The sequence below is a fragment of the Ruegeria sp. CDSB117 genome, assembly GCF_059611005.1.
The window spans coordinates 281220-338890 of record NZ_JBXWOS010000002.1; the positions used below are offsets into that span (position 1 = coordinate 281220).

Below are 57671 nucleotides of genomic sequence, written 5' to 3' on the forward strand. Positions count from 1 at the left end.
TCCGGGTGCCGAGAAATACTACAAAGAAAAAGGCTGGGTTCAGTAAGCCAGACCTAAAGCAGGGTGCCCAACGGGCGCCCTGCAACCAAAACCCGAACAAATCGGGTGGTTCAGAAGGCCAAAAATGGCCGCGACGGGGAGACATTTCATGAGTTCCGACACACAATCCAATCGTCCGCTATCCGAAGAAGAGCTACAGGATCTTGTGGCCTCATCCGATGCGGGTGGACGTAATCCGGTCGGTAATGTCGGGATATTCCTGGCCGTTGTGGCCGCGATCTGGTCGATCTTTCAGGTCGTCCTGGCCTCGCCACTTGCGAACTATGTGCTGCCCGGCAGCGTTGTGAACAACGCGCGGCAGTTTCACCTGGCCTTTGCGTTGTTTCTGGCCTTTGCAGCCTATCCGGCGCTGAAATCAAGCCCGCGCAACTATATCCCGGTTCAGGATTGGATCATGGGGCTGCTGGGCGCGTTTGTCGCGCTGTATGGCTATTTCTTTTACAACAAGATCGTCGATGCAGGCGGTCTTGCGGATGACACCGACAAATGGGTCGCCCTTGTTGGTCTGCTGTTGTTGTTCGAGGCCGCGCGTCGCGCGCTTGGCCCCGCGATGGCGATCATTGCGACGATTTTTCTGGTTTATGTCTTCTTCGGTTCATCCGACTGGGTGCCCGAAGTTATCCGCTGGAAAGGCGCAAGCCTGAAAAAGGCGATGAGCCACATGTGGATCACCTCTGAGGGCGTGTTCGGTATTGCCTTAGGTGTCTCCACCAAATTCGTCTTCCTGTTCGTGCTGTTTGGGGCCTTGCTGGATAAGGCTGGGGCAGGGAACTACTTTATCAAGATGGCATTCGGCGCCCTTGGCCACCTGCGTGGTGGTCCGGCCAAAGCAGCTGTTGTCGGTTCGGCCGCGACCGGCCTGATCTCGGGTTCGTCCATCGCCAACGTTGTGACCACCGGTACATTCACCATCCCGCTGATGAAGCGCGTGGGCTTTAGCAGCGAACAAGCTGGATCGGTCGAGGTTGCCTCATCCGTGAACGGACAGATCATGCCGCCCGTGATGGGGGCCGCGGCCTTCTTGATGGTGGAATATGTCGGCATTTCTTATGTCGAGGTGATCACCCACGCCTTCCTGCCTGCCGCGATTTCATACATCGCGCTGGTCTACATCGTTCACCTTGAGGCCGTGAAGCGGAACATGCCCACGCTGGGCGACCGCGACGTAAAGCTGGCGCGCACAGTTGTAGGTATGTTGTCCTTCTTCCTGGTCTTTGCCGGGCTGTGCTATGGGTCTCAATTCCCGGTCGAAGCAGTCACAAGCTGGGTGCCGTCTTCGGCTGGGCTGGTCCTCAGCTTGATTGTCTGTGCCATCTATGTGGCACTGCTGTATCTGGCCGCTCAGGTGCCGGATCTTGAACCGGATGATCCAAACGCAAAAGAAGTGACCTTGCCGGTCATAGCTGATATCTACAAGGCCGGACTACATTACCTATTGCCGATCATCGTGCTGGTTTACTTCCTGATGATCGAGCAGAAGTCACCGGGTCTGTCCGCCTTCTGGGCCACGACGCTGCTGTTTGTGATCCTGCTGACGCAGAAGCCGCTCAAGGCGATATTCCGCGGGCAAAGCAACGTCTACAACACGTTCATTGATGGCGCCGCTGACCTTTGGCAGGGCATGATTGACGGCGCGCGGAACATGATTGGTATCGCGCTGGCCACGGCAACAGCCGGCGTCATCGTGGGCACTGTGACCCTGACGGGTGTCGGACAAGTGATGGCCGACCTGGTTGAGTTCTTGTCAGGCGGCAACTTGATCCTGATGTTGATTATGGTCGGCCTGCTGAGCCTGATCCTGGGCATGGGCCTGCCGACCACCGCAAACTATATTGTGGTCAGCTCGCTGATGGCGGGTGTGGTTGTTGAGCTGGGTGCGCAAAGCGGACTTATCGTTCCCTTGATCGCGGTGCACCTGTTCGTCTTTTACTTTGGGATCATGGCAGACGTGACCCCGCCGGTGGGATTGGCAAGCTTTGCGGCCGCCGCAGTATCCGGTGGTGACGCAATCAAGACAGGGTTCATCGCGTTCTTTTACAGCCTGCGCACCGTGGCCTTGCCGTTCGTGTTCATCTTCAACACCGACCTGCTATTGATCGATGTGACGTGGGTCGAGGGGATAACGGTGGCGATATTTGCGACAATCGCCATTCTCGTCTTCACAGCCGGCACAATGGGTTACTTCCTGACCCGCAGCCGCATCTATGAAAGCATCGCGCTGATCCTGGTGGCGTTCGCGCTGTTCAGGCCCGACTTCTTCATGAACCGCATCGCGCCGCCGTTTACTTCGGTCGAGCCGGCGGCATTCGTGGAAACCATCGGCGAAACACCTCCGGGGACCGAAGTGCGCATGGTCATCAGCGGGCCAGACTTTGACACGCTTGAGATGACGGACACGACGGTTGTTGTTCCCGTTGGCAGCGAAGAGGGAGGCCAAGCGCGCGTAGACGCGATGGGTCTGCTGCTGCTTGAAGAAGACGGACTGGTCAAATTGGAAGAGCCGCTGTTCGGGACACCTGTTGCGGATGACTTGGATATTTTCGACTACTACGGGGATGAGGCGGTGCGCCTGACCTCGGTCAGCTTGCCAGCCAGCCAGCCACCGAAACAGCTGATCTACATTCCGGCAATGCTATTGCTGGGCCTGATCGCTTTCCTTCAGCGCGGCCGTGCCGCCAGACAAGAGGTGACCGCATGACAAACGCTGTTCTCTGCGCCGTCGATATCAGCAACGGCGATCTTGATACGCATGTCCTAAAGAAAGCTGCGAAGCTGGCCGATCAGGAAGGTGCGCAACTGGATGTGGTAACCGTTCTGCCGGATTTCGGAGAAAGCTGGGTGTCTGGCTTTTTCGAAAGTGATTTTCACGACAAGGCGCTGGAAGAGGCGCATACCAAACTGGCCGAGATGTGTGTGTCTACACTGGGGGCGGATCGGAATGAAAAGATCCGCCATGTGGTCGCGACGGGTACTGCCTATCAGGAAATCCTGAAAACTGCGGACAGTGCTGGTAGCGATCTGATCGTGATTGGCGCGCACAAACCAGACTTGAAAGACTATCTGCTGGGCCCGAATGCTGCACGGGTCGTGCGGCATTCAGACGTCTCTGTCTACGTGGTGCGCTAAGAAAACTGGGCGGATCAGTACCCTGTCATCTCAAGATATCCCCGTCCGGAATGGCTGCCGCTGATCTGGACGGGACCCTCCCAGTATTCAAACCGGGTGGCCATCCACGCGTCGGGTGTCAGCGCTGATACCTCGACGTCCAGATCCCGGTCAGGCAATGTGACGCGCCATCGGACAGGTACGTCGCGGCCAGCAACGGGCGCGGTTGTCAGCGGCTCGAACGCGACCGAACCATCGGGGATCGCGGTCGTCGTACCATTGGCGGTGATCCACGTAGCCGCGGTAAAATCTCCTCGGTCGCCGCGTAATCGAAAAGCCATCATCTTGTCGCCATCGTCAAAGCTGAGTGAAAACCAGTCCCAGCCGCTTTGATCTGCGGCCAAAGGTTGTGATGACCATTCGCGGTCCAGCCACCCTTGTCCGGTGACCGGGACGTCGCCATCTGGCAGGCGCAAGACGCCTTCGACTTCGTAAAACGGCTGGGAATAGTAATAGCTGGCTTGCCCGTCGCCGGATTTCACCGAAAGCCCATTCAGGCCGTGAAAAACGAACGGCCCGTTGGCTTCGAGTTTTAGGTCATAGCCGAAATCCGCACCGTTCGCAGAAAGGCTGACCACGTTTGGGTCTGACCCGCGCATGTGCCATTCGTCGATCCACGCCTCGAATGGCGCTGCCGTAACCCCCGCCTGACCGATGCCGCCGCGCGACAGACGCTCCGCGAAATAGTGTTTGTCGGGCGTGGTCACCGCAGCATGGCCCATCCATATCTGCGGACTTTGCCACCCCTCGACCTCATGCGGTTTCAGTGCCGACCGAAACAGCGTCCACTGGATACCATAATCGCGTCCGTCTTCACCTTTGAGATTTGCCGTCAGATACCACCACTCGATCCGGTAGTCCGGGTGGGGGCCGTGATCCCGCGGGAATTGAAACGCATACCCCGGCTGGGGCACAGTGAACCCTTCAGCCGAACCGCCCAGGCCTGCGTATCCCTGCGCGCGGGCAATGCCCGGCACGGTCAGCAGCAAGACGATCAGCCAGATCCTAACGTTCATTGGCAAACACCTTCAGTAGATCCGCAGGCGGCAAGCGCAACAATCGGGCGGCGGGCAGGGCCGCGGCAACGGCTGCCGCAAGCAGGGTCAGACCCAACAGATAGACCCAGTCGACAGGGAACAGGTACATCGGCAACCTCCAGCCAAACGCCTCGACGTTGATGACGGTCAGCAATGCCCAGGCCAAGGCCAACCCCAGTGGCAGCGCCAGCAGAGCCGTCAAAGCGGCCAGCAAGACGCTGCGCAAAAGCTCAAGCCGGGCCAGTTCCGCCCGCGTCAACCCAAGGGCCCAAATGGGCGCAATCTGGGGCAGGCGCTGCGTCCACAACGTCAGCAGGCTGGTCAGAATGGCGAACCCTGCAACCCCCAGCGTCAGGATGTTCAAGGCCGAGGTCACAACGAATGTCTTTTCGAACACCTGCATGGATTGCGCCTTCATTGCGGCTTGCTGGACAACTGCTCTGCGGGGCAGGTCGAATTGGCTGCGTAACGCTTGGGCCAGATCCGTGGCCCGATCAGGCACGACACGAATGCCAAACCGGCGCGCCTCAGCGCCGGGGGCGATCTGATCCAGTTGGGCCATGGAAACGATGGCCTGACCGGTTGGGTTGCCATAGTCCGAATAGACACCTGCGATGGTCATCGTGTCGGCTGGTGTGATGGCCAGAGTATCTCCGGGCCAAAGGTTTTCCCGGCGGGCAAGTTGTTCGTTGATCAGCACGGCGGTTCCGTCATGGATCCTGTCCCAAACACGTTCCGAAGTACTGATCAGTGGCCATTTCTCTCGATAGGTCTGATCGTCGATGATGCCATAGAGAAACAAGGGCCCCGACGAATGCGCCAGTTCAACACTTCGGATCGGCAGGATGGCATCTACCTGCGGGTTCAGCCATTCTGCGATGTCCTGACCCTGCTGATCGGTAGCAGCGGTGACGTAGAGCTCGGATGTCAGGCGCTGATCCAGCCAGCCGGTAAAGGTCAGCCGAAAGCTGGAAACCATCGTGCCCACACCGATATTCGCGGCAAGCGCCAAAAGCAGGGCCATCAGCGCCAAAGATAGGCCCGGCAGTTGGGCGCGCATGTCCGACCAGACCCATTGGGCTATTGGCCCTTTCGCTGAACGCTGAAACAGGATCAGGACGCGCGACAAGGCATAGGGCAATACCAACGCGGACCCGACCAGCATCCCGGCGACCATGACGAAACCGGCCACCAACCCTCCGAACAACAACAGGGTCAGAATGCCACCGACAATAGCGGTGACACCGGCAAGGGCGACGACCCAGCTGCCCGAAGCCGCGCTGCGCCAGGCCTGTAAGCCTGCGCCGCTTAGAATCGGCATTCGCGACAGGCGATACAAGGCGTGTCCGCTGGCCAAAAACGTACCGCCCAAGGCCATCGCCAACCCGGACAGTACCCATTGTGATTGCAATGAGATCTGGCCACTGACCGGTGCGCCGTAAAGTCCGCGCAAACTTGCAGCCACATCCGGCAACAGCGCGCCTGCGAGGAAAAAGCCCAGCACCAAACCGAGTATTCCGCCAACAATCGCCAGCACGGAAAGCTCAGCCATGATCAGCCAAACCAGCCGCCGCATCGAAACGCCCAAAGCACGCAAGGTTCGGATCATGCCGCGCCGTTGGGCAAAGGCGAGGCCCACGGTTCCGTGCACGATGAACAGACCCACCGCAAAGGACAGCAGGCCAAAGGCGGACAGGTTCAGGTGAAAACTGTCGGTCAGTTGTGCGGTATCCAGTTGTTCCTGTGCCGGGATCCGCTCCAGTTCGGGGGCAATAGTCGACAGCGGTGGAATTGAACCGGGCTGATCCGGCAAAATGATCAGGTGCGAAATCTCTCCGGGCCTCTTCAGTAACGTCTCGGCCACACCAATGTCGGTCAGGACCAGATCTGGCGGCAAGGCGTCGCTAATCAGGATCGGAGGCAAACCGGTCTGGCCGGCCAATAGCGGCTCCAAAACCGGAGTCGTCAGCAATCGCCCCGGCGCGGTCAACATATCGGCAGGGTTGGGTGGCGTGCCGCTTTGTTCCATCTGTGTGACAGCGGGCAGGGCGGGATAGGCCACCATATCAACGCCAAGGACCCGTAAGGTCTGACCCTGAACGCGAAATGGGCCTTCCAGTACCGCTGCAACCTGCCAGCCCGCGCGCCTCAGCTCGACGTAACGCGACAGGGGGATTGGATCGGCGGGGTTGTGCACTTCGTCAAACCGACCCAGTGCCAGTTGATCGGCGGCACGATCATAACTGGCGCGGGCCTCGGCATTGATGGCCTGCACCGCCGACCAAAGACCGGTTGCAAGGGCCAGGCCGATCAGCAGGGTCGCCAGTTGCAGACTGTGCGCCCGCCAATGAGAAGCCAGCGCCTGAATGACGGTCAGCGTCATGCGATAAGCCCGCCAGACAGATGCACACGCCGATCCAAACGGGCCGCAATCTCGTGCGAATGGGTGACCAAAAGCAGCGCGGCCCCGGTATCTGCGACAAGAGCCAACATCAGTTCAAGAACGGTGGCGCTGGCGGTTTCGTCCAGGTTTCCCGTAGGTTCATCCGCCAGCAGCAATTTGGGCCGTGCGGCCATGGCACGACCGATGGCAACGCGCTGTTGTTGCCCGCCCGACAGGTTCTCGGGATATCGATCAAGCAGATCGGAAAGGCCCAGCCGCCGGGCCAGATGGGCGCACCAATCGGGGTCGTGGCATCCGGCCAACCGGGCATGAAACGACAGGTTTTGACCTGCTGTCAAAGATGGGATCAAGTTAAATTGCTGAAACACCAGCGACAAGGACGTGCGGCGCAGGGCGGCACGGCCCGGATCATCCAGTTGCGACAGGGCTACCCCGTCCAGTGTGATTTCCCCGCTGTCCACAGTGTCCAATGCAGCAGCAAGGTTCAGCAAGGTGCTTTTACCGCTGCCGCTTTCGCCGGTCAGGGCTAGCGTTTGGCCGCGATCCAGCGACAATGACACGTCGCGCAGGACCGGCCGACCACCGGGATAGGATTTCTGAACCTTGTCGAATACTACAAGCATGTTCGCCCTCATTTTCACAAGGATTTGCAACAGTTTCGCCAACTGTCCAGCGCTGACACGTCATAGGTTCCTTTCGCCGCACTATGAACATGGGTGATCGGGTTGTCTCAGCCGAAAGTGCAGGTCATTGTGAGGCGATCCGTCGTCGGTACAATTCAGGATGCGAAAACATGACCTTGTCACAGCAGATCCTTTGGGGCAGCACGTTTCTCGGGCTTTGCTTTCTGGTCGAAATCTTTCTTCTGACTCTGTGCACGCTGGCCATCAACAGGCTGATCGAGCGTTGGGAAGCCAGAGGCGCCATTTTGGCAACGGCCGGTCCAATTGCAACCGCGCTGGCCTTTATCGTCGCGACCCACACCATTCAGGTCTGGATTTGGGCCATCGTCTGGGTTTTCGGCGATGTATTGCCCGACTGGAATACGGCGCTGTATTTCTCGCTGGTCTCATTCACAACGCTTGGCTACGGCGACATCGTCTTGGGCGAAGACCTGCGGATTTTCGGTACTTTTGCTGCAGTTACAGGCCTGTTGGCCTTTGGGTTGTCCACGGCCTATATGGTCGCCCTTATGACCCGGGTGTTTCAGGAAAGGTTCATGGCTTAAAGGATGGGTGAAAACAATCGCGCCAGCGGAGCGCCGAGGCGTATGTGCACTGGTTGCTGTTCCAGATAGCGCGTCAGCTCATAGCTTTTGGCAAAGTCTTTTTGCAGCATCGCATCGACTGCGGCTGTGGTCTGGGGATCAAAGAACAGGGCCATTGCCTCAAAATTCAACCGAAATGACCGATTGTCCAGATTGGTCGTGCCTACTGCGGCCAGTGAGTCATCCACAACGAAGACCTTTTGATGCATGAAGCCGTCGGTGTAACGCAAGACTTGTGCACCACAGGCGCGAACTTCATCAAAATAGGCGAAAGCCGCCAGCCACGGCAGGCGGTGATCAATGACATCAGGAACAAGAATGCGTACATCGACACCGCGCAAAGCTGCGTGTTTCAGGGCGGTCATGATATCGATGTCGGGTACGAAATAGGGGGACGCGATCCAGATCCGGTTCCGTGCCTCAGTGATGGCGGCGAAGAACATCATTGACCCGGTTTCGGTTTCATCGCCCGGGCCTGTTGCGACTAGCAATGCGTTGATATCCTGATCCGCCTCGGACCCGGCCCAATCCAACTGGTCGATCAGATCTTCTTCATGCGCCCAATGCCAGTCTTCGATGAATATCAACTGCAATTGCCGGACAATGTGGCCGGTCAACCTGACATGGGTATCGCGCCAATGTCCGAAATGCGGGTCCTGGCCCAGATATTCGACCCCGACGTTGTGACCACCGATGAATCCCGTTTCGCCATCGATAACCACGGTTTTGCGGTGGTTGCGATAGTTCAACTGGAAGCGGAATTTTGGTCCGCGTTGTTCATTTGGATCCGAAACCGCGATTCCGGCCTCGCGCATCTCTTCGATGTAGTCATTGGACAGGGCGTAGCTGCCTACGGCATCCATCATGAACCGGACGCTGACTCCGCGTTTGGCTGCTTCGATCAACTTGTCTTTCAGCTTCTGACCCAGCGCATCGGCCCGAACGATATAGAACTGGATCAGGACGTAAGTTTTGGCAGCATCAATCGCCTCAAAAATCGCATCAAAGGTGGCCTGCCCATCAATCAACAGCTCTGCCCCGTTGCCGCGCGACACGGGCATATGCGCCAGCGCCTCGAACGGTTTAGGGTTGATAAGCAATTTGTCGGCATCGGGCGTTGAGTAGTCGGCGAAGGTCTTGATCCCCTGAACCACGCGCTGGCTTTCCTTGCGCGCGATACGGTAGCCCCGAAATCTATGGTGTCCCAAAAACAGGTAAAGCGGCACGCCAAACATCGGGGCCGAGATCAGAAAGACCACCCAACCGACAGCGCCCTGAGGTGTCCGCGCGGTTTGGGCCGCGCGCACAGAAAAGAACACTGCTGTTGTGTAAAGCGCAAAGACGAAGGCGGAAACAAGCAGTGTCCACATAGGGTTATCGGGCTCCGTGGTGGTTCAGTTCGCCCCAGTGTAGATGCGCGACCAGTCTTGCGCCATATCTACAATCACCCAACCCATGTCTGGCCCTTTGTCCAGTCCATCGACCAGTTTGCCGATTGGGCTTTCCCGGTCATAGGCCCATTCACGTTCTGCATCAGTATGGTGAATCAGAACACCTAACCGTGGCCCATCGCCTGCCGTGGTCCATTCCAACATGGCAAAATCACCATCCGAATTTCCCCCGGCCAGAATCGGGCGCCTGCCGATCGTGCGCTCGATGTTGATCGGTTTGCCTTCCTTGTCGTCCACAAAAGCGATGCCATCAGCTTTGGTGATAACCGGTCCACCGTCCGCGCTGTCATAAGTGGTGTCCATGTATGTACCCAGAATCTGTTCGGGCGGGATGCCATAGGCTTCCTCGGCGAAGACGCGCATAAAGTGCACCCCACCGCCTGAGACGATGTAGGTCTTGAACCCTTCGTCTCGCAGATACCGCAATAACTCGACCATCGGCTGATAGGTCATCTGATCATAGGGCAGTTCGGTTTCCGGGTGCCGGGCGGTTTCCAGCCAGTCGGCGACGGCGCTTTGGAACTCGTCGACCGTGACGCCGGAATGAGAGGCATTCAACACCTCGATCAAGGCATCATGGCCACCTTCCGCGACCGTCTTCAGATCGCCTGTCGCAGCGGCCTGCAAAACGGGCGTAGTCAGGATCGAAGGGTCATCCCCGGCCATCTGAGCCAGCCGGTCCATAGCAAAGATCAGTTGAAAATACACAGGCTGTTCGGCCCAAAGCGTGCCGTCATTGTCGAAAACGGCGATCCTTTCTGCTGGCGTCACGTATTCAGGGCGCTGTGGGTCGGTCACAGCGGCGACAAACTCGATGATCCTGTCTTTGCTTTCGGTCTCGGTCCAACTGGGCAGAGGGTCAGCAAGCAGAGACAGAGGGATACAGGACAGCAGGGCGCTTAGAACTAAATGTCGCATGAATTTCTCGTTCAATTTCAAGATGAAAAGGGCCGCCTTTTAAGGGGCGGCCCGATTGGATTTTAGATACGACTTAGTTGTTTGTCGGTGTCGTCAGCTTGTCCATGACCTGATCCAGGTTGAAGCTTGCCGCTTTCTGGCGCGGAGGGAATTCCTGGAAGGTTGCCAGGAAGTTGCCCACGTATTCCTGAGCAGGAACCAGGAAATACGCCCGATCCAACAACCAGTCATAATATGTGTTGGAGGTGCGATAGGCGCGCTCATATGGGTCACGACGCAGGTTCACGATCAGAGGGATACGCAGCTCGGTCCAGGGCTCGATCCAGGCTCGCAGAGTTGCCCATGCTTTCTGCTCAAGGAAGATCAGCTTCCAGTCGTCATAGCGCAGAGCCGTTAGGTCACCATCATCCGAGAAATAGAAAATCTCTGCGCGAGGGCTTTCCATCGTTTCGCCGGTCAGCATGGGCAGGATGTTATATCCATCCAGATGCACCTTGTAGTCACGGCCCATACCGGACGAGCTATAGCCAGTTTTCAGCTTTTCCTTGATGTCCGGATCGCCAGCAACCGCCAGGTATGTCGGCAGCCAGTCCATGTGGTGCACGATCTCATTGGTGATCGAGCCCGCTTCGATCTGACCAGGCCAGCGAACCATCGATGGAACGCGCCAGCCGCCTTCCCAGTTGGTGTTCTTTTCACCCCAGAACGGCGTCGCAGCAGCATCCGGCCATGTGTTCATATGCGGACCATTGTCGGTCGAGTAATGCACGATGGTGTTGTCCGCGATGCCAAGCTCGTCCAGAAGGTCCAGCAGTTGCCCGACATGCATGTCATGTTCGATCATGCCAGCAGTGTATTCGTCAGCAACGCCACCAACGATCTCGTTGGCCTGTTGGCGCATTTCATCTTTGACGTGGGTACGGAAGTGCATCCGTGTGCCGTTCCACCAGACATAGAAGGGCTGGCCTTGTTCATTGGCCCGCTTGATGAAGTCAATCGCGGCTGCGACGGTTTCATCGTCAACGGTTTCCATACGCTTCCTGGTCAGCGGGCCGGTGTCTTCGATGGTTCCGTCCGCTTTGGATTTGATCACGCCCCGCGGGCCATAGGCTTCACGGAAGGTGCGACCATCGGCCAGAACCGCATCGCCCGGATAGTCTTCATTCTCCGGTTCTTCTTCGGCGTTCAGGTGATAAAGATTTCCGAAAAACTCATCAAAACCGTGGTTTGTCGGCAAATGCTCATCTTTGTCGCCAAGGTGGTTCTTACCAAATTGACCGGTCACATAACCGTGGTCCTTGAGCAATCCCGGAATAGTCGGGTCTTCAACCTGCATTCCCAGATCCGCACCCGGAAGACCGACTTTGGACAGGCCCGTACGGAATACAGATTGGCCCATAATGTAAGATGAACGACCGGCGGTGCAGGATTGTTCACCATAATAGTCGGTGAATATCATGCCCTCATTCGCGACACGGTCGATGTTCGGCGTTTGGTATCCCATCAGGCCCATCGTATAGGCCGAGATGTTGGATTGTCCGATGTCGTCGCCCCAGATCACAAGAATATTGGGCTTTTGATCCTGGGCCCAGGCGGGCAGGGCCAGCGCAACCGCGACGGAAGCTACGGCGAATTTGCGCAATGTGCCGCGCCAACTATCTGCAATCAATAGGGGTGGTGACATGGTCTACTCCTGAATTGGCCGGATCTTAATGATCCGTTGATCTAAAAGTAATTGATGGCGGCGACTATCTTTTCCGCCAACAACGTATTGATTCCCGGTAGGAAAAATTCACATTACGTCGAGAATCGAATAGCCTTACCTTAGGCTATGACAATGCTCGGAAACCTATCATATGATGAGATTGATGAATACTAATGTTTGAAAACCCACGTGACCGACAGATGCTGCTTGCCTCAGGGTGGTTCGGGGCGCGAGGCGCAAGCTTTCAATCGGATTTGCTTGCATGTGGGGTCGCAAAATCTTTCGATGAGGGTGAGGCGCTGTATAACTACGGAGATCCCGCCAACGGGGTCTTTGCGGTTCTAGAGGGTTCCGTTCAAATCACTGCACCTGCGGATGATGGACAGGACTTCGTTGTCCACAGACAGGGTGGCGGGTTCTGGATCGGTGATCTTGCGTTGTTAGCCGAGTCCAACCGACTGGTAAGTGTTGTTGCGACACAGAAAACGCGAGCATTGTTTTTTCCGTCTCGGCGCCTGGACCGACTTGTTCGTGACAATCCCGAATATGTTCGAGATTTCTATGCTTTATCGCATGAGAACATGCAAACTGCGCTGCGCATCATGGCAAATCTGGCAGTGACCGGAGCGGAAAAACGGTTGGTTCTGCGCCTTTTGCACCTGGATGAAGGGGCCTCAAAATCCGATGGGTGGATCGTCGTGTCACAGGATGAACTGGCCGAAATGGTGGCCGTATCGCTGCCGACATTGCACCGTAAACTGCACAACCTGGCCGAGCTGGGATTGATCGAGCTTGGGTATGGCCGCGTTCGCCTTAAGGATAGGCGCAAGTTGATCGCCGCCTGCCAGTGCTGACCCTACGGGTTAAGCGGCGGTAGCGGGTTCCGAGCGCGGTGTTCCGCTTGTTTCATAACCTTGAGTTCGGACAATGCCGCAGCCCAAGCCTCCGGTATTGAGCCGGTGCGGGATGAGTATCTTGCGGCCCCAATCCTAGCCAGTTGTTCCTGCAGTCCAATTGCCTTTTCGGGCGCATCGCTGCGCAGCTTCCACAATTCCAAGGCGGAATAAGACAACGAGATATCATGCGCTTGCAAGGCTTTCCTCAATGCATCCAGCGCAAAGTCCGAAGATTTCTGATAATTGTCCCGCCGCGCTTTGTTCCATTTTTTGACACGCGGACCAAGGAACCGTACCAAGCCCCAAATAACCAGCGTCAACGTGGCCGCCAAGGCGAGCAACCTGAAAATCGTATCTGCATCCGGCGGTTGCCACTCCGGTGGCGCAAGCGTTAGTTCAACTGCACCGATATCAATGTTCTCAACCTGATTGGTATCCAGATTGTACCACCGGATCGTGACAGGCGGCAGTTTGGTCTGGCCACCTTGCTGCGCAAGGTAGACGATCTCATCAACGCGCTGCCCGGACAGAACGCCCCGGTCTTCGCTTTCGGTAAAACGCGGCTCTTTCGGATAGGCGCTCAGCAGCGGGTCCTTCATGTCGGGGATCAATTCAGGCACCAGAAGGGGCGTCGTGCCGGCAATTTTTGCGGTCAGGCGTCGGGTGATGGCACCCCCGTTTTCCATATCGGTTGATCCGTCGATCTGCTGGTCGACCGTGAACCCCGTGGCCAGGATCAGCGGGTCCAGATCGCGAGCGCCCTCTGGTACAACGGCGTTCAAGGCCATTTCGGGCAAGGGAACACTGACCGTCGTTGGAGCATTCGTTTCGGGATCGGCAAAGGTCACCAAAACCTCTTGCTTGCCGAATTCAATCGGCCCAGCCTGAAGCGGATACAGACGGTAGCTGCGTTGAACACCGGACCAGGTCTCGCCATCCACAGTTTCGCTGATTGGGCCGGAAGCACGCTCAGGCAGGCGAACAAGCATGTTTTCTTGTTCGAGCGACGGAAACACCGGCGGGGACGGCATGAAAGTGGGGACAAGTACCTTTAACCGTACGATTGCCGGTTGCCCAACAGTAACCGGATCGGTCGGTGCCTCGGCTGTGACCTTCGGTTGAAGACCTGTCTGCGCCCCCAGTTGTATCGGGAAAAACAGCATGAGGAATATGAGGTATCTCATTGCTGTTGCTCCTGATTTTCCAACAGGAAGCGATTTCGCAGAAAGTCCTGCATATCTGTGTCGATCGTGCTGATCCACTGATCGGCAGACATAGCCTGCGCACCTTCGGTCGGGGCCTGAATGGTCGTGTCCTCGCCGCGCCCGGCTTCATTGTCAAAGACTGTGTCATCGGCCCCGATGCCCGCTTCTTCGCCTGTGTCCGACTGCTCCCGGGTTGTTTCAACGAAGTCGAGGATCGCTTTGGAAACATCCAAGTTGTGTTGCGCTTCGGGCCAATTTGGCCGACGCTCCAAAGCCGTTTCAAATGCTGCTATGGCCGGCCTGTACTCGCGGTTTCGAATGCGCGCCATGCCTTCGGAAAAGGCGGCCTCGGGCGTGTCCAGTTCGGCAAAGACTGCTGCCGCATCGGGGTACTGACCTGCTTTCAGCTGCGCATAGCCCTTATGATACGGGTCTACAAACAGCTCTGCCGCCTGAGCATAGCGTTTTTGGTTCATCGCAATTTGCCCCTGTTGATCCGGGGTCAGGAACAAATCCCGCCAACCATCGGCTTTTGCGGATCCTGATGGAGCCGCAAAAATCACAGACAGCAACAACAAACGGATCACCCAACCGCGCCGGAACCAAAGCAACGACAAAAACGCGGCGGGCCAGGCCAACATCCACCCTCTGTCCTGCCAGTCCAATCGATCATCGTCGTCCAGCGCCGCAGTGTAAGCGGATTGAATTTGACGCTCTAAGCGATTGATATCACGTTCATCGTTAGAGAATGGAACAACCGTCGCGGTCCTCAGATCATTTAATTGAGCGATGTTTTGACCGTTCGGCAGCATTGTCAGAAAAAACACCGGTACGGTCGTGTTCTCAAAAGCAGAGAGTTGAGACGGGTCCAGATCGTCCAGAACAAACAAAACTGCGCCGGGTGTATCACTGTCGTTCAGGATCGTTTCGGCAAGGGTCAGTGCGTCTGCGGCTGCATCCCCTTGTTTTGGCATGACTGCTGGCGCGAGGGCCTCCAAAAGCGGGCGCAGGATGTTGGCGTCTTCGGTCAGGGGAGCAACGCTGTGTGGGGTTCCGGCGTAGGCAATCAACGCCGTCTGTGCTCCGACACGCGCATTGATAAGATCAGTCACTTTGAATTTAGCCCGTTCCAGACGGGATGGCGGCAGGTCCGGGTCCTCCATACTGTCCGTGACCTTCAGTGCTATTACCAGCGGTGCCGTGTCCGCGACCAAAGGGTTCGGGGCACGTGACCATGTCGGTCCGGCCGCGGCTAAGTTGACAAGGATTGCTGCGATCATCGCGGCGTCTATCGGATACACACGCTTCTTGTTTTCTGCCCCCAGGGTCAGGGCGGCGGCAAGGTGCGGCGCGATGCCGGTTATGGATTGGGAGTGCGAATTGGGTTTGGGCCGCATCACCCACCAGAGTATCGCAATAGGGATGAGGAACAGCAGCCAAGAGGCTCGCAAAAAATGGAAATCTGCCAACGCGCCGCTCATGCTGCACCTCGGCGCCGCTGGATGACAAGTTGGCCAGTCATGGAGATGAGCATGGTCAGCAATGCCAACGCAAGCGGGTAATGGGCAAGGCTTTCACGTGGTCTATAGCTTTGCGTTTCCACGACCCGGGGGTTGAGTTCGTCAATGCGAGCGTATGTGTCAGCCAATGCTTCTTCGTCGTCCGCAAAGAAGTATTCGCCGCCCGTACGGTCTGCGATGCCCTTCAAGGTATCCAGATCAACCCGGTCCTCGCCCGAGGCGTCTGGGTCACCAACGCCAATCGTATAGATGACGACGCCCTTTTCGGCCGCAATTGCTGCGGCGTTTACCGGCGTCATGCGGCTGGACGTATCCGCCCCGTCGCTTAAAACGATCATCAAGCGCTGGTCGACCTCGCTGGAGTCAAAGGTGCGTATGCCCAGACCGATTGCATCCCCCAATGCGGTATTGGGACCGGCCATGCCAACTTGAGTTTGATCCAGGAACCCATTCAAACTGTTCAGATCTTCGGTGAAAGGGGCTTGGACAAAGGCCCGAGTGCCAAAGATGATTAAAGCCATCCGGTCGCCTTGGCGTTCGGCTATGAACTTACGCAATACATCCTTAACAGCGGCCAGTCTTTGTTTCGGCGCGCCATCCACTGTCGTGAAGTCCCGCTGGTCCATCGATCCTGAAATGTCCACGGCAAGCACCACGTCGCGCGCCGACTTTTCGATAACCAACGGTTCCCCCAATTTTTCAGGGCGGGCCATGGCCGTCACCAAAAGGAGCCAGATCAATGCGATCGCTGCGGTCTGAAATCGCGCGCGGTTTATAATGACGGAACCTGACTTGGGTTCAACCCCAGCGGCCTGTGCGACATGGCGAAAGAATGGGATGCGGATCGAGCTACTTTTTTCGCGATACGGTGGGGCAAGCCGATACACTAAAAATGGCAACGGGAGCAGGAGGAAAACCCAAGGCGCGGCAAAGGAGAACATCACGCTGTCCTTTCCGGCTTATGGGACTTGATCCAATTTCGCGCGAGGATTTCCAGATCAGGATCGGCTTTTACATCTCTGTATGGTGCTTCCACAAGTTGACGGCCTGCGCTATCAGAAAAAATAATATTGTCAGATGTTTGGCTCAGGAAGTTTGTCCATTCTTCTCCATGCAAAGCGGCAACTTTCCGACGTGGATACGCAGCCAGAGCCGTGCGGCGGAGTATTTCGGCGATCTTTGCGGCGTCATTGTCTGACGCGGACAGCTCGGCCAATGCCTCGCGTCGGTAAGCGTTCGTCTGGCGGTGGCGAAGAAAGGCATAAACGCCAAGGATGATAAACCCAGCAAGGATTAGGGCCAAAACAACCCATCCCCAGGTTTGGGGCACCATGGAAATAGGCTCGGGCACCGGGGCAGGTTCCAGCATGTCCAGCAGGTCAACCAGTGATTTGCCTTCGACATCGAAGCTCATCTTCGGCCTCCGGGATGACCAAATAGCTTGAGCAACTGGTCGAGCGTCGGCTCCGCCGTGGTCAGCGGTACTACGGGAAATCCATAGCGGCGCGACCACGTCTGTAGCTGGGCAAGTCGATCTTCCAGCGCTGTTCTTATTCGGTGCGACAAATCGGGGTCCGAGCTGTCGAGTTCAATCTGGCGGTCGCCATCGGACACCGTAAGCTGAAGGTTCGGGGCAAGTTCACGCGAACTGGGATCAGAAATATTGAACAATATCACATCATTCGAGGCAGAAAGTCTGCTAAGTAGTTTCTCTGACACCTCATTCAGCCCATCGAAATCGGAAAAGACGCACACCAAAGTATTGGTATGTGCGATCCGCGCGGCCTGCTTCAGCACATCATTCAACGCCACGGTTGGCTCATCCCGCAACGTTGCGCGTAGGTTTGAATTCAGCGCACCCACGGATGACAGGAATCGCGTCAGGGCAGCGGGTCGGCGTTGGGGTCGGTGTTCGGCCACATCGGAATCGCCAAAGACGATCCCGCCGACCCGGTCGCCTTGCCCCAGCACCCGGTGTGCAGAGATCGCCGCGGCTTCGGCCGCGATGACCGATTTCATGTAGACTTGTGTGCCGAAAAACATCGAAACGCGCTGGTCCACAAGCAAAAGGGCGGGGCGGTCGCGTTCTTCGGTATAGACCCTAACATGGGGTTCTCCGGTGCGCGCGGTCACTTTCCAGTCGATGGTACGGATGTCGTCCCCGGGCAGATAATTCCGCAGTTCTTCAAAGTTCAGACCGCGCCCGCGCAAGCGTGAGGCATGCCGGCCGTTTAGGATCGAACGCGCAGGCTGGTGGGGCAACAGGCTGATCGCGCGGGACTTTGGACCCAGTTTTAACAGGTGGTCCGCATCAACGTGTATGCGTGGGTCGTCGGGATATGCGGCGGTCTGGGACACGCGGCGTTCCTTTGGTTTCAGGGCAGCGCAACAAGCTGCAGGATTTCCGAAATCACATCATCCGCAGATTTGGCGCTGCCTTGTGCCTCGAAGCTCAGGGTGATGCGGTGGCGGAATACATCATGTGCGATGGCGCGAATATCTGCCGGGTCGACATAATCGCGCTGGTTCATCCAGGCATGCGCGCGACCGCATTTGTCCAAGGCAAGCGAGGCGCGCGGGCTGGCACCGATGTCGATCCAACCGGCCAGTTCTTCACTGAGCGCGCCGGGCGTTCGCGTGGCCTGCACCAGATCGGCCATGTAGCGGTCCATTGCGTCGGATACGTGGATCTGACCGATTTCAGAACGCGCGGCGAATACGGCGTCCTGCGGGATTGTCGGCGGCGCTTCATTGGTTGCGCCTTTACCCGCCGCGATTTCTTCGCCCCGAACCAGACGGATCACCTCAACCTCATCCTCAACCGGGGGGTAGGTGATCTGAACATGCATCAGGAACCGGTCCATTTGCGCTTCGGGCAATGGATAGGTGCCTTCCTGTTCAATCGGGTTCTGGGTCGCCATCACAATAAACAGCGGTTCCATTTTATGTGTGGTTCCTGAGACGGTTACCTGCCGTTCTTCCATCGCTTCAAGCAGCGCAGCCTGAACTTTGGCGGGGGCGCGGTTGATCTCGTCCGCGAGAACGATATTGGCGAAGATAGGGCCCGGCTCGAACCGGAATGTGCCACCGTCATCGGTCTGCTGAAACACCTCGGTCCCCGTGACGTCCGATGGCAGCAGATCCGGCGTGAACTGGATCCGGCTGAAACGTGCATCCAGGTTGCGGGCCATTGCCTTGACCGCGCGGGTCTTGGCCAAACCGGGAAGCCCTTCGATCAGCAAGTTTCCGTTGGCCAACATCCCGATCAGCAGGCGGTCGATCACGTCAGTCTGTCCGATAATGGTTTGTCCCATTCGGGCTTTGAGATCATTTATCTGATTAAGTGCATTCATTTGGCGGGTCCAATCGACGTAAATTTTCCAAACTGACTTTGTGATCTTGTGCGGTAATTAGAAAATGTGTCGTAACAGCGGTATGTTAGCAGCCTTTGATTCACCGATCTACTGTGAAATCCGCGCGGTCAGTCGGCGCAAATCTTCCTTCAATTCTTGTCGGATGGGTCCTTGATTTGGCACGTCACGCAACGTTCGAATCCAGTGGGTCGGAGGGTTTCGGCCAGCTGCCCGGTTCCAGGTCAATGCGTCGAGGATGGCCTGCGCGTCCGCTTCCAGAACTTCAGGAATGTCGAAGTCGTTCAAGGTGGCCCAAACACCAGTCCACAAGCGGCCAACTGACCACGGGTTATATCCGCCTCCGCCCAGGACCAGAACGCGGGGCGCGAGACGTTTCAGTGCGGTGACGGCCTTCCAGTGAGAATTGTTGGACAGCGCCAGGCGCGACAGCGGGTCCTCGGCAACCGCATCGGCGCCGCATTGCAAGACAAGGGCTTGCGGTTTGAAGGCCTCTGCCGCGGGCAGGATTAGCTGGTCGAGAATGGCGTCAAATTCATCATCGTTGAGGTTTCTGGACACCGGAAGGTTAAACGCCGCGCCACCCGCGTCATCATCAAGCCTGCCGGTGAACGGCCACCGTCGGGCTTCATGAATGGACACCATCCGAACCGTTTCCGAGCCCTGAAAGGCGGCCTCGACCCCGTCGCAGTGATGGGCGTCGATATCGACGTAGACAATCCGGTCCAAACCCATTCGCAACAGTGTCAGGATCGCCAGCACCGGGTCGTTCAGATAGCAAAAGCCATTGGCACGGTCGGGCAAGCCGTGGTGTGTTCCGCCGGCAGGATTAAACACGATGCCGCCGTCGCGGATCAGTTCAGCGCCCAGCATCGATCCTCCGGCCGCTGTAGCCGGTCGTCGGTACATCTCGGGGAAAACCGGATTGGACAGAGTGCCCAGCGCATAGGTCGTGCGTACGTCATCCGAGACGCATTGAGCTCTTTCCGCGGCCTGCAACGCCTCTATGTAGTCCGGCGTGTGAAAGCGGTGCAGCGCGTCGGGTTTTGCGCGTGGGCTGACCCTGTAATTTTTCGAATTGATCCAGCCCAGCGCGCGGCACAGGTCCATGACGGTGGAGACGCGCGGGATAGCCAGCGGGTGTTTTGAGCCATAAGTCGAATGGCGATAGATCTCGGACCCTATGAAGATCGGGTTTTGCACAGACTATTGGGTCCGTGCAGGCACGTTGTCATCACCAAGGCGGCCATCAAGAGACATCAGAATTGCCACAGGCCTAAGCGCAGGGATATGGCTGAAGATGATCAGAATGCAGACGGTCAACGGAACACTCAGGAACGCACCGATCAGCCCCCAGACGGTGGTCCAGAACGTCAGCGCGAGGATCACCAGAAACGTAGACATATTCAGTGACCGGCCCAGCAAGGCGGGGTCAACAAAATTGCCGATCAGAAACTGGATGGTGCCGCAGCCAAGCACGATGATCAGGAAAGGCCCGATCGTTTCATATTGAACCAGGGCGATCATGGACGGAAAAATCACGGCAATGATCGACCCGATGGACGGGATGAAGTTCAGCGCAAATGTCAGCACGGCCCATGTCTCGGCGTATTCAAGTCCAAGCGCCTTGAAGACCGAGTAACTGATGCCCGCGGTGACCAGACTGATGAAGGTTTTTACCCCGACATAGCGCTGCAGGCTGAATGTGATCGCATCCAGAATTGTGGTGAATTCGGCCCCGGTTTCGGGATTGCCCGCAGCCAGTTGTATCTTTTTGCGAAAGGCCAGACGCTCGGCCATCAGGAAGGCCACGTACAGGCTGATCAGGAAAAACTGGTTCAGGAGCGATGTTGCACTGCTGAGCAACACTCGCGCTACATAGGACATGTCGATACTGACCAGATTGTCGCGGATGAAAGTAGTGACGTCATTGCCAACCAGCCCCGTGACCCGGTTCACCGCGCCGTCGAATTGGGTTTCATACGTGCTGATGGATCGGGCGAACTGCGTAGCCTGGCTGCCGAGGATGTACATGATCACGAACAAACCAGCCAAAACAACTGTGACCGCGGCGATGTTGGCCAGCCAGACGGGCACCCGCGCCATCGAGATAACCCGGTCGCTCAGAGCGATAATCAAAACGTTGATCAACAAAGCCATGGTCAGCGGGATCAAAAAAGCCGAGCCGGCGTAAAGTCCCAGCACAATCAGCGTGGCAACAATTGTCGTATCGCGGACAACCGACAGCCTTAGCCGCGGGCCGCCCGTGTTCTGATCAGGTTCCAAAGTCATCGCTTAGCCCGCCTGTGATGCCGCGTGGCACGTTACAACGATTGGTGGTCGCTCTGGAAGATGATCCTGCACCGCTGGTCGAGATTCTGCAATGTGCCCAAACATTTGGGCCAGATAATTTACGTTCCGAAGGGATTTGCCATTTCAGAGCAAAGCCGAGGCGGGTTAGGCTGAGCGCATGAATGCACGTGTGATTCCTTTCGTTGGTAGACCGTTTCAAGCCCTGTGGCTGGCTGTAGGGCGGTTCAACAACAAAAACGGGTTCGTGATGAGCAGCCACGTCGCCATGTCTCTGATGATGGCCTTGTTTCCATTTGTGTTGTTCACTGTGGCTTTGGCGGGGTCGTTGTCTCAGGGTTATGTCACCGACGAACTGATCGAGCTTGTGTTTGGGGCGTGGCCCAAAGACGTCGCGGGGCCGATCGTGGCTGAATTGCGGGCCGTTCTGCAGGAATCCGGCTCGGGCGTTATAACGCTGGGTGGTCTTTTGGCGATCTTTTTCGCCTCGAACGGCGTGATGGCGGTGCGGGCGGCGATGAACCAAGCTTATCACGACAGCGACGTTTGGCCGTTTTGGAAAACCCGGTTGCTGTGCCTAGGGCTGGTGATTGTTGGTGGTGTTGCCATTCTAGGCATTGCGGCGGTCGAAGTCGTTTTGCCCGCTTACACCCAATTGGTAAGCGAGAAGACTGATGTGAATGTCTCGGACTGGTTGTCGGTGGACAGGTTGCGCTGGACCTTCACGGTCGCGGTTCCGGCGGGCACTGTCCTGTTGGCGCATCTGATCCTGCCAACGCGGCGGCACAAGCTGATGCAAATACTGCCGGGCGTTGTTCTGACGTTGGCCTTGTGGGCGGCCGGCGGGTGGGGGTTCTCGATCTATATCGCGCAATTCGCCAGCTACAGCGCCACGTATGCGGGATTGGCGGGCGTCATGGCGGCGCTGATCTTTTTGTATCTGTGCGCGGCAATTCTGATCCTTGGTGCCGAATACAACGGCGCTTTGATGGATCTGGAAGACAATCAGGATCGGGGTTCTCAGTGAAATTTCTGACGTTGTGCGTCGGGCTGTTTGTGCCTGTGGCCGCCTTTGGCCAGTCTCCGGCCTATGTCGGGTCGGATCAATGTGCCGAATGCCACAAGGACGAGGCGGCGGCATGGTCCAAATCCCACCACGCGCTGGCCTGGACCGAGGTTGAAGAAGGGGCTGTAGTTGCCGATTTTGGCGGAGCGCAATTCGACCATGACGGAATGTCAGTGGAATTCACCGACACCGAAGGCGCGCTGAGCGCAAAAGTCACGGAAAAGGACGGGGTGACCACCGAATACGGCGTACATTCCGTCGTCGGCATTGAACCGTTGCAGCAATACTTGTTCGAAACAGAACCCGGCCGGTTGCAGAGTTTCGATGTTGTTTGGAACACCGAGAACAAGCAGTGGTTTCACCTCTATCCCGATCAGGATTTACCCCCTGATGACGGGTTGCACTGGACCGGACCTTACAAGAACTGGAATGCGCGGTGTGCGGAATGTCACGCGACCGGTTTTGAGAAAAAGTACAACGCTGAAACCAGAACATACGACTCGGTACAGGCCGAGATTGGGGTAGGGTGCGAAAGCTGCCATGGCCCGGGTTCTGCGCATATCGATTGGGTCGGGGGACAAAGTCTGCCGCAGGGTCTGGGCGATACCGGGTTCCTGATGGATTGGGGTAAAGGGCAGACCGAGGCTGAGATCCAACAATGCGCCGGGTGTCATTCCCGCCGTGAGGCGCACGGAGACGGCAATCCGCTGCCCGGAACGCCTTATCATGACGCGTATAATCTGGCAGTCCTGCGTCCCGGGCTATACCACCCGGACGGTCAGATTTTGGATGAAGTCTATGTTTATGGCTCGTTCCTGCAATCCAAGATGTATGACCGCGGCGTGGGCTGCATGGATTGCCACGAGCCGCACAGCGCGAGTCTGAGGGCAGATGGAAACGGGGTGTGTACGCAGTGTCACTCACCTGCCGCAAATCCACGGTTTCCGACACTGGCTGCAAAAGAATACGACGCGCCAGAACATCACAATCACCCAGAGGGCAGTGACGGCGCGCAGTGCAAGTCCTGCCACATGATCGAGCGTGTTTATATGGGCGTCGACGGCAGGCGCGATCACAGCTTTCGGGTACCACGTCCCGATTTGGGGCTGGGTCAGGATGCCTGTACGGATTGCCATTCAGATCAAGATCAGACATGGGCCGCCCAGCAGATCGAAGGTTGGTTTCCGGACAGCGCGCATCGAGAGCCGCATTTCGGGTCGGCCTTTCAGGCAGCAACGCTTGGTCGTGCGGATGGGCCCAAAGATTTGTTGGACATCGCGACCGATCGCAATCAACCCGGCATCGTGCGGGCCACGGCCGCCTATCTGCTGCAACCTTTTGGCTCTGCGGGTGTTGCCGCCGAAACGGCAGAGTTACTGGCGGACGAAGACGCTTTGGTTCGTGCAAATGCAGCTCCGCTGCAGCGTCAGGCCAGCTTGCCCGATCAAATCCAACGGCTTGAGCCGCTGCTGTCTGACCCGTTGCGGAATGTCCGCATTTCGGCAGCGAAAGAGTTTCTGAACATTCCACCGCAGGCCCTGACAGCGGAACAGCAACAATTGTCGGGGCAGGGCATGTCCGAGTGGCAGTCGGCGATTTCCAACCGTCTGGATTTTCCTGAAACGCATCTTGTACTTGGCGGTACGGCCCTGACATTCCGCAATGCGCCAGCTGCTGAACGGGCGTTTCAAGAGGTGGTTACCCTTGACCCACAACGCGCCGAAGCCTGGCCAATGCTGGTGCAACTGGCGCAGATCAATCGTGGACCTCAGGCCGCACGCGATGTTCTGGAGCAGGGGTTAGAGATCATCCCAGAGGACCCAAACCTTTTGCAGTTGAAGCAACAACTGGGCCGCTGAAACGGCACGGCTTGGCCCGGTTTCCGTCATTTTCCCGGCAAATTTCATAGTTACCGATCAAGCTGAGGCAAGAATTGCCCCAGCTTATAGGTGACACATGTTTCTCAAACCGGTCCACACGTCCAAGCTGAAAAAGCCACTGGCTTTGTCGCGACGGATCGAAGAATTGCGGGCCCGACCACCGGAATACATCAATCACGGTGAAGCGTTGCTGCTACAAGGTATTGCCGCCGCTTCACTGCGCGAACAGGTGCTGACCGAGGATAGGATTTCTCTGGACGATTGAGTCAGCCGCGGAACCCAGTTGCGACCACGAACTTCTCGGAACTGTCCGAGCGCGACGCGGGTGGTTTTACATTCGCAACCTTGTCGAATTTCTGCTTCAGCAGCTTTTGCAGATCGCCTTCGGCGCCACCGGCCAGAACCTTGGCAACGAACGTGCCGCCTTCTTCCAGGACATCAAAGGCGAAGTAAGCCGCCGTTTCGCACAGAGCCATAATGCGCATGTGGTCGGTTTGCTTGTGCCCAGATGCCGACGCGGCCATGTCGGACATTACCACGTCAGCCTTGCCGCCCAGCCACTCTTTGACCTTGTCGTCGGCATCGTCTTCCATGAAGTCCAGCACATGTGCCTCGGCACCTGCGACCGGTTCGACCTCTTGCAGGTCGACACCCAGAACTGTGCCGATCCGCTTGCCGGAACGTTCGCCCAGCGCGTTCACACGTTTGACCGCCACTTGTAGCCATCCACCCGGCGCACAGCCCAGGTCGACGACACGTGCACCCGGCACGAGGAACCGGTACTTTTCGTCCAGCTCCAATATCTTAAACGCTGCGCGCCCACGGTACCCTTCGACCTGCGCACGTTTCACATAGGGGTCGTTCAGCTGCCGCTCGAGCCAACGGGTCGAGCTGAGCTTACGCCCGCGTGCTGTCTTTACCTTGACCTTCAGGTCACGCTGCCCGCGCCCCGAGTTGTTTTTGCCACTTGGTGTCTTCGCCATCAGAACGGTCCGTCTTCCAGTACGCCGTCCGCGCTCATCTGCGCATAAAGCAGGCCTTCGCGCAGCCCCCGATCCGCCACGGAAAGGCGATCGGTGGGCCAGCATCTTAACAGCGCCTGCAAAATGGCCGAGCCGGACATGATCAGCGCCTGCCGGTCATCCCCGATCCGGGGATCACGTCGGCGACCCTGAGGGCCGAGTTCTAGATACCCTCGTATGACTTTGTCAATCTGATCGCTGGTCATGCGCAAACCATCGACCTTGGTCCGGTCATAGCGCTTGAGTCCAAGGTGAGAGGCCGCAACGGTTGTTACCGTGCCGCTGGTGCCGACGATCTGGAACCCCAAGCGGGCCTGTTCGTCCTTGTAAGGCGCGAAATCGGCAAGGTTTTCTTCGAAAAACCAACTCATCAGAGCAAAGCGAGCCGAGTCATCTTCGACGTCGTTGAACTGATCGCGCAGCGTTGCAACACCCAGAGGAACGCTGATCCAATCGACGACTTTTGCCGCAGGGAAGGGGCTGTCGGTGGTGTGAAACCCGTGATGCAACCGCATGATCGCCGCCGGACGGTCCCGGCGCGGTACGGATGAGATGTCGATCCACACCAGTTCTGTTGACCCGCCACCAATATCCACGACCAACAATTGATCGGTCTTGGTGGACACAAGCGGCGCGCAAGAGATCACGGCCAAGCGCGCCTCTTCTTCGGGCTGGATAATCTCGAGCGTTAGCCCGGTCTCGCGTTTGACCTGCCGGATGAATTCGCGTGCGTTTTTCGCACGCCGACACGCCTCGGTCGCGACCAGACGCATCCGCCTGACCTTGTTGCGTTTCAGCTTTTGCTGACAGATGCGCAGCGCCTGAATGGTGCGCGCCATCGAGGACCGGGACAACCGTCCGGTCCGTTCCAAACCCGCGCCCAATTGCACAGATTTGGAAAAGCTGTCGACCACATGGAAGCCGCTGCCCTTGGGCTGGGCTATCAACATGCGGCAACTATTGGTTCCCAAATCCAGCGCCGCATATAACGCATCTGGATCGGGTCTTGCCGGCGCGGGGCTTTCGACCGCCTTCGGGAACGCGCCCGCACCTTTGGGACGCTTGGGCGCCATCTTGAACGCCCTCCGATTTTCGAGTTACCCCGACCATAGGTCGCGGACCTGCGTCGTGCAAGACGCTCATTAAAGTGATGAGAATTTTGATATGCGCGTTTGGTTCAGTCTTCGTTACAACCCCGGTATCTCATCGTGGGCAAAAACGTCGCTGGAAATGCGCCGTGTGTCGAAAATCGACCGACTTGCCCCCACATAGACGTTTAGAACCGGTCCATCTGGTTAGGAGGAATCAAACGCAATGCCTGACGTCACCATTGTTTACTGGCGCGACATTCCCGCCCAAGTCATCGTCGGCAAAGGCCGTCGTGGCGCAAAGCGGCAATTAGAGGAACGGTTCGAACAAGCCATCGACCGCGCGGCTATGAAGGTGAACGCCAAGGATAGCGATGCCTATCTGGCCGAATGGCGCAAGGCGGCCCCCTTTGCAGTCGACGGCGACCCGTCCGAGATTGCCGAGGCCGAAGCTGTGCGTTTGGAAACGGAATACGATCAGGACCGCATCAAAGCCCTGATCGCCAATGACGGTTGGGCATGAGCCCGAGACATCTATGGGAGGCCGCAATGGCTTTGCTGAACTTCAAGAAACGTGATGCGGTCGAAAACGGCCCTGTAAACCCGACCGTCGAAGCCTTTTTGCAAGGCTATTCGATCGAGGTGATGCCGCGCACCGCCGAAAAGGTCGAAGATTTCCGCGCGTTGCTGCCCGAAGGCACGCGTGTGTACATTGCCCATATCGAAGGCACGCCGATCGAGGATATGGTCAAGACCGCCAAGAGGATCGCTGACGAAGGTTATCCGGTGATGCCGCACTTTCCGGCGCGGATCATCAAGGACGCCGCCACGCTGGAAAACTGGATTTCCATGTATCAGGGCGAGGCGGGCGTCGATCAGGCATTGCTGCTGGCCGGTGGTGTTACCAACCCGCACGGCGATTTCGACAGCTCGATGCAGTTGCTGGAAAGTGGTTTGTTCGACAAGGCGGGTTTCAAACGCCTGCACGTCGCAGGTCACCCTGAGGGCAACAAGGATATCGACCCAGACGGCTCGACCAAGAATGTCGACGACGCGCTGCGCTGGAAGCAGAAATTCAGCGAAACCACGGATGCCGAAATGGCGCTGGCAACGCAGTTTGCGTTTGAAGCCAAACCGATCATCGAATGGGCCGACGGTCTGAAAGAAGCTGGTATCGATATTCCGATCCATATTGGTATCGCCGGTCCGGCCAAGCTGCAGACGTTGATCAAGTTTGCCATCGCTTGCGGTGTTGGCCCGTCGCTGAAGGTCCTGCAAAAGCGTGCGATGGATGTGTCCAAGCTGCTGCTGCCCTACGAGCCGACCGATGTGATCACCGAACTGGCCAACCACAAAGCGGCCAACCCGGATTTCAACATCACCAATGTACACTTCTTCCCGCTTGGCGGCATCAAGACCAACGCCAACTGGGCCATCAATAACGGCGGCGCTTCGGCAAAGCCTGCAAACTTCTAAGGAACGGACATGACGCGTACAGTCGTAGAATCAAAAACAAAAACTGCCGTTCTGGGCTTTGACGAACCGTTCTGCGTGATCGGTGAGCGGATCAATCCGACGGGCCGTAAGAAACTGGCGGCCGAGCTGGAAGCCGGCGATTTCTCAACCGTTGAAAAGGACGCCATTGCGCAGGTTGCGGCCGGTGCGACCGTTCTGGATATCAATGCGGGCGTTGTCTACAACTCGAACCCCAACCCGAACGAGACCGAACCGCCACTGATGCGTAAGATCGTCGAGCTGGTGCAGGGTCTGGTTGACGTTCCGCTATGTGTCGACTCGTCCGTTCCCGGCGCACTGGAAGCTGGTCTTGAAGCTGCCGAGGGCCGCCCGTTGCTGAACTCGGTCACCGGCGAAGAAGATCGTCTGGAACTGGTTCTGCCGCTGGTCAAAAAATACAACGTGCCGGTTGTTGCGATCTCGAACGATGACACCGGTATTTCCGAAGATCCCGATGTGCGCTTCGAAGTGGCCAAGAAGATTGTTGAGCGGGCCGCCGATTTCGGGATCCCGGCGCATGACATCGTAGTTGACCCGCTGGTGATGCCCATCGGCGCGATGGCAACCGCTGGTCAGCAGGTCTTTGCGCTAGTCCGTCGCCTGCGCGAAGAACTGGGCGTAAACACCACTTGTGGTGCTTCGAATGTGTCCTTTGGTCTGCCAAACCGCCACGGCATCAATAATGCGTTCCTGCCGATGGCAATGGGCGCAGGCATGACGTCGGCAATCATGAACCCGGTGGCGCTGCCTGTGGGTCCCAAAAAGCTGGCCGAGAAAAAGGCCGAGGTCGAAGCCAAGGGGATCATTCTGCCTGCAGACATGGATGACGAAACATTCTGTCAGCTGTTTGGTCTGGGCTCGACCAAGCCGCGTGCCGGTAAGGAAATGGAAGCCATCCGTGCGGCCAACCTGCTGACCAACAATGACCCGCATGGTGGTGAGTGGATTCGGTTCAACAAACCCCCGGAAGAGGCCGGCGCAGCAGGCGCTGCTGGTGGCCGTCGTGGTGGCGGGCGTCGTCGTCGCGCCTGATCCAATCGCTGTTCCAGTGAACAAAGGCCGGACCACGTGTTCGGCCTTTTTCTATTGATGCTGATCGCTGCCGGAACCTGACAAGATCGCTATATTAGTGACGATATCACGATACTCGTCACGTTCGAAGATGCGCCAACATCGTCCACCATCACAGGCACACGCTGACCCAAGTAAGCGTTTGGGAAAAAGGTATATTTCGAGGGACTGGTCGATCTGCAAGCGCAACTGGAGTTGAGCCAGAAGGTATTTCTGTTGCACGGAATCAAGTGCGTTGTCCTGTTCGAAGGCTGTGCTGCGTCAGGACGGAACAAGGCAGCGCCGCTTTTCCGATGATGGGTTCTTGAAGTCGATAAGCCTCTGGTGATATCGGTGAAAAAAGCGGCGGGTATGATGTAATGGTAGCCTGTCAGCTTCCCAAGCTGAACGCGCGGGTTCGATTCCCGCTACCCGCTCCAGAACTCAATTTGTCATCGGAAAAGCTTAGAAATCAGCGCTTTGGGCGTGGTTGCGTCTGTGGTTATTTACTCCGGGCGACGCGCCTGAAATAGGTTGATATCAGCCGGGATGTGCACCGCACCATTTTTGGCAAAGGGGTGAAACGCTTCGGCGACGGCGTGTTGGATCGCAGTCACGTCGTCGGGTTTACCGTCGAAATGGGCAATAACACGGGCGGCGGGGCCAACGCGAGTGCACAGGGCGGCGCAATCCAGCAACGATCCTTGAAAGTGCAACATCAGGTTCACAGAATCGGCGCGAACATTGCTTAGACCTGCCTTTTCCAGCAACCCGGTAACCCGCTCACGATTATGAAACGCCAAGGGGCCCGGTGCATTCCGGTCAACCTTGGGCGGCGTGCCCAGCCGTTCCGTGGCCGCGATATGGGGTACTCGGAACCATGGGTTACCGGGCAATGGTCCCCAGGCGGCAAAGGTCATCGTGCCGCCGGGCCTTAGCGCGCGGGTCATGTTGGCAAAGGCGGCAACCGTATCCTCAAAAAACATGACGCCAAATCGCGAGATCATGGCGTCTCGGTCCGCTGCTTCAAAGGCGTAGGTCTGGACGTCGGCGAACTGGAAGGTGATGTTTTGCGATCCGGCATCGGATGCCCGTGCCGATGCGCGGTCCAGAAATGGCTGCGAGACATCTGCAGCCAGAACGTGGCCTTCTAGCCCCACGGCATTTGCGGCGGCGATCGCGCTTGCACCCGTACCGCAGCCGATATCTAAAACACGCATGCCGGGTTTTAACCTGGCACGTTCCAGCACCAGATCAAGGACCGGGGCCATCAGCTGATCCAGCTGGTCCTCATAGGTCAGCCATTTGGTACCGGACGGGGAATTCCCCCAGTATTCCGCCTGTTCCTCGTTTGCGATCTGAATGTCGCCTCCCTTGTGTCAGAGGTGACTATGACCGCTTGCGCCGTCTGCGACCAGAGCCTTCTTCTCCGCCACCGGCATTGAAGGAGGGCGAGGGCAGAGTGACCACCTTTGCCAATTCCGGGAACGGATCCGTCTTGTGCGGGATGGCATTTGCGGCGACGAAATGGTCCTGAAATTTCGGCTCGATGGCCGTTTCGACCTTGGTGATCTCGCGCACGACACGCTCAATCTCGGACCGGGCACCAATGTTGCACAAGGCAATCCGCGCGCCGGTGCCAGCCGCGTTGCCTGCACTTGAGACTTTGTTCAAGGGCGCATCGGGGATCATACCCAGAACCATCGCATGCTTGGTCGAGATATGCGCGCCGAACGCCCCGGCCAGCACAACGCGATCCACCGTGTCGACGTTCATTTCATCCATCAACAGGCGTGCACCGGCATAGAGCGCGGATTTGGCCAGCTGGATGGCGCGGATATCGCCCTGCGTGACCGTGATGCGCGGACCGCCCTCGGCGCTGGCATCGTGGATCAGATAGGCGTGGGTGCGACCTTCGGGGACGCAGCGTGGGGTGCCGGTCTGGTCTGCAGACCCGATCAGGCCGCTTTCGTCCAAAAGCCCGGCGATGCGCATCTCGGCGACCGCTTCGATAATGCCCGAGCCGCAGATGCCGGTGATGCCGCTTGTGGCAATCTCTTGATCGAAGCCTTCCTCGTCGGACCATTTTTCGGACCCGATCACGCGGAAACGGGGTTCTTTGATGACAGGGTCGATTTCGATGCGCTCAATTGCCCCGGGCGCGGCACGCTGGCCGGAACTGATCTGCGCGCCTTCGAATGCCGGGCCGGTGGGTGAGGAACACGCCAAGACGCGGCTGGTATTGCCCAGCAGGATTTCAGCGTTGGTGCCCACGTCCACGATTAGCACAAGGTCTTCGGACTTTCCCGGTTCCTCCGACAGTGCCACTGCGGCGCAGTCGGCGCCGACGTGGCCCGCAATGCACGGCAAGATGTAGACCTGCGCGCGCGGGTTCATATTTGTCAGGTCCATCTCACGCGCAGGCAGGGACATGCTTTCCGAGGTTGCCAAAGCAAAGGGGGCCTGACCCAACTCAACCGGGTCCAGACCCAGCAGCAGGTGGTGCATCACTGGGTTACAGACGAACACCGTTTCCACGATCAGTTCGGAGTTAATCCCGGCTTCCTCAGAGATTGATGTGGTCAGATCGTTGATCGCCTCACGCACGGCCCTGGTCATCTCCTGATCACCGCCGGGGTTCATCATCGAGTATGAAACGCGGCTCATAAGGTCTTCGCCAAAGCGGATCTGCGGGTTCATCAGGCCCGAGGACGCCTTCACCTCACCTGTTTCCAGATCGGTCAGGTGCGCCGCGATTGTGGTCGAGCCGAGGTCGATGGCCAGACCATAAAGCCCATGTTCATGCAATCCGGGCCAGATTTCGACCACGCGCGCCACTTCATCCTTGTGGCCTTTGTGGAGGGCGACTGTGACCTCCCACTTACCCTTGCGCAGGACGGGCTGCAGCTTGGACATCAGGGAAAGATCGGCGGTGATGGCGCCAATATTCCATTGCTCGCGCAGTGCGCGTTCCAGCCGTTCTAGATCGCCTGTTGGCGAATGCATGTCGGGCTCTTCCACCACCACGAAATACAGCCGGGTTGCCGGGTCCATCGTAATGGCCCGCGCGGTGGCGGCCTTGCGTACAACTTGACGGTGGACCTGGCTTTCGGGTGGGACATCGATCACGATGTCGCCCTGAACTGTCGCCTGACAGCCCAGGCGACGGCCCGATTTCAAGCCGCGTTTGTCATCGTAACGCTGTTCGACCGCGTTCCATTCGCTCAGCGCGTCCTCGGATACGGTTACGCCGTGTTTAGGAAACTCGCCATAGCTGGGTGTGATCTGACATTTCGAACAAATCCCGCGGCCGCCGCAGACCGAATCCAGATCCACACCCAACTGCCGTGCAGCGGTCAGAACCGGGGTACCCACGGGGAAATGCCCGCGTTTGCCCGACGGGGTAAAGACAACAAGGGGATCGGTGGTCATGGTTTGCCTGCCTTTTGTATTCGCGCCTATGTCGCGCAAGATATGGGTTTGTGCGCAAAGGGAAAGGCCATTCCGCGGCACGTTTTGTGCCCGTTGCGTCGTTTTTCACCGCGGCATCGGCCCGCAATCGAAAACTAGTTTAGGTCAGGGGCTTTTCCTTAGCTTGAATCCATGTAATAGGGTCACCGCCAAACGGGCTTTTGCATGGGGTTAACAGATGCAGATTCGTGAGGCACTCACCTTTGACGACGTTCTCCTGGTTCCGGGCGCATCTTCTGTGCTTCCGGCAACGGCGGATACAACCACGCGCGTGACGCGGGAAATCACCATGAACATCCCGCTGCTCAGCTCGGCGATGGACACGGTGACCGAGGCGCGCATGGCCATTGCCATGGCGCAAGCCGGCGGAATTGGCGTTGTTCACAAAAACCTGACGGTGGATGAACAGGCCCGCGAAGTGCGCCGGGTCAAACGATTTGAATCCGGTATTGTCTATAACCCTGTGACACTGCGGGTGGATCAGACGTTGGCTGACGCCAACGCGCTGGTACAGCGCTATAACTTCACCGGCTTCCCGGTGGTTGACGAACAGGGGCGCGTCGTTGGCATTTTGACCAACCGTGATATGCGCTTTGCAACGTCAGACGACACACCGGTTCACGCGATGATGACCTCGGACAATCTGGCGATGCTTCAGGAACCCGCCGATCTGGAAGAGGCCAAAAGCCTGATGAGAGCCCGCCGCATCGAAAAGCTACTGGTGGTTGATGGTGGCGGAAAGCTGACCGGTCTTTTGACGTTGAAAGACACAGAACAGGCCGTCCTGAACCCAACAGCGTGTAAAGACCGGCTGGGACGTTTGCGCGTCGCTGCGGCGACTTCTGTTGGTGATTCTGGTTTCGAACGGTCCGAGCAGTTGGTGGATTCGGGCGTTGATATCATCGTGGTCGACACTGCTCATGGGCATTCGCAGGGCGTTCTGGACGCGGTGCGGCGGGTCAAGACACTCTCGAACGAGGTCCAGATCATTGCGGGCAATGTAGCGACGAGCGAGGCCACCAAGGCGCTGATCGATGCCGGGGCGGATGCAATCAAGGTTGGCATCGGGCCGGGCTCCATCTGCACAACCCGGATGGTTGCAGGCGTCGGTGTACCTCAATTGACAGCGATCATGGACTGCGCGACGGCCGCCGGAGAGGTTCCGGTTATCGCCGATGGTGGCATCAAATTCTCGGGCGATTTTGCCAAGGCAATCGCGGCAGGCGCGTCCTGTGCAATGGTTGGCTCGATGATCGCGGGAACGGATGAAAGCCCGGGTGAGGTGATCCTGTACCAGGGCCGTTCGTTCAAATCTTATCGCGGAATGGGCAGCCTTGGCGCCATGGCGCGCGGGTCGGCGGATCGCTATTTCCAGAAAGACGCGGCCAGCGACAAGCTGGTTCCCGAAGGGATCGAAGGGCAGGTGCCCTACAAGGGATCGGCCAGTGCAGTAGTTCACCAGCTGGTCGGCGGCCTGCGCGCGGCGATGGGTTATACCGGCTGTGCAACCGTCGAAGAAATGCGCAAGAACTGTAACTTCGTCAAAATCACCGGCGCTGGCCTGAAAGAAAGCCATGTGCATGACGTTCAGATCACGCGTGAAAGCCCGAACTACCGGGTAATGTGACGCAACCGAGTTTGCAGCACGGCGCCCCAACGCGGGCGCCGTTTTGCGTTTTTTGGGTTTAGCAGAGAAATCGGAAATATCTTATGACCCCAGCAGCGCGCGTTCAGGCTTCGATTGAAATCTTAGATGACATCCTTGCCGGCGCACCGGTTGAAAAGGCTTTGACAGGATGGGCGCGCCGCAGCCGGTTTGCGGGCTCGAAAGACCGGGCCGCCGTGCGCGATCACGTGTTCGAAGCGCTGCGTTGCAAACGGTCCTTCTCGGCCTTGGGCGGGGCAGAAACCGGGCGCGGGCTGATGATCGGTTCGATTCGGTCAAACGGCGGTGATCCAGAGACGCTGTTTACAGGCGAACGATATACGCCAGAGCCGTTAACCGCCGCCGATGCACCGCGCGCGTTCAGCTCGGATGCCGAGCGGTGCGACATCCCCGAATGGCTCTGGCCGCGTTTTCAAACCTCGCTCGGGGATCAAGCAGAGGCGGCGGCACAGGTATTGCAAACCCGTGCACCTGTTCATTTGCGGGCTAACCTTGCCAAAACCGATCGTGCTGGTGCGATTGCTGCTTTGCGTGCTGACGGAGTCAGCGCGCAACACCATCCGGCGTGTGAAACCGCCCTAGAGGTCACCGAAGGGGCCCGAAAAATTGCGCAAAGCCGTTCCTATTCCAAAGGTCTGGTCGAATTGCAGGACGCAGCCAGCCAAGCCGTTGTTGCAGCGCTCGATCTCCAGCCAGGTCTGCGTGTTCTGGATTATTGCGCAGGCGGTGGCGGCAAGTCTCTGGCTCTGGCGGCCCATTCGGGTGTCGAGGTCTTTGCGCATGATGTGAACGCAGGGCGCATGCGCGATCTGCCGACGCGGGCAAAACGGGCGGGTGTGGGTGTAACCTGCCTGCAGCCTGAAGATGTGGCCCGTCAGGCTCCGTTCGATATTGTCCTGACGGATGCGCCATGCTCGGGCAGCGGTTCGTGGCGGCGTGCCCCGGCAGGCAAGTGGGCGCTGTCCGAAGAGGGGTTGAACACGCTGAATGTACTTCAGTCCGACATCCTGAATTCCGCCGCTCAACTGGTTGGACCGGGTGGAATTTTGACCTATGCGACCTGTTCCATGTTGGATGACGAAAACGGCGATATTGTCGACGGATTTCTGAAGTTGAATCCTGATTGGACCGAAACGCTGCGAAAGTCGTGGCTTGTGACACACGGTGCAGACGGGTTCTTTACGTCGCACTTGACGCGATAGTGCGTCATTGAATAGCAACCTTAGGTAGAGGTTTCCGCTGTCCTTAAGGGGGCGTTAACCAAATTCGGGCTGAGTGTGACAAAGCCTTTTGACCTGAGTTGTTAATGTCCGACACTGCAGAGATCTTTTCTGAGCCGACCTCAAGAAAATCACCGGCCTTCTCGCGCCTTGTGCCACTCGTTGTTTTGGGCGCATTGCTGAGTTTAACACCGTTGACAGACGTTTTGCCGACCGCCTGGAATACGGGTCTTGTTGTTGCTGGTGTGTCGTTACTGGCCGCCGGCCTACTGGTTGTTTTTCGGGGGTTCACGGCCGACAGAGCGGCGCGTAATTCGGCAGAAGTGATGGCCGTCTTCACCGAACAGGACTTGTGTCCGACAGTGATCGCCAACGCAAATGGCGATATTCTGAGCGCGAACACACGCGCAAAGGCACAGTTAAACGCTTTTCCAGGTGCGCGATTGCAGCAATGCCTGAAATCCAGATTCGCTAATCCCGCAGCGATCCTGCTGCGCTTGCAATCCATCGCGGAAATCCACGAACGCGCCCTCGAAGATATCGTGACCGTTGGCTCGACAATCCCGATCTCGGTTTTCAGCGTGGGGCAGGATGTGTTCTGCTGGCGGTTTCATCTGGATGAAGGCGGGCAATGGGATGACGCCCCTGTTCCAGTGCTGACAGAGGGTCGCAACGGGGCAATTCTGCGCGTGAATGGAATGGCAGAGGCCATGATCGGTCACAGGCCCGACGTTATGGGTAAGATATTTCCCAATGACATCCCGCAACCGGGTGAAATCTCGCTGGCTGAAACTTCGGACGGGCGGGTGCCTGTGACCGTGTCCGAGCTGTCCCGCTCGGGCACTGTGCGCGATCTGCTTTTGTTGCCGATGAAATCTGCGGGTCCATCCGGGGGCGATGCCCCGTTCGCTGAGTTGCCAGTGCCGGTGATGTGTCTGTCACCCGAAGGCGAAATTCTGGATGCGAACCGGATGGCGATCAAGCTGATCGGAGAGATCCAGCCGGGCAAGTCGAATGTGGCCGAAATCATGCACGGGCTCGGCTATCCCATCCTGGATTGGTTGACCCGCACCGCGACCGAAGAGAATGCCGTTCCCCGGTCGGAATTTCTGCGCCTGTCACGTCAGGACAAAGAGGTTTTCGTGCAGGTCACACTGAACCGGGTGACGTGCAAGGGGCAGATTTGTCTGATCGCCGTCCTAAATGATGCGACCGAGTTGAAGACACTGGAAGCTCAGTTCGTGCAGGGGCAAAAGATGCAGGCTGTCGGGCAATTGGCGGGCGGCGTGGCGCATGATTTTAACAACCTTCTGACTGCGATTTCGGGGCATTGCGATCTATTGCTGCTGCGGCATGATCAGAATGATCCGAACTATGGTGACCTGGTTCAGATCAACCAGAACGCCAACCGGGCCGCGGCGTTGGTCAGTCAACTTCTGGCCTTCTCGCGCAAGCAGACCCTGCAGCCCGAGGTTTTGGACCTGCGCGACACAATTTCCGACCTGATCCATCTTTTGAACCGCCTGGTGGGCGAAAAGGTTCGCCTGACGTTAAGCCATGATCCCGTGCTGAAGCCTGTGCGCGCAGACAAAAGGCAGCTCGAACAGGTCTTTATGAACCTGGTCGTGAACGCACGGGACGCGATGCCCGAAGGGGGCGAGGTACGTATCGAGACCGAGGTTGTGTCTCTGACCGAACCGTTCCGGCGGGATCGTGCAACGGTTCAACCCGGCGAATACGTCACCGTGAAAGTGATTGATAGCGGCACTGGCATCCCAGCGGACAAGCTGCAAAAAGTGTTCGAGCCATTCTATACGACCAAGCGCACCGGTGAGGGGACCGGTCTTGGATTGTCGACGGTCTATGGCATCGTCAAACAGACCGGAGGGTTCATCTTTGTCGACAGTATTCAGGGCAAGGGAACCGAATTTACCGTGTATCTGCCGGTTTCAACCGCACCGCAGAAAATCGACCAGGATATCGCCAGCCTTCCGGAAAAACCGGCGTCCCGGCAGGGTGAAGGCGTAGTTCTGCTGGTTGAGGATGAGGCCCCGGTTCGGGCCTTTGCCACACGTGCATTGCGATTGAAGGGCTACACCGTGCTCGAATCCGGGTCCGCCGAAGAGGCTCTGCACCTGCTGGAGGATGGGTCGGTGCATGTGGATGCCTTCGTGACAGACGTGGTCATGCCCGGCATGGACGGGCCAACCTGGGTGCGCAAAGCGATGGAGACCCGACCGAATGTGCGGGTGATCTTTATGTCTGGCTATACCGAAGGCGCCTTTGGCGATTCAGGCCCCGAGGTTGCGAATTCTACCTTTTTGCCCAAGCCGTTCTCTTTGACGCAGTTGACCGAGGCTGTGTTTAACCAACTGAACTGATTAACGCGCCGCGTCGTGGCAGGAAAACTCCTCGGCGTGGTGCTTGCGGAACTTCTTTTCCGTTTCCGGCGACAAGAATAGGTCGCGCTTTGGTGAGACATTCTCGCGCTGCAGGGTGATTTCCATGTTCAACCGGTCCTGAAGAAAGCTCAGTATCTTATCTTGATTTTCGTATTTAAATACATTCGTCGCACCGAAACCGTTGTTTCGGGTGCGGAAAAACTGGCTCTGACTGCCGACATCTGCGAATTCCGGGCGGGGGTTTTGCATGTAACCCTGAACAAAATCATCAAAGCTCAAGTCGCGGGTTGAATGCGGGTGCCCAATTCGGTCGTCCCGGCTGCGGTATTTGTACCAACTGCCGAGCCAGCCGATAGGTTCGCGCACGACGGCCATGATTTCCATTTCGGTGTCATACATTTTGCGAAAAATGTTTTGAAAAAACCTGTCATAACGGCGAACAGGCGCATGTTTCAATTCGGGCGGACCCGTGACGACAAAGTCGGCCCGTGCGCTCAGAGCAGTGTGATAGGCCGTGCTGCCTGTTTTTGGGACTGCCAGAAACGCAAGGCGTTCCTTATAGAAAACAAGCATTTATTCGCCCTTCACCGCTAAATTTGGTGGTCGCAGAATGGCGTAAACGATTCTTTAACACAATTGCCGAACAGTAAGTATTGTAAGTTTTAGTTGAAATGTTCTCTTTTTGGTCCCATAAGGAACAAGGGGCGAACAAAGCAGCGATTGCCGCCCGTTCATGGGTGTGACAAAAGAGAAGGCGACAGGACAATGGCGGATCTTCTGACAATGAGCGACAAGAAAAACGCAGACAAGCAAAAGGCGCTTGATAGCGCGCTGGCGCAAATCGAACGGCAGTTCGGCAAGGGCTCGATCATGAAGCTGGGCGAGGATGCCAAGCAGGACATCGATGCAAGCTCGACCGGGTCTTTGGGCCTGGATATCGCGCTGGGTATTGGTGGTCTGCCGATGGGCAGGATTGTTGAGATTTATGGCCCGGAAAGCTCGGGTAAGACCACGCTGACGCTGCATTGCATTGCAGAACAGCAAAAACGCGGTGGTGTGTGCGCATTCGTGGATGCCGAACACGCGCTGGACCCGCAATATGCCCGCAAGCTGGGCGTCGATCTTGATGAACTGCTGATCTCGCAGCCCGACACCGGTGAACAAGCGCTTGAGATCACCGATACGCTAGTGCGTTCGGGCGCTGTGAATATGGTTGTCGTCGACTCAGTTGCGGCTTTGACGCCGAAATCGGAACTCGAAGGCGACATGGGCGACAGCAGTGTTGGCGTGCAGGCCCGATTGATGAGTCAGGCGATGCGTAAACTGACAGGCTCGATCAGCCGCTCGAATTGCATGGTGATCTTTATCAACCAGATCCGGATGAAGATCGGCGTAATGTTCGGCAGCCCTGAAACCACGACCGGTGGTAACGCGCTGAAATTCTACAGCTCGGTTCGTTTGGATATTCGCCGGATAGGCGCGATCAAAGATCGTGATGAGGTTGTTGGCAACCAGACGCGCGTCAAGGTGGTCAAGAACAAGGTGGCGCCGCCCTTCAAGCAGGTGGAATTCGACATCATGTATGGCGAAGGCATCAGTAAGATGGGTGAGCTGCTGGATCTGGGCGTCAAGGCTGGTGTGGTCGAGAAATCGGGTTCGTGGTTCAGTTATGGCGATGAACGGATCGGGCAGGGGCGTGAGAATGCCAAACAATACCTGCGCGACAACAGCCGTATTGCGCTGGATATCGAAGACAAGATTCGCGCCGCGCATGGTCTTGAGTTCGATATGCCACCCGGTTCTGCAGAGGAAGACGACATCCTCGAGGCATAACAGACGCAGTTGGGGGCCGCAAAACCCCCCGGTTTTGCAAGAACTTAGAATACTCGAAATAAGGCGGTCCGCGTGGCCGCCTTAACTCGTTCTGTATACGGTGATCTTGATTATTGGTGTGTACGGATCTTGTTGAGGGGTTTTCCTTGCCCTTCAAAAACAAGGCCGATTTATCTTTGTGGACTATCCTTGGGGACGGGGATAAACCATTTCAGAACACTGAGATTGCGCGCCGAGAGAGCCATATGCCCACGCTGAACGAAATCCGCTCAACCTTTCTGAATTATTTTGCCAAACAGGGGCATGAAATTGTCGCGTCCAGCCCGCTGGTTCCGCGCAATGACCCGACATTGATGTTCGTGAACTCGGGCATGGTGCAGTTCAAGAACCTGTTTACCGGCGTTGAAACCCGTGATTATCAGCGCGCCACGACGGCGCAGAAATGCGTGCGCGCCGGCGGTAAGCACAATGACCTCGATAACGTTGGCTATACTGCGCGGCACCACACATTCTTTGAAATGCTGGGCAATTTTTCGTTCGGCAATTACTTCAAACACGAGGCGATCCCTTTTGCGTGGGAGTTGATCACCAAGGAATTCGGTATCGACAAGAACCGCCTGCTGGCAACGGTGTATCACACGGATGACGAGGCGTTTGAAATCTGGAAAAAGGTCGGCGTGCCCGAAGACCGGATTATCCGCATCGCCACCAGCGACAATTTCTGGCAGATGGGTCCGACTGGTCCGTGTGGACCGTGTACGGAAATTTTCTACGACCATGGCGATCACATCTGGGGTGGGCCTCCGGGATCGCCCGACGAAGACGGCGATCGGTTCATCGAAATCTGGAACATCGTTTTCATGCAGAACGAGCAGTTCGAAGACGGCTCGATGGTCGAACTCGACATGCAGTCGATCGACACCGGCATGGGGCTGGAACGGATCGGCGCGCTGCTGCAGGGCAGCCATGACAACTATGACACCGACCTGTTCAAGACATTGATCGAAGCGTCTGCTCATGCCACCGGGGTTGATCCCTATGGCGACCAGAATGTGCACCACCGGGTCATTGCGGACCACCTGCGCGCGACATCCTTCCTGATCGCGGATGGCGTGATGCCTTCCAATGACGGGCGTGGCTATGTGCTGCGCCGGATCATGCGTCGCGCAATGCGTCATGCGAATCTTCTGGGGGCGAAAGATCCGGTTATGTATCAGCTGGTGCCAAGTCTGGTGCAGCTGATGGGCGCGCAATACACCGAGTTGGGACAGGCGCAGCCGTTGATCGAAGAGACGCTGCTGTTGGAGGAAACGCGGTTCAAGCAAACCCTGGATCGTGGTCTGAAACTCCTCGATGATGAAGTTGCAGGCCTGCCCGAGGGCGCGGCGCTTCCGGGTGATGCGGCATTCAAATTGTACGACACGTATGGGTTCCCGCTGGATCTGACGCAGGATGCCCTGCGCGAAAAGGGTCGTTCCGTGGACACGGACGGGTTCGACGCTGCCATGGCCGAACAAAAAGCCAAGGCGCGTGCTGCATGGGCTGGTTCGGGTGAAGCTGCAGATCAGGCAGTGTGGTTTGATGTGCTGGATACTGCCGGAGCTACGGATTTTCTGGGCTATGACACGGAAAAGGCCGAAGGGCAGATTGCCGCTTTGGTGGTTGACGGTGCGTTGGTCGACACAATTGAAAAAGGGGGATCCGGCTGGGTGATTGTCAACCAGACACCGTTCTATGGCGAAGCTGGCGGTCAGATCGGTGATACTGGTGAAATCCGGCGTTTGGAAGAACGCGATGACATGGCGCGGGTCGAAGACACCAGAAAATTCGCTGATGGCAAAATCTATGCCCACAAAGTGACCGTTGATCAGGGCGCTTTGTCCAAAGGTGACGCGGTCGAGCTTGAGGTCGACCATGCGCGGCGCACGGCAATTCGCGCAAACCACTCGGCCACGCACCTGCTCCACGAGGCGTTGCGTGAAACGTTGGGCGATCATGTTGCACAGCGCGGCTCGCTGAACGCGGCTGACCGGTTGAGGTTTGACTTCAGCCATTCCAAGGCGCTGAGCGCGGATGAGATCCAAAAGGTCGAACGCGATGTAAATGACTTCATCCGTCAGAACTCGACTGTCGAAACGCGGATCATGACCCCTGATGATGCGCGCGAACTGGGTGCACAGGCGCTGTTTGGCGAGAAATACGGCGACGAAGTCCGTGTCGTGTCCATGGGCAAAGCTCCGACCGGTAAAGGTCAGGATGGCGAGACCTGGTCGATTGAACTGTGCGGCGGCACCCATGTACGTCAGACTGGTGACATCGGTACTTTTGTGGTTCTGGGCGACAGCGCCAGCAGCGCGGGCGTACGCCGGATCGAGGCTCTGACCGGTGACGAGGCGCTGCGGCATCTGTCCCAGCAGGATCAGCGTCTGGGTCAGATCGCATCGGAACTCAAGGCGCAGCCAGATGACGTTGTTGGCCGGGTCAAAGCACTGTTGGACGAACGCAAATCGCTGCAAAACGAAGTGGCCCAGCTGCGCCGTGACTTGGCCATGGCCGGCGGGGCCGGGCAGAGTGGCGGCGAAGCGCGTGAGGTGAACGGGGTCGCCTTCCTTGCGCAGGCGCTGAACGGCGTATCGGGCAAGGACTTGCCGGCGTTGATTGATGAGCACAAAAGCCGTCTGGGGTCCGGCGCCGTTCTGCTGATCGCGGATGCGGGCGGTAAGGCTGCTGTTGCGGCCGGTGTGACGGCCGATCTGACCGACAAGGTTTCGGCAGTCGATCTGGTTCGTGCGGCCGTCGCAGAACTGGGCGGCAAGGGCGGCGGTGGACGCCCCGACATGGCGCAGGGCGGTGGCAAGGACGCGTCGAACGCAGATGCGGCGATCAAGGCCGTAGAACAGGTTTTGGGAGGATAAGATGGCAGCACTCTGGATTGCTCACGTCACCGTGACGGATGCGGACGCATATGCGAAATACGCAGAACTCGCAGGGCCTGCGATTGCCAAGCACGGCGGGGCGTTTATTGCCCGCGCTGCACGTTATGTCCAACTGGAAGGCAAAGAGCGTCCGCGCAATGTGGTCGCCAAGTTTCCGTCCGTCGAGGCCGCCGTCGAGTGCTATAATTCACCGGAGTACCAGCAGGCCCTGGACCACGCACGCGGCGCAAGTGAGCGTGAACTGGTGGTCGTAGAAATCACCGAATAAGAATAAGCCAAGTCTGATCGGTGGGTTTCCTGCCAATCAGATCCATTCATGGGCGAAATTCAGCCGAACTGTTTACGAGTGAAGTGAACCGTATTGTGGCAATTTTCCACCCAATCGGAATCTTCGTGATTCCAGTATCTTATTTTATTGGAACGAGAGTTATTAGGTATCTTCCCGCCTAGATTGTGGCGCTTTTTTCTCAATTCCTGCGCGAAATGGTCATATTGAGTGACGAATTTCCGCCTTTTTTCCCCTTCACTTTCGCCAAAGATTGTACAAGCGCTACCGTTTACCATTAGGTTTTTCTAATCGAATACGGTCCTGTTTGTCGTCAATCGTTGCGTAGACAGGGATCGAGGTACGGGCATGAAATCGGAAGATATCGGACTCAAGGCCGCTCTGGGGCGGTTGAAGACATTTTCAGGTCGGGCAGTGGGGATTGCTGCTTTGGTTTACGGGGCCGCGGTTTTCGCGTCTCAGGCGGATGCGAGCGAGGGCAACTTCATCCGTACTCTTGCGGCGACCCCTCCGCCTTCCGGTGCGCAGCAGTTGTGCCGACAGTACGCTTGGGCGTGCTCAAGCAAGACGTCGGTACGCATGACGTCCCAACAGGAAATGCAGATCATTGAGCGGATCAACCGTCAGGTCAACGCAACGACGCGCGCCGTTACGGATCAGACGCAATACCGCACCACCGAACGGTGGGCTTTGCCGACAACGCGCGGCGGGGATTGCGAGGATTTTGCTCTTTTGAAGAAAAGAGATTTGATCAGGGCAGGCGTTGATCCAAACAAATTGCTGATTGCGACAGTGTTGGATACGCGCCGAAATGCACATGCAGTTCTTGTCTATCGCTCCGCTCAGGGGGATTTGGTGCTGGACAATTTGACCAACCGGATCAAACCCTGGTCGGCAACGCGGTATTTGTTCCTTCGGATGCAGGATCCGGCGAAACCCAGCCATTGGGTTGGTGTGTACGGAAGAAGTTAAAAATATCGACTGATCTATCAGGCTATGCATGGCAAAAGGGGCGACACGATAGTCGCCCCTTTGTTTGTCAGGCCGAACGTCGAGACGTTTTCGGCGTTTTTCAAGGCGTCGCCAAAAATTTCAGGCTGCTTTGCGGTTGATCGCGTCAGAGGGTGCCGCCGCTGCCATCGCCGCCGCCGCCACCGGCACCGCCGCCGCTTCCGTCGCTGCCACCGCCACCGGCTCCACCGCCGCTGCCGTCGCTGCCACCGCCGCCGTCGCCGCCACCGCTGCCATCGGCGCCGCCACCACCGGCACCGCCACCGCTTCCGTCGCTGCCACCGCCATCGTTGCCGTCGCCATTGCTGCCGCCATTGCCGTCGCCGCTATTGGAGTTTCCACCGTCATTGCTGCCGCCATTACCGCTGCCGCTGTCGGAGTTACCGCCGCCATTGCTGCCACCGTTACCATCGCCGCTGCTGGAGTTTCCGCCGCCATTACTGCCGCCGTTGCCGTCGCCGCTGCCGGAGTTACCGCCGCCGTTGCTACCGCCATTGCCATCACCGCTGCCGGAGTTTTCGCCGCCATTGCTGTCGCCGTTGCCGTCACCGCTGCCGGAATTACCGCCACCGTTGCCACCGTCGTTGCTACCACCGTTGCCGCTGCCGCCATCACCACCATCGCCGGATTCACCACTTGTGCCGGATACTCCGGCACCGCCGCTGCTTTCGGACGAACCGTTGTTACCACTTGAAGAGCTTCTGTCATCGCCGTCGCTGGTTCGGTTCCTTGCAACGGTTGCCGTCGGGATATCAGTCAAAATCGCTGCGAACAGAGGACAGGCTTGCGATGTGCGGGCCAAGATATCCTCAAAGTCGGCCCGGCGCTGAATGTAGCGCAGCATCCGCTTGTCGACGACTTTGCAACTACAAAGCGTTTCGGTGGATACAGACTGCCGGGCTGTTTTAACTTTGCAAACTTCAGCCGCATGAGCCGCGCTTGTTGCCATCAGTGGGAATGTCGCGGATAAAAATACAAACGAATATAAACGGGATCTTACGCGCATAGCGCTACTCCTTTAAACTCATTACCAACACCTATTAACAAAGTAATTGTGCCACAGTTTGGACAAAAATACTTCCGTATATTGCCTCATTTGTTGGTCGAGTAACAGCGATAAACGCCGGTAGATTTGCAACCTATTGGTGAAACTGTATGAAAAACATAAGAAAAAGCCCGTCAGTACGACGGGCTTTCTTTTGATTTAGATGGTAATTCTAGAAGTAATTTTACCACGAACGGCACATTGTTTAGATTATGTAAACAATGTCACAGACCGGATCAGGCCGATCTTGCCATCCGTTTCCGTTCGTGCGGGTCAAGGTAACGCTTGCGCAACCGAATGGCGTTTGGAGTGACCTCAACCAGTTCGTCATCATCGATATAGGCAATCGCCTCTTCCAGAGAATACTGGATATGAGGTGTCAGGCGGACGGCGTCATCGGAACCGCTGGCGCGTACGTTGGTCAGTTTCTTGCCTTTGAGCGGGTTCACCTCAAGGTCGTTATCGCGTGAGTGCTCGCCGATGACCATGCCCTGATACACGTCGGTTTGCGGGGCAACAAACATCCGGCCGCGCTCTTCCAGGTTCCACAACGCATAAGCCACGGCCTGTCCGTTTTCCATCGAGATCAAAACCCCCGCACGACGACCCGGGATCGGGCCTTTGTGGGCCGCCCAGCCGTGGAACACACGGTTCAGAACACCGGTGCCGCGCGTGTCGGTCAGGAACTCGCCGTGATATCCGATCAACCCGCGCGACGGTACATGCGCGATGATACGGGTCTTGCCAGCGCCGGCCGGACGCATTTCGGCCAGTTCGCCTTTACGCGCGCCAGTGATCTTTTCGATCACCGAGCCTGAATATTCATCGTCGACGTCAATAGTGACCTCTTCGATGGGCTCCATGCGCTGGCCGTCTTCCTCGCGGAACAGAACCTGCGGGCGCGAGATGCTGAGCTCGAACCCTTCACGGCGCATGTTCTCGATCAGAACGCCCATCTGCAATTCGCCACGGCCAGCAACCTCAAAGGCATCGCCGCCAGGTGTGTCGCTGATGCGGATGGCAACGTTCGACTCGGCCTCTTTCATCAGGCGGTCGCGGATAACACGCGACTGAACTTTCTTGCCGTCCCGACCGGCCAGCGGCGAGTCGTTGATGCCGAAGGTCACAGTGATGGTTGGCGGGTCGATGGGTTGTGCGGGCAGGGCTTCGTCAACCTGCGGCGAAACCAACGAGTCGGCCACAGTTGCCTTGCTCATGCCTGCAATGGTGACGATGTCACCGGCTTCGGCCACGTCGATGGGCTGTTGGGCCAGTCCGCGGAACGCGAGGATTTTCGAAGCGCGGAAGTTTTCGATCAGCGTGCCATCGCGGCTCAGCGCCTTGAGGTTGTCGCCCGCTTTCAAAGTGCCGCTTTCCACACGACCGGTCAGGATGCGACCGATGAACGGATCGCTGCCCAGCGTCGTGGCCAGCATGCGGAAGGGTTCTTCTTTGTTTTCGACCTGTTTTGGGGCAGGGACGTGATCGACGATCAGATCGAACAAGGCGGTCAGGTCCTTGCGCGGCCCGTCCAGCTCCATATCTGCCCAGCCGGAACGGCCTGAGGCATACATGGCAGGAAAATCCAGCTGATCGTCGTCAGCGCCGAGGTTGGCGAACAAGTCAAAGCATTCATCAAGTGCACGGTCGGGTTCAGCGTCGGGTTTGTCGACCTTATTCAGCACTACGATGGGACGCAGGCCCAGCGCCAACGCCTTGGACGTCACGAATTTGGTCTGCGGCATCGGGCCTTCGGCGGCGTCCACCAACAGGACAACACCGTCGACCATGCTGAGGATCCGCTCAACCTCGCCACCGAAATCGGCGTGGCCGGGGGTGTCAACGATGTTGACCCGGGTGCCTTTCCATTCGACCGAGGTCGCTTTGGCAAGGATGGTGATGCCGCGTTCGCGCTCCAGATCATTGCTATCCATGGCGCGTTCGGCCACCGCCTGGTTTTCCCGGAACGCACCGGATTGTTTGAGCAGCTCATCCACCAGGGTCGTTTTACCGTGGTCCACGTGAGCGATGATTGCGATATTGCGCAGGTCCATGAGAGGTCAGCCTTTGAACGGGAAGTTGCCGCGCGCATAACGCGGATTGACTGAATAGGCCAGCCCTAACCGGTCGTCAGTGGCCCGCTGTGCTGGAAAACAGGTGAATGATCAGGATTCCGGCCAATATCATCGCCAAACCGAGCACCGCAGGCCAGTCCAGGCGCTGACCAAAAACAATGAAGCCTATGATGGCGATCAGAACGATCCCCAAGCCTGACCAAATGGCATAGACGATGCCGACCGGCATAAATTTCAGGGTGAGGCCCAGTAAGTAAAAAGCAACTCCGTAACCCACGACAACCAAAACAGAGGGCCAAAACCGGCTGAACTGCTGGCTGGCCTGCAGCGCCGTTGTGCCAATTGTTTCGGCGAAAACCGCCAGCAATAGGATGAGATAGGCTTTGGGCACGGCAGGTCTCGATTCAGTTGCAGTTGGGGAGGTTGACCACAAATTCCCAATTCCCGACAAGGGGAATTTGAATGGATATCGGGAAAAGTTCGGTGCCGGAAGCACCGGGCCTGCCTCGCGAAGAGGTCAGGATAACCATACTATTTAAAAGAGAAAAAATTTGATAAGAAACGGGTGGTTTATAGTTTTCTTTTTCGAGTATTTTATGACGAAATTTGCGATATCCGTGATCGTTGCTTCGGCATTCATAGTGGCGCTTGGGTGGCTTGCGGGCGGGGGGTCCGTCGACATAAACGCAGCCAGTGGTGTTGAGCGGTTTGAAAGTTTTCAGGTTTAAGTGCCTGCCGGAACGATTGGAAAAGGGGCCTTTGTGCCCCTTTTTCTAATAGCTCAACCGACAGTGTTTTCTGAAAAATACGTGCTCAGTTGCGGTCGCAACCATGACCACAGCGCTGGTGCGCCGCGATTGATCGGCGTTCCTACACGCTGTTCTATCTGGGCAAAGGTCACGTTGTAGTCCACCCAGGATCCTCCACCCGTTTCAAGGTTTCCGACCGGGGTTTGAAACCGATCGATCGCCTTGGCAAATCGCGCGTCTGGCGTCTCGGCCGCCTCGAACTCCTCCCATAGCGTCCGGAAGGCGTGCTGCGGTGTCTCGGGCAACAACCCGAACAACCTGTCGGCTGCTGCCTTTTCCTCGGCTTCTTGTGCGGCGTGGTCGACTTGTCCGTGGATGGGATGATCTCCGGCATCAATTTCGACGATGTCATGCAGTAGAAGCATTTTCAGGACTTGGTCCAGCGATACACCGGGCTGCGCGTATTCCGCCAAAACCCAAGCAAACAGCATGATGTGCCAGGAATGTTCGGCCGAGTTCTCAAACCGATCGTCAGACAACAGGCGCGAGGCGCGGTAAACGGACTTCAGGCGGTCTGCCTCAGTCAGAAAAGCCAGCCGTTCAGAAAACGCAGTTTCGGGCGTTGACTGCGCGTGCAGCATGGCGCTGGCCAGAGCGTGTGCTTGGGGGAATTCCCGTGCCAAATACGCGGCGCGACCACTGCAGAGGTTTTCCCGCGCTACTTCAACATGATCCGGGTTGGGGGTTGGCGAACACAAGACTTGAAACAGCGGTTGGCATCGGTCCAGATACTTGGCGAATTTCGCGTCCGGCGTCGCGTCGGCCTCGAACTCTTCCCACAGGGCTTGAAACGCAGACGTCTGATCGTCCGGCAAGAGACTAAACAACTCGTCCGCCGCCGCGCGCTCGGCGCGTTCCACGGCGTTCCAATCGGTTTCCAGGTGAATGGGGTGATCGCCGACGATGATCTCAACCAGATCGTGCAACAGCAGCATGCGTATGACGCGGTTAATGTTAACGTCGTCACCCGCCAACGGCTCCATCGTCAATGCCCATAAGGCCAGGTGCCAGCTGTGTTCTGCAGAGTTTTCAGGGCGGGACCGATCCAGGAGCGCATTGGCGCGATCGACCGACTTCAGCCTGTCCGCGCGTTTCAGGAATTCAAGTTGCGCGGACAGTCTTTCAGTCATTTCTTTTCAATCGCTTTCACCTGGGATCGATGTTTGGTCAGTGCGTCGATGACAAACTTGCGCGCTTTGCGTTCAGCGATGCGTACACGCATTTCGGTCAAAAAGGCCTCTTCCAAGGTCTGGGAGGAGGCGCCCAAAAGCTCTCCCACCTCGACAAAGAAACGATCATTGCCGGTTTCGTCCATCACCTTCATTGTGTCCTCGGCCAGTTTGGCCGCAAGCGTTGTGATGGTATTCGACATTAGCGCGTGTTCTCGGTCAGGCGACGCTTCACATAGTCACTGACATCGGTGATCAGCGTGTCCATGTGACGGTCCTGGAAGAAGTGATCAGCACCCTCAACCTCGTTATGGGTGATGGTGATGCCCTTTTGTTCGTGCAGTTTGTTGACCAGCGACGTGGTGTCGGCGGGCGGGGCCACACGGTCGGACGAGCCGTTGATGATCAGGCCGGACGAAGGGCAGGGGGCCAAGAACGAGAAGTCATACATGTTGGCTGGTGGCGACACGCTGATAAAGCCCGTAATTTCTGGGCGGCGCATCAGCAGCTGCATTCCGATCCAGGCACCGAACGAGAAGCCGGCAACCCAGCAGTGCTTGGAGTTGTTGTTCATCGACTGCAGATAATCCAGCGCTGACGCGGCATCGCTCAGCTCACCGATGCCCTGATCGTATTCGCCTTGGCTGCGGCCCACGCCGCGGAAGTTAAAGCGCAACACGGTAAAGCCCATGTTGTAAAACGCATAGTGCAGATTATAGACCACCTTGTTGTTCATGGTCCCGCCGAATTGTGGATGCGGGTGCAGCACGATGGCAATCGGTGCGTCTTTTTCCTTTTGCGGGTGGTAGCGGCCTTCCAGGCGGCCTTCGGGTCCGGGAAAAATCACCTCGGGCATGTGTGCTTTGGTCCTGTCTTTTTCTTCCTGATGCCACGATATACTTGACGGTAATCGTAAGGCACTTTAGAACGGTTCTAATTATGATGCTTTGCGCAAGGCGCTGCCTGTCGGAGATACGCACTGGCGGCGGCGGCGTCAATGTTTTCGCTTATAACCTGCCATGAGGGAAAGACAATGAAGCTTTCGACAAAGGGTCGTTACGCGATGGTTGCACTGGCTGATATTGCTCTACAGCCCTCGGACCGCCTGGTGACGCTTAGCGAAATTTCCGAACGTCAGGACGTCTCGCTTCCTTATCTCGAGCAGCTTTTCGTCAAATTGCGCCGGGCCGAACTGGTATCGTCCGTACGTGGACCGGGCGGCGGGTATCGTCTGGCGCGGCCTGCTTCCGAGATTCGGGTGGTCGAAGTTCTGGCGGCCGTGGATGAAACCGTGGACGCGCTGCAAAAAGGTGCCGGGGCATCTGGGGCATCCTCGGGCAGCCGGGCGCAGTCTTTGACCAACCGTCTTTGGGAAGGTCTTAGTGCGCATGTCTACGTCTTTTTGCACCAGACGCGCTTGTCCGACGTGATCAAGAACGACCTGGCACCGTGCCCGGCAGTTCCCAGTCTGTTTTCCATCGTTGATGAGTAATCTGATGCTGTTTGCCTCTTGGGTTTCTTCCCCGCTTTGCGACCAGGAAAAGATGTATCCATGAATCGTATTTTTCTGGATCATAACGCAACAACACCGCTACGCCCCGAGGCCCGTGAGGCCATGGTGGCAGCGATGGATTTGTGCGGGAACCCTTCGTCCGTTCACGCCGAAGGCCGCGCGGCCAAGGCTCTGATCGAACGGGCAAGGGCGCAGGTTGCGGCCGCATTTGGTGCGGATGGGGCAGACGTTGTATTTACATCGGGTTCGACCGAAGGGGCCGCGCTGACATTGGCCAATCGTGATTTGCACGGGTCCGCGATTGAGCATGACGCGATCAGATCATGGATCAACGAAGACTTGCTCACGTCGCAATCCGGTCAGGTGGATGTGTCAAACCCCGAGCAGTCGACCCTGCAATTGGCGAATTCCGAGACGGGGATTGTCCAATCTTTGCCAAACGGATTGGCCGTGACGGATGCGACACAGGCCTTTGGCAAGTTGCCGGTGGCCTTTAACTGGCTGGGCGTCCAGATGGCGTTGATTTCGGCCCACAAGATGGGCGGACCGAAAGGGATTGGCGCGGTGGTGATGAAACGTGGCACCGAACTGCCTGCAATGATCAAAGGCGGTGGGCAAGAGATGGGCCGACGGTCAGGTACCGAAAATGTCATTGGAATCGCGGGGTTCGGGGCGGCAGCTGAAGCGGTGGCGCGGGATCTTTCTAATGGTATCTGGGAACAGGTTCGTGAATTTAGAAATATTCTAGAAAATGCCCTTGAGGCTGGTTCTAAATCTACTATTTTTGTCGGGAAAGGTCAGGACCGCCTTCCGAATACCTCGTGTTTCGCAACCCCCGGCTGGAAGGGCGAAACGCAGGTCATGCAGATGGATCTGGCAGGTTTTGCTATCAGTGCAGGTTCTGCCTGTTCCAGCGGCAAGGTCCGGGCAAGCGCGGTGCTGACCGCGATGGGTTTTGATGAGGTCACAGCAGCAAGCGCCATCCGCGTGTCTCTGGGACCTTTGACCACTGAAGATGATGTGCTGCGTTTCGCCGAAACGTGGCTTGAAAAAGAAAAGAAGCATCGCGCGCGCGCCGCGTGATCTGACGGAGGTGTCATATGGCCGCTTTGGACCAGACCCAGGTAAAAGAGGGTGTCGATCAGGAAACCGTGGATGCGGTACGCGAGGTCAGTACCTACAAATACGGTTGGGATACCGATATCGAGATGGAGTACGCGCCCAAGGGCGTGAACCCGGATATCGTCCGGCTGATCTCGGAAAAGAATGAAGAGCCCGAATGGATGACCGAATGGCGTCTGGCGGCCTTCGAACGCTGGACCAAGATGGACGAGCCGCACTGGGCTATGGTCCACTATCCCAAGATCGACTTTCAGGACCAGTATTACTATGCCCGCCCCAAGTCGATGGAGGAAAAACCCAAATCGCTGGATGAGGTCGATCCCAAGCTTCTGGCCACATACGAAAAGCTTGGTATCCCTCTGAAAGAGCAGATGATTCTGGCCGGCGTCGAAGGCGCTGAGGATATGCCTGCCGAAGGGCGCAAGGTGGCCGTGGATGCGGTGTTCGACTCGGTTTCGGTTGGCACGACCTTTCAGGACGAACTGGCCAAACACGGTGTGATCTTCTGTTCGATCTCAGAGGCGATCAGGGAACACCCTGAACTGGTTAAGAAGTACCTTGGCACAGTGGTTCCCGTCTCGGACAACTTTTACGCCACGCTGAACTCGGCCGTGTTCTCGGATGGCTCGTTTGTCTACATCCCGCCAGGCGTGCGCTGCCCGATGGAGCTGAGCACCTATTTCCGCATCAACGCGGAAAACACGGGTCAGTTCGAACGCACATTGATCATCGCGGACAAAGGTTCTTACGTTTCCTATCTGGAAGGCTGTACGGCACCGCAGCGCGATACAGCTCAGCTGCACGCCGCGGTTGTTGAGATCATCATCGAAGAAGATGCCGAGGTAAAATACTCGACCGTTCAAAACTGGTTCCCCGGGGATGAAAACGGCAAGGGCGGTATCTACAACTTTGTGACTAAGCGCGCCGATTGCCGGGGTGATCGGTCCAAGGTGATGTGGACCCAAGTGGAAACCGGATCCGCCGTGACCTGGAAGTACCCGTCCTGCATCCTGCGCGGTGATGAAAGCCAGGGTGAGTTTTACTCGATCGCCATTACCAACAACATGCAGCAAGCTGATACCGGCACCAAAATGGTGCATCTGGGCAAGAACACCAAGTCGCGCATCGTGTCGAAAGGGATCAGCGCGGGTAAAGCGCAGAACACCTATCGTGGTCTGGTTTCGATGCACCCGAAGGCGAAGGACAGCCGCAACTACACCCAGTGTGACAGCTTGCTGATCGGTGATAAATGCGGGGCCCATACGGTGCCGTATATCGAGGTCCGTAACAATTCATCGCGCGTGGAGCATGAGGCGACGACATCCAAGGTAGATGACGATCAGCTGTTCTACTGCCGTCAGCGCGGCATGGACGAGGAAGAAGCCGTGGCGCTGGTCGTCAATGGGTTCTGCAAGGACGTCCTGCAAGCATTGCCGATGGAGTTCGCCATGGAAGCGCAGCAGCTGGTGGCCATCAGCCTTGAAGGATCAGTGGGTTAACCCTTATTCCTCCGAATTCAGAATATATCGGGGCCGGATGGCCCCTTGCGGTACGCAAAAGGACAAAAAATGCTGGAAATCAAAAACCTGCACGTGAAACTTGAGGAAGAAGAAAAGCAAATCCTCAAAGGCGTCGACTTGACCGTCGAGGCTGGCAAGGTGCATGCGATCATGGGGCCGAACGGCTCGGGCAAGTCGACGCTCAGCTATGTGCTGTCGGGCCGCGATGGGTATGAAGTGACCGAAGGCTCTGCCACACTGGAAGGTGCAGACCTTTTGGAGATGGAGCCGGAAGAGCGCGCTGCGGCGGGTATCTTTTTGGCGTTCCAGTACCCCGTGGAAATCCCGGGCGTTGGTAACATGACCTTCCTGCGCACAGCCGTGAACGCACAGCGCAAGGCGCGGGGCGAAGATGAACTGTCGGCGGCTGATTTCCTGAAGGAAGTGCGGGCCAAGGCAAAATCGCTGAAAATCGACGCGGACATGCTCAAGCGTCCAGTAAACGTTGGCTTCTCAGGCGGTGAGAAGAAGCGGAACGAAATCCTGCAGATGGCGATGCTGGAACCCAAGATGTGCATCCTGGACGAAACGGATTCGGGTCTGGACGTCGATGCGATGAAACTGGTGGCCGAAGGCGTGAACGCGCTGCGTGATGAAGGCCGTGGTTTCCTGGTCATCACCCACTATCAACGCCTGTTGGACCACATCAAACCTGATGTTGTGCATATCATGGCGGACGGTCGCATCGTTAAAACCGGTGGTCCCGAACTGGCGTTGGAAGTTGAAAACAACGGCTATGCCGACATCCTGGCCGAGGTGAACTGATGGCTTTGCCCGAAGTAAAACAAACCGCGACCGAGGCACGGCTGGCCACGCTGACCATGCCCGAAGCCGGGTGCACCCGCGCCGCGCGCGAAGACGCGCTGGCCCGCGTGCTGGAAATGGGTCTGCCGGGGCGGCGCGACGAATATTGGAAGTACACGCGCCCCGACACCCTTATCTCGGCCGAGCAGCCGCATGCCGCTTTGTTCCACTCAGACGAGCCGCTGCTGTTTGGCAATCTCGACCGATTGAAGATCGTTTTCATCGACGGTGTGTTCAGCGCCGAAGAGTCGGATGATCTGGAACTGGAAGGTGTCAATATCGACCGGATCGAGGATATCTGCTGCAAGGATATCCACTGGGCCAAAGAGTTGTACGGCGTTCTGGAATCGCGCGGGCAATCCCCGGTTCAGCGGCCGTTGGCTGCTTTGAATACGGCCTTTGCCGCAGACGGCGTTGCGATCCACGTCACCGGCAAACCGTCCAAGCCGATCAGCCTGATCTATCGCCATGCATCCGAGACCTCGGACGCCATGCTGCACCACATCATCCGTGTCGAAAGTGGCGCTGAGGTGACGGTTCTGGAAAACGGTCCTGCGGCATCGCGGTTCAACAAATGCATCGAGATCGACATCGCCGATGGCGGTACGCTGCATCACGTGCGTGCGCAGGGCAGGGACCATGAACGTCGCGCTGCGACTCACATGTTCACGCGGTTGGGACGGGAATCTGTCTTTAAGTCCTTCACGCTGACGGTGAATGGAGTTTTGACCCGCAACGAACAGGTGATCGAACTGACCGGCGACGACGCTATTGCTCATGTGGCAGGCGCCTGCGTAGGTGATGGTGATTTCCACCATGACGACACGGTTTTCGTCACCCATGACGCGGTGAACTGCGAAAGCCGTCAGGTCTTTAAGAAAGTTCTACGCAACGGCGCGACCGGCGTGTTCCAGGGCAAGATCCTGGTCAAGGAAGGCGCACAGAAGACAGACGGCTATCAGATCAGCCAGTCCTTGCTGCTGGATGATGACAGCCAGTTCCTCGCCAAGCCCGAACTTGAGATCTATGCCGACGATGTTGCGTGTTCGCACGGCTCGACCTCGGGTGCGATTGATGAGACGGCGCTGTTTTACCTGCGTTCGCGTGGGGTTTCGGTTAAGGACGCCACCAATATGCTGACGCTGGCATTTTTGGCCGAAGCCGTCGATGAGATCGAGGATGAGGTATTGGCTGAGGCCATCGTAAACCGCCTTGAAGGCTGGCTGTCGCGACACATCTGATGCCTTTGACCTCGGATATCGTGGCCACCTATCGGGGGCCGGGTCGTGTCGTGCGGCGGCTTCTTGATCTAGGCCCGCGCGAGGACCGGGCGCTGATGTTTGTCATGGCGTTTTGCATTGTGGCATTCATAGCGCAATTGCCCAGCCTTGCGCGACGCGCGCATATCGAAGGGCTTCAGCTGGATATGCTGATGGGCGGTGCCTTGATGGGCACTGTCATTATTCTGCCTCTGTTTTTCTACCTGCTGGCCTTTGTCTCATACGGTGCGGCCCGATTGGTTGGCGGTCAGGGGACGTCTTATGGCGCTAGATTGGCTCTGTTCTGGGCGCTATTGTCCTCAACACCTCTGGTTTTGTTGAATGGTTTGGTCGGCGGTTTCATAGGATCTGGCCCGGCCCTGACACTCGTCGGGATCGTTTGGTTCGCAGTGTTCCTGTGGTTCTGGCTGGCAGGTCTCAGCCAAGCGCAAAGGCGGCAAGAATGAATCCCACTGGCTTTGTCGATCTTGCGATCTTGACCCTGACACACCCCGCCCAAGCGGCCCGACGCCTTTTGGACATGCGGCCGGGGCGTGAAATCCTATGGCTGGCTTTCTTTCTGGCTGTGGTGCTGAACGGCCTTGTGCAACTGGGTATTGATCACTTGATTCCGGTCCCCAATGGTGAATCCGTACCCCCACCTACGCCGGTGTTCCTGGGTCTGGTCCGATCTGCGGGCGCCATGTTGCTCAGCGTCGGGGCATTCCTGTTCGTGGGGCGGTTACTGGGTGGCCGTGCAACATTCGATGACATTCTGACGCTGACGATCTGGCTGCAATACCTTCAGATCGCTGCGATGGTTATCACGCTGGTCATCACCATCGTGCTGCCGTTTTTGATGCTGATGTTTTTGCTGGCCACGGCGATTATCAGCCTTTACGTCACGCTCCATTTTCTGAATGAAGCGCATCAGTTCGGTTCGCTTGCTAAATCCTTCGGGGTCATCGTGTTATCTGCTTTGATTGCGGTGCCCTTTGTCCTCGCATTAACGCCCGGCGGCCCCGTATAGGGAATAAAAGACCATGTATGACGTGCAGAAAATCCGCTCAGACTTTCCAATCCTGTCTCGGGAAGTGAACGGCAAGCCGTTGACCTATCTGGACAATGGCGCATCGGCGCAGAAACCGCAGGTCGTGATTGATGCGGTGACACGGGCATATTCCGAAGAATACGCGAATGTTCACCGCGGCCTGCATTACCTGTCCAATCTGGCGACCGAAAAATACGAATCCGTTCGCGGAACCATCGCCCGTTTTCTGGGCGCGGCGGACGAGGATGAAATTGTCTTGAACTCAGGCACGACCGAAGGCATCAATCTGGTCGCCTATGGCTGGGCCATGCCGCGCATGCAGGCCGGGGATGAGATCGTGCTGAGCGTGATGGAACACCACGCCAATATCGTTCCCTGGCATTTCCTGCGCGAACGTCAGGGCGTCGTCCTGAAATGGGTCGACGTGGACGCTGACGGTGGCCTTGACCCGCAGGCCGTGATCGACGCGATCGGTCCCAAGACCAAGCTGGTTGCAGTGACGCAATGTTCGAACGTGTTGGGCACGGTGGTCGATGTCAAAGCGATCACAGAAGGCGCGCACGCAAAAGGCGTACCGGTGTTGGTCGATGGCAGCCAGGGTGCCGTGCACATGCCTGTCAATGTCGCTGATATCGGATGCGATTTCTATGCAATTACTGGCCACAAGCTTTATGGCCCTTCGGGGTCGGGTGCGATTTACATCAAATGCGAACGCATGGCCGAGATGCGCCCCTTTATCGGTGGCGGCGACATGATCAAAGAGGTCAGCAAGGACCAGGTGATCTACAACGACCCGCCAATGAAGTTTGAGGCCGGAACGCCCGGTATTGTCCAAACCATCGGTCTGGGTGTTGCGCTGGATTACATGATGGATCTGGGGATGGAAAATATCGCCGCTCATGAGGCCGGGTTGCGCGACTATGCCATGCAGAAACTGACCGGTTTGAATTGGTTGCAGGTTCAGGGCACACGCCCGGACAAGGCCGCGATCTTCAGCTTTACGATGGACGGGGCGGGGCACGCACATGATGTCTCGACCATTTTGGACAAGAAAGGCGTAGCTGTTCGTGCCGGGCACCACTGTGCCGGTCCGCTCATGGATTTCTACGGTGTTACCGCGACTTGCCGCGCTAGCTTTGGTCTGTACAACACCACGGACGAGGTCGACATACTGATCGACGCGCTGGAATTGGCACATGATTTGTTTGCGTGAAACCTGGCCAATCCAGAAAGATTTGCAGTTGCACCCGGATCGGAACAAGGTTAGCTAACGGCCAAGGCACCTGTAGCTCAGCTGGATAGAGCGCTGCCCTCCGAAGGCAGAGGCCAGAGGTTCGAATCCTCTCAGGTGCGCCACTCAATTTTCATAAGTAATTGAATTTATTAGATAATTTTTATTTTCACTTTGAAAAATGTTGCGGAGCCAAAAAATCCCGCAACATTTCCCGCAACATTTCCCGCAACATATAGATCGGGTTGATTTCAGTTGGTGCCCTGCGTGCAGCAAAGC

General features: G+C 57.3%; 51 protein-coding genes and 2 tRNA genes (1 of these 53 only partly in view). 28 read left to right on the forward strand and 25 right to left on the reverse strand.

Annotated elements, in window-relative coordinates; translation table 11 throughout:
• The 3 genes from AC2FJC_RS04225 to AC2FJC_RS04235 form a co-directional block, all read left to right on the forward strand.
• Positions 1-46, forward strand: partial view of a TAXI family TRAP transporter solute-binding subunit gene (locus AC2FJC_RS04225; protein ID WP_058271718.1) — the final stretch only. Its footprint begins 923 nt before the window's first position; 46 of the gene's 969 nt are visible here — the last part of the coding sequence; the start codon falls outside the window, past its left edge; its stop codon occupies positions 44-46.
• A 102-nt stretch (positions 47-148) separates the two neighbouring features.
• Positions 149-2758: a TRAP transporter permease gene (locus AC2FJC_RS04230; RefSeq protein WP_496738530.1), complete on the forward strand. Its 2610-nt coding sequence runs from the start codon at positions 149-151 to the stop codon at positions 2756-2758.
• Positions 2755-3186 (forward strand): universal stress protein, encoded by a 432-nt coding sequence (locus AC2FJC_RS04235; protein WP_058271716.1) that lies wholly within the window; start codon positions 2755-2757, stop codon positions 3184-3186. Before AC2FJC_RS04230 ends, AC2FJC_RS04235 begins: the two co-directional genes overlap by 4 nt.
• A gap of 14 nt (positions 3187-3200) precedes the next feature.
• On the opposite strand, the gene AC2FJC_RS04240 is transcribed toward AC2FJC_RS04235, so the two are convergent.
• The 3 genes from AC2FJC_RS04240 to AC2FJC_RS04250 are packed head-to-tail and all read right to left on the reverse strand — an operon-like array spanning position 3201 to position 7289.
• Positions 3201-4241 carry a lipocalin-like domain-containing protein gene (locus AC2FJC_RS04240; RefSeq protein ID WP_496738531.1) on the reverse strand — a complete coding sequence of 347 codons (1041 nt, stop codon included), beginning with the start codon at positions 4239-4241 and terminating at the stop codon, positions 3201-3203.
• The gene (locus AC2FJC_RS04245) at positions 4231-6645 is read right to left on the reverse strand and encodes an ABC transporter permease (protein WP_496738532.1); all 2415 of its coding nucleotides are present in this window, start codon (positions 6643-6645) and stop codon (positions 4231-4233) included. Before AC2FJC_RS04245 ends, AC2FJC_RS04240 begins: the two co-directional genes overlap by 11 nt.
• Positions 6642-7289, reverse strand: a complete 648-nt coding sequence (locus tag AC2FJC_RS04250) for an ABC transporter ATP-binding protein (RefSeq protein WP_496738533.1) — start codon at positions 7287-7289, stop codon at positions 6642-6644. The genes AC2FJC_RS04245 and AC2FJC_RS04250 overlap by 4 nt, the downstream gene beginning before the upstream one ends.
• Positions 7290-7459: 170 nt before the next feature.
• On the opposite strand from AC2FJC_RS04250, the gene AC2FJC_RS04255 reads away from it, so the two are divergent.
• Complete coding sequence (locus AC2FJC_RS04255; protein ID WP_058278005.1) at positions 7460-7894, forward strand: ion channel; 435 nt, start codon at positions 7460-7462, stop codon at positions 7892-7894.
• Here the strand turns inward: AC2FJC_RS04255 and cls are convergent.
• The 3 genes from cls to AC2FJC_RS04270 form a co-directional block, all read right to left on the reverse strand.
• Positions 7891-9303, reverse strand: a complete 1413-nt coding sequence (gene cls / locus AC2FJC_RS04260) for a cardiolipin synthase (RefSeq protein ID WP_496738534.1) — start codon at positions 9301-9303, stop codon at positions 7891-7893. The genes AC2FJC_RS04255 and cls overlap by 4 nt on opposite strands.
• Before the next feature lie 24 nt (positions 9304-9327).
• On the reverse strand, positions 9328-10302 hold the full coding sequence (locus AC2FJC_RS04265; protein WP_496738535.1) for an HAD family hydrolase: 975 nt from the start codon (positions 10300-10302) through the stop codon (positions 9328-9330).
• Between the two features lie 73 nt (positions 10303-10375).
• The gene (locus AC2FJC_RS04270; protein WP_496738536.1) at positions 10376-11986 is read right to left on the reverse strand and encodes an arylsulfatase; all 1611 of its coding nucleotides are present in this window, start codon (positions 11984-11986) and stop codon (positions 10376-10378) included.
• 194 nt (positions 11987-12180) lie between these two features.
• Between AC2FJC_RS04270 and AC2FJC_RS04275 the strand changes: the two genes are divergently transcribed.
• Positions 12181-12861 carry a Crp/Fnr family transcriptional regulator gene (locus AC2FJC_RS04275; protein WP_496738537.1) on the forward strand — a complete coding sequence of 227 codons (681 nt, stop codon included), beginning with the start codon at positions 12181-12183 and terminating at the stop codon, positions 12859-12861.
• A gap of 2 nt (positions 12862-12863) precedes the next feature.
• Here the strand turns inward: AC2FJC_RS04275 and AC2FJC_RS04280 are convergent, their stop codons facing one another.
• From AC2FJC_RS04280 to AC2FJC_RS04315, 8 genes are all read right to left on the reverse strand, one after another.
• Positions 12864-14087 (reverse strand): hypothetical protein, encoded by a 1224-nt coding sequence (locus tag AC2FJC_RS04280; protein WP_496738538.1) that lies wholly within the window; start codon positions 14085-14087, stop codon positions 12864-12866.
• Positions 14084-15589, reverse strand: a complete 1506-nt coding sequence (locus AC2FJC_RS04285) for a VWA domain-containing protein (protein WP_496738539.1) — start codon at positions 15587-15589, stop codon at positions 14084-14086. Before AC2FJC_RS04285 ends, AC2FJC_RS04280 begins: the two co-directional genes overlap by 4 nt.
• Complete coding sequence (locus tag AC2FJC_RS04290) at positions 15586-16341, reverse strand: VWA domain-containing protein (protein ID WP_496738540.1); 756 nt, start codon at positions 16339-16341, stop codon at positions 15586-15588. The genes AC2FJC_RS04285 and AC2FJC_RS04290 overlap by 4 nt, the downstream gene beginning before the upstream one ends.
• Before the next feature lie 227 nt (positions 16342-16568).
• A complete protein-coding gene (locus tag AC2FJC_RS04295; RefSeq protein WP_496738542.1) occupies positions 16569-17042 on the reverse strand; it encodes a DUF4381 domain-containing protein in 474 nt (157 codons plus the stop codon).
• Complete coding sequence (locus AC2FJC_RS04300; RefSeq protein ID WP_496738543.1) at positions 17039-17986, reverse strand: DUF58 domain-containing protein; 948 nt, start codon at positions 17984-17986, stop codon at positions 17039-17041. The genes AC2FJC_RS04295 and AC2FJC_RS04300 overlap by 4 nt, the downstream gene beginning before the upstream one ends.
• A gap of 17 nt (positions 17987-18003) precedes the next feature.
• Entirely contained in the window at positions 18004-18981 is a 978-nt protein-coding gene (locus AC2FJC_RS04305) for an AAA family ATPase (RefSeq protein ID WP_496738544.1), read from the reverse strand.
• A gap of 108 nt (positions 18982-19089) precedes the next feature.
• Entirely contained in the window at positions 19090-20202 is a 1113-nt protein-coding gene (locus AC2FJC_RS04310) for an acetoin utilization protein AcuC (RefSeq protein WP_496738545.1), read from the reverse strand.
• A 3-nt stretch (positions 20203-20205) separates the two neighbouring features.
• Positions 20206-21291, reverse strand: a complete 1086-nt coding sequence (locus tag AC2FJC_RS04315; protein ID WP_496738546.1) for an AI-2E family transporter — start codon at positions 21289-21291, stop codon at positions 20206-20208.
• Between the two features lie 178 nt (positions 21292-21469).
• On the opposite strand from AC2FJC_RS04315, the gene AC2FJC_RS04320 reads away from it, so the two are divergent.
• The 3 genes from AC2FJC_RS04320 to AC2FJC_RS04330 all read left to right on the forward strand — a co-directional run bounded on the left by AC2FJC_RS04320 (position 21470) and on the right by AC2FJC_RS04330 (position 24520).
• The gene (locus AC2FJC_RS04320; RefSeq protein WP_496738547.1) at positions 21470-22336 is read left to right on the forward strand and encodes a YihY/virulence factor BrkB family protein; all 867 of its coding nucleotides are present in this window, start codon (positions 21470-21472) and stop codon (positions 22334-22336) included.
• On the forward strand, positions 22333-24234 hold the full coding sequence (locus AC2FJC_RS04325) for a multiheme c-type cytochrome (RefSeq protein WP_496738548.1): 1902 nt from the start codon (positions 22333-22335) through the stop codon (positions 24232-24234). The genes AC2FJC_RS04320 and AC2FJC_RS04325 overlap by 4 nt, the downstream gene beginning before the upstream one ends.
• 97 nt (positions 24235-24331) lie before the next feature.
• Positions 24332-24520 (forward strand): hypothetical protein, encoded by a 189-nt coding sequence (locus tag AC2FJC_RS04330; RefSeq protein ID WP_496738549.1) that lies wholly within the window; start codon positions 24332-24334, stop codon positions 24518-24520.
• 1 nt (position 24521) lies between these two features.
• Here AC2FJC_RS04330 and AC2FJC_RS04335 read toward each other — a convergent pair whose 3' ends face one another.
• Both AC2FJC_RS04335 and AC2FJC_RS04340 read right to left on the reverse strand, forming a co-directional pair.
• Positions 24522-25238, reverse strand: coding sequence for an RlmE family RNA methyltransferase (locus AC2FJC_RS04335; RefSeq protein WP_113790239.1), 717 nt, complete (start codon positions 25236-25238; stop codon positions 24522-24524).
• Positions 25238-26350 (reverse strand): Ppx/GppA phosphatase family protein, encoded by a 1113-nt coding sequence (locus tag AC2FJC_RS04340; protein WP_496738550.1) that lies wholly within the window; start codon positions 26348-26350, stop codon positions 25238-25240. The genes AC2FJC_RS04335 and AC2FJC_RS04340 overlap by 1 nt, the downstream gene beginning before the upstream one ends.
• A 241-nt stretch (positions 26351-26591) precedes the next feature.
• Here AC2FJC_RS04340 and AC2FJC_RS04345 point away from each other — a divergent pair, with 241 nt between their 5' ends.
• From AC2FJC_RS04345 to AC2FJC_RS04360, 4 genes are all read left to right on the forward strand, one after another.
• A complete protein-coding gene (locus tag AC2FJC_RS04345) occupies positions 26592-26888 on the forward strand; it encodes a virulence factor (RefSeq protein ID WP_050603423.1) in 297 nt (98 codons plus the stop codon).
• A 26-nt stretch (positions 26889-26914) separates the two neighbouring features.
• A complete protein-coding gene (locus tag AC2FJC_RS04350) occupies positions 26915-27841 on the forward strand; it encodes a methylenetetrahydrofolate reductase (protein ID WP_496738551.1) in 927 nt (308 codons plus the stop codon).
• A gap of 9 nt (positions 27842-27850) precedes the next feature.
• Positions 27851-28912, forward strand: a complete 1062-nt coding sequence (locus AC2FJC_RS04355; protein ID WP_496738552.1) for a methyltetrahydrofolate cobalamin methyltransferase — start codon at positions 27851-27853, stop codon at positions 28910-28912.
• 384 nt (positions 28913-29296) lie between these two features.
• Positions 29297-29370 (forward strand) — tRNA-Gly (locus AC2FJC_RS04360).
• A 66-nt stretch (positions 29371-29436) separates the two neighbouring features.
• On the opposite strand, the gene AC2FJC_RS04365 is transcribed toward AC2FJC_RS04360, so the two are convergent.
• Together AC2FJC_RS04365 and AC2FJC_RS04370 are read right to left on the reverse strand one after the other, a co-directional pair.
• Positions 29437-30294, reverse strand: coding sequence for a class I SAM-dependent methyltransferase (locus tag AC2FJC_RS04365; RefSeq protein ID WP_496738599.1), 858 nt, complete (start codon positions 30292-30294; stop codon positions 29437-29439).
• Between the two features lie 25 nt (positions 30295-30319).
• A complete protein-coding gene (locus AC2FJC_RS04370) occupies positions 30320-32362 on the reverse strand; it encodes an ASKHA domain-containing protein (protein ID WP_496738553.1) in 2043 nt (680 codons plus the stop codon).
• A 217-nt stretch (positions 32363-32579) separates the two neighbouring features.
• Here AC2FJC_RS04370 and guaB point away from each other — a divergent pair, with 217 nt between their 5' ends.
• From guaB to AC2FJC_RS04385, 3 genes are all read left to right on the forward strand, one after another.
• A complete protein-coding gene (guaB, locus tag AC2FJC_RS04375; protein WP_496738554.1) occupies positions 32580-34028 on the forward strand; it encodes an IMP dehydrogenase in 1449 nt (482 codons plus the stop codon).
• A gap of 83 nt (positions 34029-34111) precedes the next feature.
• Complete coding sequence (locus tag AC2FJC_RS04380) at positions 34112-35269, forward strand: RsmB/NOP family class I SAM-dependent RNA methyltransferase (RefSeq protein ID WP_496738555.1); 1158 nt, start codon at positions 34112-34114, stop codon at positions 35267-35269.
• A gap of 104 nt (positions 35270-35373) precedes the next feature.
• Positions 35374-37668, forward strand: a complete 2295-nt coding sequence (locus AC2FJC_RS04385; RefSeq protein ID WP_496738556.1) for an ATP-binding protein — start codon at positions 35374-35376, stop codon at positions 37666-37668.
• Here AC2FJC_RS04385 and AC2FJC_RS04390 read toward each other — a convergent pair whose 3' ends face one another.
• Positions 37669-38262, reverse strand: a complete 594-nt coding sequence (locus AC2FJC_RS04390; protein WP_496738557.1) for a gamma-glutamyl kinase — start codon at positions 38260-38262, stop codon at positions 37669-37671.
• Between the two features lie 192 nt (positions 38263-38454).
• Here AC2FJC_RS04390 and recA point away from each other — a divergent pair, with 192 nt between their 5' ends.
• The 4 genes from recA (at position 38455) to AC2FJC_RS04410 (ending at position 43716) form a co-directional block, all read left to right on the forward strand.
• Positions 38455-39522 (forward strand): recombinase RecA, encoded by a 1068-nt coding sequence (recA, locus tag AC2FJC_RS04395; protein ID WP_108858591.1) that lies wholly within the window; start codon positions 38455-38457, stop codon positions 39520-39522.
• A gap of 245 nt (positions 39523-39767) precedes the next feature.
• The gene (alaS, locus tag AC2FJC_RS04400) at positions 39768-42437 is read left to right on the forward strand and encodes an alanine--tRNA ligase (protein WP_496738558.1); all 2670 of its coding nucleotides are present in this window, start codon (positions 39768-39770) and stop codon (positions 42435-42437) included.
• Position 42438: 1 nt separating this feature from the next.
• Complete coding sequence (locus AC2FJC_RS04405) at positions 42439-42726, forward strand: DUF1330 domain-containing protein (protein WP_472723800.1); 288 nt, start codon at positions 42439-42441, stop codon at positions 42724-42726.
• A gap of 366 nt (positions 42727-43092) precedes the next feature.
• Complete coding sequence (locus AC2FJC_RS04410) at positions 43093-43716, forward strand: transglutaminase-like cysteine peptidase (RefSeq protein WP_496738559.1); 624 nt, start codon at positions 43093-43095, stop codon at positions 43714-43716.
• 145 nt (positions 43717-43861) lie between these two features.
• Here AC2FJC_RS04410 and AC2FJC_RS04415 read toward each other — a convergent pair whose 3' ends face one another.
• The 6 genes from AC2FJC_RS04415 to AC2FJC_RS04440 all read right to left on the reverse strand — a co-directional run bounded on the left by AC2FJC_RS04415 (position 43862) and on the right by AC2FJC_RS04440 (position 49709).
• A complete protein-coding gene (locus tag AC2FJC_RS04415; RefSeq protein WP_496738560.1) occupies positions 43862-44599 on the reverse strand; it encodes a hypothetical protein in 738 nt (245 codons plus the stop codon).
• A gap of 437 nt (positions 44600-45036) precedes the next feature.
• Positions 45037-46854, reverse strand: coding sequence for a translational GTPase TypA (gene typA / locus AC2FJC_RS04420; protein ID WP_282168284.1), 1818 nt, complete (start codon positions 46852-46854; stop codon positions 45037-45039).
• A 76-nt stretch (positions 46855-46930) separates the two neighbouring features.
• The gene (locus tag AC2FJC_RS04425; RefSeq protein ID WP_282151243.1) at positions 46931-47266 is read right to left on the reverse strand and encodes a DMT family transporter; all 336 of its coding nucleotides are present in this window, start codon (positions 47264-47266) and stop codon (positions 46931-46933) included.
• Positions 47267-47656: 390 nt separating this feature from the next.
• A complete protein-coding gene (locus AC2FJC_RS04430) occupies positions 47657-48814 on the reverse strand; it encodes an HD domain-containing protein (protein WP_496738561.1) in 1158 nt (385 codons plus the stop codon).
• Complete coding sequence (locus tag AC2FJC_RS04435; RefSeq protein ID WP_058271680.1) at positions 48811-49056, reverse strand: hypothetical protein; 246 nt, start codon at positions 49054-49056, stop codon at positions 48811-48813. The genes AC2FJC_RS04430 and AC2FJC_RS04435 overlap by 4 nt, the downstream gene beginning before the upstream one ends.
• Positions 49056-49709, reverse strand: a complete 654-nt coding sequence (locus AC2FJC_RS04440) for an alpha/beta hydrolase (RefSeq protein WP_058271679.1) — start codon at positions 49707-49709, stop codon at positions 49056-49058. Before AC2FJC_RS04440 ends, AC2FJC_RS04435 begins: the two co-directional genes overlap by 1 nt.
• A 177-nt stretch (positions 49710-49886) precedes the next feature.
• On the opposite strand from AC2FJC_RS04440, the gene iscR reads away from it, so the two are divergent.
• The 9 genes from iscR to AC2FJC_RS04485 all read left to right on the forward strand — a co-directional run bounded on the left by iscR (position 49887) and on the right by AC2FJC_RS04485 (position 57517).
• Positions 49887-50345, forward strand: a complete 459-nt coding sequence (gene iscR, locus AC2FJC_RS04445; RefSeq protein WP_058271678.1) for a Fe-S cluster assembly transcriptional regulator IscR — start codon at positions 49887-49889, stop codon at positions 50343-50345.
• Positions 50346-50405: 60 nt separating this feature from the next.
• Positions 50406-51449 (forward strand): cysteine desulfurase family protein, encoded by a 1044-nt coding sequence (locus AC2FJC_RS04450; protein WP_496738562.1) that lies wholly within the window; start codon positions 50406-50408, stop codon positions 51447-51449.
• A 17-nt stretch (positions 51450-51466) separates the two neighbouring features.
• Positions 51467-52987 carry a Fe-S cluster assembly protein SufB gene (gene sufB, locus AC2FJC_RS04455; protein ID WP_496738563.1) on the forward strand — a complete coding sequence of 507 codons (1521 nt, stop codon included), beginning with the start codon at positions 51467-51469 and terminating at the stop codon, positions 52985-52987.
• A gap of 69 nt (positions 52988-53056) precedes the next feature.
• Positions 53057-53812, forward strand: coding sequence for a Fe-S cluster assembly ATPase SufC (sufC, locus tag AC2FJC_RS04460; RefSeq protein ID WP_496722939.1), 756 nt, complete (start codon positions 53057-53059; stop codon positions 53810-53812).
• Positions 53812-55092, forward strand: coding sequence for a SufB/SufD family protein (locus tag AC2FJC_RS04465; protein WP_496738564.1), 1281 nt, complete (start codon positions 53812-53814; stop codon positions 55090-55092). Before sufC ends, AC2FJC_RS04465 begins: the two co-directional genes overlap by 1 nt.
• Entirely contained in the window at positions 55092-55577 is a 486-nt protein-coding gene (locus tag AC2FJC_RS04470; protein WP_496738565.1) for a YIP1 family protein, read from the forward strand. The genes AC2FJC_RS04465 and AC2FJC_RS04470 overlap by 1 nt, the downstream gene beginning before the upstream one ends.
• A complete protein-coding gene (locus tag AC2FJC_RS04475) occupies positions 55574-56140 on the forward strand; it encodes a Yip1 family protein (protein WP_496722935.1) in 567 nt (188 codons plus the stop codon). Before AC2FJC_RS04470 ends, AC2FJC_RS04475 begins: the two co-directional genes overlap by 4 nt.
• Before the next feature lie 13 nt (positions 56141-56153).
• Positions 56154-57374, forward strand: a complete 1221-nt coding sequence (locus AC2FJC_RS04480; RefSeq protein ID WP_496738566.1) for a cysteine desulfurase — start codon at positions 56154-56156, stop codon at positions 57372-57374.
• A 66-nt stretch (positions 57375-57440) separates the two neighbouring features.
• Positions 57441-57517: transfer RNA gene (locus AC2FJC_RS04485), tRNA-Arg, on the forward strand.
• The last annotated feature ends 154 nt before the right edge of the window (positions 57518-57671 follow it).

What these genes read in the sequence shown, in the direction of transcription:
- AC2FJC_RS04405 (WP_472723800.1), top strand. Translation starts at nt 42,439, where the DNA reads ATGGCAGCACTCTGGATTGCTCACGTCACCGTGACGGATGCGGACGCA.
- cls (WP_496738534.1), bottom strand. Translation starts at nt 9,303, where the DNA reads ATGTGGACACTGCTTGTTTCCGCCTTCGTCTTTGCGCTTTACACAACA.
- AC2FJC_RS04230 (WP_496738530.1), top strand. Translation starts at nt 149, where the DNA reads ATGAGTTCCGACACACAATCCAATCGTCCGCTATCCGAAGAAGAGCTA.
- AC2FJC_RS04290 (WP_496738540.1), bottom strand. Translation starts at nt 16,341, where the DNA reads ATGGCCCGCCCTGAAAAATTGGGGGAACCGTTGGTTATCGAAAAGTCG.
- AC2FJC_RS04410 (WP_496738559.1), top strand. Translation starts at nt 43,093, where the DNA reads ATGAAATCGGAAGATATCGGACTCAAGGCCGCTCTGGGGCGGTTGAAG.
- AC2FJC_RS04385 (WP_496738556.1), top strand. Translation starts at nt 35,374, where the DNA reads ATGTCCGACACTGCAGAGATCTTTTCTGAGCCGACCTCAAGAAAATCA.
- AC2FJC_RS04280 (WP_496738538.1), bottom strand. Translation starts at nt 14,087, where the DNA reads ATGAGATACCTCATATTCCTCATGCTGTTTTTCCCGATACAACTGGGG.
- AC2FJC_RS04470 (WP_496738565.1), top strand. Translation starts at nt 55,092, where the DNA reads ATGCCTTTGACCTCGGATATCGTGGCCACCTATCGGGGGCCGGGTCGT.
- AC2FJC_RS04440 (WP_058271679.1), bottom strand. Translation starts at nt 49,709, where the DNA reads ATGCCCGAGGTGATTTTTCCCGGACCCGAAGGCCGCCTGGAAGGCCGC.
- AC2FJC_RS04295 (WP_496738542.1), bottom strand. Translation starts at nt 17,042, where the DNA reads ATGAGCTTCGATGTCGAAGGCAAATCACTGGTTGACCTGCTGGACATG.
- AC2FJC_RS04380 (WP_496738555.1), top strand. Translation starts at nt 34,112, where the DNA reads ATGACCCCAGCAGCGCGCGTTCAGGCTTCGATTGAAATCTTAGATGAC.
- AC2FJC_RS04240 (WP_496738531.1), bottom strand. Translation starts at nt 4,241, where the DNA reads ATGAACGTTAGGATCTGGCTGATCGTCTTGCTGCTGACCGTGCCGGGC.
- AC2FJC_RS04475 (WP_496722935.1), top strand. Translation starts at nt 55,574, where the DNA reads ATGAATCCCACTGGCTTTGTCGATCTTGCGATCTTGACCCTGACACAC.
- AC2FJC_RS04270 (WP_496738536.1), bottom strand. Translation starts at nt 11,986, where the DNA reads ATGTCACCACCCCTATTGATTGCAGATAGTTGGCGCGGCACATTGCGC.
- AC2FJC_RS04285 (WP_496738539.1), bottom strand. Translation starts at nt 15,589, where the DNA reads ATGAGCGGCGCGTTGGCAGATTTCCATTTTTTGCGAGCCTCTTGGCTG.
- AC2FJC_RS04435 (WP_058271680.1), bottom strand. Translation starts at nt 49,056, where the DNA reads ATGTCGAATACCATCACAACGCTTGCGGCCAAACTGGCCGAGGACACA.
- AC2FJC_RS04265 (WP_496738535.1), bottom strand. Translation starts at nt 10,302, where the DNA reads ATGCGACATTTAGTTCTAAGCGCCCTGCTGTCCTGTATCCCTCTGTCT.
- AC2FJC_RS04480 (WP_496738566.1), top strand. Translation starts at nt 56,154, where the DNA reads ATGTATGACGTGCAGAAAATCCGCTCAGACTTTCCAATCCTGTCTCGG.
- AC2FJC_RS04305 (WP_496738544.1), bottom strand. Translation starts at nt 18,981, where the DNA reads ATGAATGCACTTAATCAGATAAATGATCTCAAAGCCCGAATGGGACAA.
- AC2FJC_RS04450 (WP_496738562.1), top strand. Translation starts at nt 50,406, where the DNA reads ATGAATCGTATTTTTCTGGATCATAACGCAACAACACCGCTACGCCCC.
- AC2FJC_RS04330 (WP_496738549.1), top strand. Translation starts at nt 24,332, where the DNA reads ATGTTTCTCAAACCGGTCCACACGTCCAAGCTGAAAAAGCCACTGGCT.
- AC2FJC_RS04355 (WP_496738552.1), top strand. Translation starts at nt 27,851, where the DNA reads ATGACGCGTACAGTCGTAGAATCAAAAACAAAAACTGCCGTTCTGGGC.
- sufC (WP_496722939.1), top strand. Translation starts at nt 53,057, where the DNA reads ATGCTGGAAATCAAAAACCTGCACGTGAAACTTGAGGAAGAAGAAAAG.
- AC2FJC_RS04250 (WP_496738533.1), bottom strand. Translation starts at nt 7,289, where the DNA reads ATGCTTGTAGTATTCGACAAGGTTCAGAAATCCTATCCCGGTGGTCGG.
- AC2FJC_RS04370 (WP_496738553.1), bottom strand. Translation starts at nt 32,362, where the DNA reads ATGACCACCGATCCCCTTGTTGTCTTTACCCCGTCGGGCAAACGCGGG.
- AC2FJC_RS04320 (WP_496738547.1), top strand. Translation starts at nt 21,470, where the DNA reads ATGAATGCACGTGTGATTCCTTTCGTTGGTAGACCGTTTCAAGCCCTG.
- AC2FJC_RS04390 (WP_496738557.1), bottom strand. Translation starts at nt 38,262, where the DNA reads ATGCTTGTTTTCTATAAGGAACGCCTTGCGTTTCTGGCAGTCCCAAAA.
- AC2FJC_RS04335 (WP_113790239.1), bottom strand. Translation starts at nt 25,238, where the DNA reads ATGGCGAAGACACCAAGTGGCAAAAACAACTCGGGGCGCGGGCAGCGT.
- iscR (WP_058271678.1), top strand. Translation starts at nt 49,887, where the DNA reads ATGAAGCTTTCGACAAAGGGTCGTTACGCGATGGTTGCACTGGCTGAT.
- AC2FJC_RS04415 (WP_496738560.1), bottom strand. Translation starts at nt 44,599, where the DNA reads ATGCTGCGCTACATTCAGCGCCGGGCCGACTTTGAGGATATCTTGGCC.
- typA (WP_282168284.1), bottom strand. Translation starts at nt 46,854, where the DNA reads ATGGACCTGCGCAATATCGCAATCATCGCTCACGTGGACCACGGTAAA.
- AC2FJC_RS04430 (WP_496738561.1), bottom strand. Translation starts at nt 48,814, where the DNA reads ATGACTGAAAGACTGTCCGCGCAACTTGAATTCCTGAAACGCGCGGAC.
- AC2FJC_RS04275 (WP_496738537.1), top strand. Translation starts at nt 12,181, where the DNA reads ATGTTTGAAAACCCACGTGACCGACAGATGCTGCTTGCCTCAGGGTGG.
- AC2FJC_RS04350 (WP_496738551.1), top strand. Translation starts at nt 26,915, where the DNA reads ATGGCTTTGCTGAACTTCAAGAAACGTGATGCGGTCGAAAACGGCCCT.
- AC2FJC_RS04245 (WP_496738532.1), bottom strand. Translation starts at nt 6,645, where the DNA reads ATGACGCTGACCGTCATTCAGGCGCTGGCTTCTCATTGGCGGGCGCAC.
- recA (WP_108858591.1), top strand. Translation starts at nt 38,455, where the DNA reads ATGGCGGATCTTCTGACAATGAGCGACAAGAAAAACGCAGACAAGCAA.
- alaS (WP_496738558.1), top strand. Translation starts at nt 39,768, where the DNA reads ATGCCCACGCTGAACGAAATCCGCTCAACCTTTCTGAATTATTTTGCC.
- AC2FJC_RS04345 (WP_050603423.1), top strand. Translation starts at nt 26,592, where the DNA reads ATGCCTGACGTCACCATTGTTTACTGGCGCGACATTCCCGCCCAAGTC.
- AC2FJC_RS04255 (WP_058278005.1), top strand. Translation starts at nt 7,460, where the DNA reads ATGACCTTGTCACAGCAGATCCTTTGGGGCAGCACGTTTCTCGGGCTT.
- guaB (WP_496738554.1), top strand. Translation starts at nt 32,580, where the DNA reads ATGCAGATTCGTGAGGCACTCACCTTTGACGACGTTCTCCTGGTTCCG.
- AC2FJC_RS04340 (WP_496738550.1), bottom strand. Translation starts at nt 26,350, where the DNA reads ATGGCGCCCAAGCGTCCCAAAGGTGCGGGCGCGTTCCCGAAGGCGGTC.
- AC2FJC_RS04235 (WP_058271716.1), top strand. Translation starts at nt 2,755, where the DNA reads ATGACAAACGCTGTTCTCTGCGCCGTCGATATCAGCAACGGCGATCTT.
- AC2FJC_RS04465 (WP_496738564.1), top strand. Translation starts at nt 53,812, where the DNA reads ATGGCTTTGCCCGAAGTAAAACAAACCGCGACCGAGGCACGGCTGGCC.
- sufB (WP_496738563.1), top strand. Translation starts at nt 51,467, where the DNA reads ATGGCCGCTTTGGACCAGACCCAGGTAAAAGAGGGTGTCGATCAGGAA.
- AC2FJC_RS04315 (WP_496738546.1), bottom strand. Translation starts at nt 21,291, where the DNA reads ATGACTTTGGAACCTGATCAGAACACGGGCGGCCCGCGGCTAAGGCTG.